The sequence below is a fragment of the Pseudomonas lundensis genome (assembly GCF_002269125.1).
GTDB classification, from domain to species: Bacteria; Pseudomonadota; Gammaproteobacteria; order Pseudomonadales; family Pseudomonadaceae; genus Aquipseudomonas; species Aquipseudomonas lundensis_A.
Window position 1 is genome coordinate 1 of the sequence record NZ_NQKI01000034.1, and the last position, 48344, is coordinate 48344.

44 protein-coding genes and 2 pseudogenes are annotated in these 48344 nt (G+C 57.6%); 38 read left to right on the top strand and 8 right to left on the bottom strand.

Annotation, left to right across the window (positions count from 1 at the left end; translation table 11 throughout):
• Positions 1 to 367: 367 nt before the first annotated feature.
• From CJF39_RS18040 to CJF39_RS18055, 4 genes are all read left to right on the top strand, one after another.
• Positions 368 to 1381: an ABC transporter substrate-binding protein gene (locus CJF39_RS18040; protein ID WP_094994663.1), complete on the top strand. Its 1014-nt coding sequence runs from the start codon at positions 368 to 370 to the stop codon at positions 1379 to 1381.
• A 30-nt stretch (positions 1382 to 1411) separates the two neighbouring features.
• Entirely contained in the window at positions 1412 to 2263 is an 852-nt protein-coding gene (locus CJF39_RS18045) for an ABC transporter permease (protein WP_094994664.1), read from the top strand.
• Entirely contained in the window at positions 2260 to 3090 is an 831-nt protein-coding gene (locus CJF39_RS18050) for a quaternary amine ABC transporter ATP-binding protein (RefSeq protein WP_094994665.1), read from the top strand. The genes CJF39_RS18045 and CJF39_RS18050 overlap by 4 nt, the downstream gene beginning before the upstream one ends.
• A gap of 121 nt (positions 3091 to 3211) precedes the next feature.
• On the top strand, positions 3212 to 7951 hold the full coding sequence (locus tag CJF39_RS18055; protein WP_094994666.1) for a dermonecrotic toxin domain-containing protein: 4740 nt from the start codon (positions 3212 to 3214) through the stop codon (positions 7949 to 7951).
• A gap of 25 nt (positions 7952 to 7976) precedes the next feature.
• Here the strand turns inward: CJF39_RS18055 and CJF39_RS18060 are convergent.
• A pseudogene (locus CJF39_RS18060) lies at positions 7977 to 8604 on the bottom strand (alanyl-tRNA editing protein).
• Between the two features lie 88 nt (positions 8605 to 8692).
• Between CJF39_RS18060 and CJF39_RS18065 the strand changes: the two are divergent.
• A complete protein-coding gene (locus CJF39_RS18065; protein WP_094994701.1) occupies positions 8693 to 9649 on the top strand; it encodes a LysR family transcriptional regulator in 957 nt (318 codons plus the stop codon).
• 131 nt (positions 9650 to 9780) lie between these two features.
• Here the strand turns inward: CJF39_RS18065 and CJF39_RS18070 are convergent, their stop codons facing one another.
• Both CJF39_RS18070 and CJF39_RS18075 read right to left on the bottom strand, forming a co-directional pair.
• Complete coding sequence (locus CJF39_RS18070) at positions 9781 to 10197, bottom strand: PA2817 family protein (protein ID WP_094994667.1); 417 nt, start codon at positions 10195 to 10197, stop codon at positions 9781 to 9783.
• A 62-nt stretch (positions 10198 to 10259) separates the two neighbouring features.
• Positions 10260 to 12707, bottom strand: a complete 2448-nt coding sequence (locus CJF39_RS18075; RefSeq protein ID WP_094994668.1) for an acyl-CoA dehydrogenase — start codon at positions 12705 to 12707, stop codon at positions 10260 to 10262.
• A 151-nt stretch (positions 12708 to 12858) separates the two neighbouring features.
• On the opposite strand from CJF39_RS18075, the gene CJF39_RS18080 reads away from it, so the two are divergent.
• The 3 genes from CJF39_RS18080 to CJF39_RS18090 all read left to right on the top strand — a co-directional run bounded on the left by CJF39_RS18080 (position 12859) and on the right by CJF39_RS18090 (position 15326).
• Positions 12859 to 13482, top strand: coding sequence for a glutathione S-transferase (locus CJF39_RS18080; RefSeq protein ID WP_094994669.1), 624 nt, complete (start codon positions 12859 to 12861; stop codon positions 13480 to 13482).
• A gap of 135 nt (positions 13483 to 13617) precedes the next feature.
• The gene (locus CJF39_RS18085; RefSeq protein WP_094994670.1) at positions 13618 to 14550 is read left to right on the top strand and encodes an ABC transporter ATP-binding protein; all 933 of its coding nucleotides are present in this window, start codon (positions 13618 to 13620) and stop codon (positions 14548 to 14550) included.
• Positions 14547 to 15326: an ABC transporter permease gene (locus tag CJF39_RS18090; protein ID WP_094994671.1), complete on the top strand. Its 780-nt coding sequence runs from the start codon at positions 14547 to 14549 to the stop codon at positions 15324 to 15326. Before CJF39_RS18085 ends, CJF39_RS18090 begins: the two co-directional genes overlap by 4 nt.
• Before the next feature lie 41 nt (positions 15327 to 15367).
• Here the strand turns inward: CJF39_RS18090 and CJF39_RS18095 are convergent, their stop codons facing one another.
• Positions 15368 to 15883: a DUF2062 domain-containing protein gene (locus CJF39_RS18095; protein WP_094994672.1), complete on the bottom strand. Its 516-nt coding sequence runs from the start codon at positions 15881 to 15883 to the stop codon at positions 15368 to 15370.
• A 133-nt stretch (positions 15884 to 16016) separates the two neighbouring features.
• On the opposite strand from CJF39_RS18095, the gene CJF39_RS18100 reads away from it, so the two are divergent.
• The 9 genes from CJF39_RS18100 (at position 16017) to CJF39_RS18140 (ending at position 23492) form a co-directional block, all read left to right on the top strand.
• Positions 16017 to 18239 (top strand): DNA internalization-related competence protein ComEC/Rec2, encoded by a 2223-nt coding sequence (locus tag CJF39_RS18100; protein WP_170942700.1) that lies wholly within the window; start codon positions 16017 to 16019, stop codon positions 18237 to 18239.
• A 76-nt stretch (positions 18240 to 18315) separates the two neighbouring features.
• On the top strand, positions 18316 to 18951 hold the full coding sequence (locus CJF39_RS18105) for a MotA/TolQ/ExbB proton channel family protein (protein ID WP_094994702.1): 636 nt from the start codon (positions 18316 to 18318) through the stop codon (positions 18949 to 18951).
• Positions 18948 to 19376, top strand: a complete 429-nt coding sequence (locus CJF39_RS18110) for an ExbD/TolR family protein (protein ID WP_094994674.1) — start codon at positions 18948 to 18950, stop codon at positions 19374 to 19376. The genes CJF39_RS18105 and CJF39_RS18110 overlap by 4 nt, the downstream gene beginning before the upstream one ends.
• A complete protein-coding gene (gene lpxK, locus CJF39_RS18115; protein ID WP_094994675.1) occupies positions 19376 to 20386 on the top strand; it encodes a tetraacyldisaccharide 4'-kinase in 1011 nt (336 codons plus the stop codon). Before CJF39_RS18110 ends, lpxK begins: the two co-directional genes overlap by 1 nt.
• A gap of 24 nt (positions 20387 to 20410) precedes the next feature.
• Entirely contained in the window at positions 20411 to 20596 is a 186-nt protein-coding gene (locus CJF39_RS18120; RefSeq protein WP_094994676.1) for a Trm112 family protein, read from the top strand.
• Complete coding sequence (kdsB, locus tag CJF39_RS18125) at positions 20593 to 21357, top strand: 3-deoxy-manno-octulosonate cytidylyltransferase (protein WP_094994677.1); 765 nt, start codon at positions 20593 to 20595, stop codon at positions 21355 to 21357. The genes CJF39_RS18120 and kdsB overlap by 4 nt, the downstream gene beginning before the upstream one ends.
• Positions 21357 to 21821 carry a low molecular weight protein-tyrosine-phosphatase gene (locus CJF39_RS18130; protein WP_094994678.1) on the top strand — a complete coding sequence of 155 codons (465 nt, stop codon included), beginning with the start codon at positions 21357 to 21359 and terminating at the stop codon, positions 21819 to 21821. The genes kdsB and CJF39_RS18130 overlap by 1 nt, the downstream gene beginning before the upstream one ends.
• Positions 21818 to 22837, top strand: a complete 1020-nt coding sequence (murB, locus tag CJF39_RS18135; protein ID WP_094994679.1) for a UDP-N-acetylmuramate dehydrogenase — start codon at positions 21818 to 21820, stop codon at positions 22835 to 22837. The genes CJF39_RS18130 and murB overlap by 4 nt, the downstream gene beginning before the upstream one ends.
• Before the next feature lie 43 nt (positions 22838 to 22880).
• Entirely contained in the window at positions 22881 to 23492 is a 612-nt protein-coding gene (locus CJF39_RS18140; protein ID WP_170942701.1) for a hypothetical protein, read from the top strand.
• A gap of 65 nt (positions 23493 to 23557) precedes the next feature.
• Here the strand turns inward: CJF39_RS18140 and rne are convergent, their stop codons facing one another.
• Entirely contained in the window at positions 23558 to 26557 is a 3000-nt protein-coding gene (gene rne / locus CJF39_RS18145; protein WP_094994680.1) for a ribonuclease E, read from the bottom strand.
• Positions 26558 to 27276: 719 nt separating this feature from the next.
• Here rne and rluC point away from each other — a divergent pair.
• The 3 genes from rluC to sppA are packed head-to-tail and all read left to right on the top strand — an operon-like array spanning position 27277 to position 29895.
• Positions 27277 to 28233: a 23S rRNA pseudouridine(955/2504/2580) synthase RluC gene (rluC, locus tag CJF39_RS18150; protein WP_094994681.1), complete on the top strand. Its 957-nt coding sequence runs from the start codon at positions 27277 to 27279 to the stop codon at positions 28231 to 28233.
• Complete coding sequence (locus CJF39_RS18155; protein WP_094994682.1) at positions 28223 to 28897, top strand: HAD-IA family hydrolase; 675 nt, start codon at positions 28223 to 28225, stop codon at positions 28895 to 28897. The genes rluC and CJF39_RS18155 overlap by 11 nt, the downstream gene beginning before the upstream one ends.
• Positions 28898 to 28905: 8 nt before the next feature.
• Complete coding sequence (gene sppA / locus CJF39_RS18160; protein ID WP_094994683.1) at positions 28906 to 29895, top strand: signal peptide peptidase SppA; 990 nt, start codon at positions 28906 to 28908, stop codon at positions 29893 to 29895.
• 58 nt (positions 29896 to 29953) lie between these two features.
• Here sppA and CJF39_RS18165 read toward each other — a convergent pair whose 3' ends face one another.
• Entirely contained in the window at positions 29954 to 30532 is a 579-nt protein-coding gene (locus CJF39_RS18165; RefSeq protein WP_094994684.1) for a Maf family protein, read from the bottom strand.
• A gap of 105 nt (positions 30533 to 30637) precedes the next feature.
• On the opposite strand from CJF39_RS18165, the gene CJF39_RS18170 reads away from it, so the two are divergent.
• From CJF39_RS18170 to CJF39_RS18245, 16 genes are all read left to right on the top strand, one after another.
• Complete coding sequence (locus CJF39_RS18170; RefSeq protein WP_047276241.1) at positions 30638 to 31165, top strand: YceD family protein; 528 nt, start codon at positions 30638 to 30640, stop codon at positions 31163 to 31165.
• Positions 31166 to 31178: 13 nt separating this feature from the next.
• A complete protein-coding gene (gene rpmF, locus CJF39_RS18175; RefSeq protein WP_003442519.1) occupies positions 31179 to 31361 on the top strand; it encodes a 50S ribosomal protein L32 in 183 nt (60 codons plus the stop codon).
• Between the two features lie 4 nt (positions 31362 to 31365).
• The gene (gene plsX / locus CJF39_RS18180) at positions 31366 to 32376 is read left to right on the top strand and encodes a phosphate acyltransferase PlsX (protein WP_094994685.1); all 1011 of its coding nucleotides are present in this window, start codon (positions 31366 to 31368) and stop codon (positions 32374 to 32376) included.
• A gap of 126 nt (positions 32377 to 32502) precedes the next feature.
• Positions 32503 to 33441 carry an ACP S-malonyltransferase gene (gene fabD / locus CJF39_RS18185; protein WP_094994686.1) on the top strand — a complete coding sequence of 313 codons (939 nt, stop codon included), beginning with the start codon at positions 32503 to 32505 and terminating at the stop codon, positions 33439 to 33441.
• A gap of 16 nt (positions 33442 to 33457) precedes the next feature.
• Positions 33458 to 34201 carry a 3-oxoacyl-ACP reductase FabG gene (fabG, locus tag CJF39_RS18190; RefSeq protein ID WP_094994687.1) on the top strand — a complete coding sequence of 248 codons (744 nt, stop codon included), beginning with the start codon at positions 33458 to 33460 and terminating at the stop codon, positions 34199 to 34201.
• A gap of 190 nt (positions 34202 to 34391) precedes the next feature.
• Positions 34392 to 34628: an acyl carrier protein gene (gene acpP, locus CJF39_RS18195; RefSeq protein ID WP_016973676.1), complete on the top strand. Its 237-nt coding sequence runs from the start codon at positions 34392 to 34394 to the stop codon at positions 34626 to 34628.
• 111 nt (positions 34629 to 34739) lie between these two features.
• On the top strand, positions 34740 to 35984 hold the full coding sequence (fabF, locus tag CJF39_RS18200; RefSeq protein ID WP_094994688.1) for a beta-ketoacyl-ACP synthase II: 1245 nt from the start codon (positions 34740 to 34742) through the stop codon (positions 35982 to 35984).
• Positions 35984 to 36802, top strand: a complete 819-nt coding sequence (gene pabC / locus CJF39_RS18205; protein WP_094994689.1) for an aminodeoxychorismate lyase — start codon at positions 35984 to 35986, stop codon at positions 36800 to 36802. Before fabF ends, pabC begins: the two co-directional genes overlap by 1 nt.
• A gap of 3 nt (positions 36803 to 36805) precedes the next feature.
• On the top strand, positions 36806 to 37915 hold the full coding sequence (mltG, locus tag CJF39_RS18210) for an endolytic transglycosylase MltG (protein ID WP_094994690.1): 1110 nt from the start codon (positions 36806 to 36808) through the stop codon (positions 37913 to 37915).
• A 22-nt stretch (positions 37916 to 37937) separates the two neighbouring features.
• Positions 37938 to 38570, top strand: a complete 633-nt coding sequence (gene tmk / locus CJF39_RS18215) for a dTMP kinase (protein ID WP_094994691.1) — start codon at positions 37938 to 37940, stop codon at positions 38568 to 38570.
• Positions 38563 to 39549, top strand: a complete 987-nt coding sequence (locus CJF39_RS18220) for a DNA polymerase III subunit delta' (RefSeq protein WP_094994692.1) — start codon at positions 38563 to 38565, stop codon at positions 39547 to 39549. Before tmk ends, CJF39_RS18220 begins: the two co-directional genes overlap by 8 nt.
• A gap of 30 nt (positions 39550 to 39579) precedes the next feature.
• Complete coding sequence (locus CJF39_RS18225; protein WP_094994693.1) at positions 39580 to 40365, top strand: TatD family hydrolase; 786 nt, start codon at positions 39580 to 39582, stop codon at positions 40363 to 40365.
• A gap of 341 nt (positions 40366 to 40706) precedes the next feature.
• Entirely contained in the window at positions 40707 to 41348 is a 642-nt protein-coding gene (locus CJF39_RS18230) for a TetR/AcrR family transcriptional regulator (RefSeq protein WP_094994694.1), read from the top strand.
• A 123-nt stretch (positions 41349 to 41471) separates the two neighbouring features.
• Positions 41472 to 42440 (top strand): GTP 3',8-cyclase MoaA, encoded by a 969-nt coding sequence (locus CJF39_RS18235; RefSeq protein ID WP_094994695.1) that lies wholly within the window; start codon positions 41472 to 41474, stop codon positions 42438 to 42440.
• Between the two features lie 102 nt (positions 42441 to 42542).
• A complete protein-coding gene (locus CJF39_RS18240; RefSeq protein WP_094994696.1) occupies positions 42543 to 43148 on the top strand; it encodes a DUF4823 domain-containing protein in 606 nt (201 codons plus the stop codon).
• Between the two features lie 15 nt (positions 43149 to 43163).
• Positions 43164 to 43733, top strand: coding sequence for a DUF1285 domain-containing protein (locus CJF39_RS18245; RefSeq protein WP_094994697.1), 570 nt, complete (start codon positions 43164 to 43166; stop codon positions 43731 to 43733).
• Between the two features lie 4 nt (positions 43734 to 43737).
• Here the strand turns inward: CJF39_RS18245 and CJF39_RS18250 are convergent, their stop codons facing one another.
• Positions 43738 to 44802, bottom strand: a complete 1065-nt coding sequence (locus CJF39_RS18250; protein WP_094994698.1) for an NAD(P)-dependent alcohol dehydrogenase — start codon at positions 44800 to 44802, stop codon at positions 43738 to 43740.
• Between the two features lie 181 nt (positions 44803 to 44983).
• On the opposite strand from CJF39_RS18250, the gene CJF39_RS18255 reads away from it, so the two are divergent.
• Positions 44984 to 45880, top strand: a complete 897-nt coding sequence (locus CJF39_RS18255; RefSeq protein ID WP_094994699.1) for an AraC family transcriptional regulator — start codon at positions 44984 to 44986, stop codon at positions 45878 to 45880.
• Positions 45881 to 46011: 131 nt separating this feature from the next.
• Here the strand turns inward: CJF39_RS18255 and CJF39_RS18260 are convergent, their stop codons facing one another.
• Positions 46012 to 47676, bottom strand: coding sequence for an electron transfer flavoprotein-ubiquinone oxidoreductase (locus CJF39_RS18260; RefSeq protein ID WP_094994700.1), 1665 nt, complete (start codon positions 47674 to 47676; stop codon positions 46012 to 46014).
• Between the two features lie 558 nt (positions 47677 to 48234).
• Here CJF39_RS18260 and CJF39_RS18265 point away from each other — a divergent pair.
• Positions 48235 to 48344: pseudogene (locus CJF39_RS18265) on the top strand (electron transfer flavoprotein subunit beta/FixA family protein); the annotation flags it as partial.

Genomic DNA, 48344 nt, shown 5'->3' on the forward strand with positions numbered 1-48344 from the left:
GGGAATAGCTCAGTTGGTAGAGCACGACCTTGCCAAGGTCGGGGTCGCGAGTTCGAGTCTCGTTTCCCGCTCCAAATTTTGTTTTTTGGAGCAACGCAGTTTCAAAAAACACAGAAAAGCAGCCCGCGGGCTGCTTTTTTTGTGCCTGCGATTTATGGGGCGCTGCCGAACCAGTGAGGGGCGCACCCTCATAACAGTCAAATAAGTGTTCACATATTTAAGCGTCACCTCCCGCTGGACGGTATGACTGCTAATGTTGGACATATCCCCCTGTTCAGTCAGTACTGACCTGAACCTTGCGTCAACTTCGTTGTTCAAAGCCAATAGCGCTCCGATTACGCCGACACCACACAACAAGAGAATCTGTATGAACAATCTGAAAAAGTGGCTCAGTGTCCCGCTTCTGGCGTTTGGAATCATGACACAACCCGTGTCGGCACAAAGCCAGGCTACACCGGTTCACTTCGCTGATCTCACGTGGGAAAGCGGCAGTTTTATCACTGAGGTGCTGCGCCAGCTCACCGAAAAGGGCTACGGCGTCAGCACTGACACATTGCCAGGCAGCACGGTCAGCCTTGAAGCCGCCTTGGCCAAAAATGATATCCAAGTGATCGGCGAAGAGTGGGCCGGGCGCAGCCCCGTGTGGGTCAAGGCCGAAGCTGAAGGCAAGGTCTTTGGCCTTGGCGATATTGTGAAAAATGCCAGCGAAGGGTGGTGGGTGCCTGAATACGTGATCAAGGGTGATCCGGAAAAAGGCATCAAGCCTTTGGCGCCCGAGCTGAAATCCGTCAGCGATCTGGCGCGCTACAAAGACGTTTTCCGCGATCAGGAAGACCCGAGCCGCGGACGCTTTCTCAATAGCCCCAGTGGTTGGACGTCTGAAACCGTTAACAGTCAAAAACTCAAAGCCTACGGGCTGGAGAGCGATTTTGTGAATTTCCGTACGGGTTCCGGGGCTGCGCTGGATGCCGAAATTAGCTCTTCGATCAAGCGCGGGAAGCCGGTGCTGTTCTACTACTGGTCCCCGACCCCCTTGATCGGCCGCTACCCGTTGATCAAGCTGGAAGAGCCGCCCTTTGATGCCGAAGCTTGGAAAACCCTGACCGACGCCAACGATCCGAACCCCAAGGGCACACGTTCACTGCCTGCAAAATTGGCAATTGGCGTTTCTGCGCCCTTCAAATCCCAGTACCCGCAGTTGGTTCAGTTCTATGAGAAAGTCGACTTACCGATCGACCTGCTGAATCAGACACTGGCGCAGATGAGTGAAAAACGAACCGAACCGCGCAAGGCCGCCGAGGCGTTCCTGCGTGAACAGCCGCAGATCTGGGAGCGTTGGGTAACCCCTGAAGCCGCGCAGAAGGTTAAATCGGCGCTATAAGCCGTCTATTTCTCAGAACAAGAGCCGTGCATGTTTCCTGAAAATCTGACGTTCTCCATCGCCGGCTGGGTTAACAACGGGGTCGATGCGCTGGTAAGCAATTATGGGGATGTATTTCGCAATATCTCTGACACATTGCTGTGGGCCATTATCAACCTTGAACACCTGCTGCGCCTGACGCCGTGGTGGCTCATGCTGGCCATTGTCGGAGCCATTGCCTGGCATGCCACTCGCAAAGTTTTCAGTACGCTGTTGATTGTCGGCTTGCTGTTTTTGGTCGGTGCAGTAGGGCTGTGGGACAAGCTGATGCAAACCCTGGCGCTGATGATGGTGGCCACTGTGATTTCGGTGCTCGTCGGTATTCCCTTGGGCATTCTTGCCGCGCGCAATAATCGTCTGCGAGCGGTGATGATGCCGTTGCTCGACATCATGCAAACCCTGCCGAGCTTCGTGTACCTGATCCCGGTGCTGATGCTGTTCGGTCTGGGCAAAGTACCGGCCATTTTTGCCACCGTCATTTATGCAGTCCCGCCGTTGATCCGCCTCACCGATTTGGGCCTGCGCCAAGTGGATCGCGAAGTTATGGAGGCAATCAATGCCTTTGGTGCCACCCCGTGGCAGCAACTGTTTGGCGTGCAGTTGCCGCTGGCCTTGCCCAGCATCATGGCCGGGATCAATCAGACCACCATGATGGCGTTGTCGATGGTGGTGATCGCCTCCATGATTGGCGCGAGGGGATTGGGCGAAGATGTTCTGGTGGGCATTCAGACCCTCAACGTCGGCAAAGGACTGGAGGCAGGACTGGCCATTGTGATTCTCGCCGTGGTGATTGACCGCATCACTCAGGCCTACGGGCGCCCCCGGCAGGGAGAACGTAAATGAGCCTAGCGGGCGTGAATAAAATTGAAGTCCGGCATGTGTTCAAAGTGTTTGGCAAACGTGAGAAAGAAGTGCTTGCCCTTCTTCGGGCCGGGATGAGTAAGGAGCAAGTCCTGGCCGAGACCGGCTGCGTAGTGGGCATCAATGATTTGTCGCTGTCGATCCAGGCGGGGGAGGTGTTTGTCATCATGGGCCTGTCCGGCTCGGGCAAGTCGACGCTGGTTCGTCACCTCAATCGGTTGATCGACCCCTCAAGCGGGCAGGTTTTGGTGGATGGCGAAGATATTCTTCATCTCGACATGCCAGCGCTGCGTCACCTGCGTCGCCATAGAATCAGCATGGTGTTTCAGAATTTCGGCTTGCTGCCTCATCGAAATGTACTTGAGAACGTGGCTTACGGCCTCAAGGTGCGCGGCGAGAGCAAGGCACAATGGGATGAACGGGCGCGGCACTGGATCTCTGTAGTGGGGCTCAAGGGCTACGAGCAGGCGATGATTCATCAATTGTCAGGCGGCATGCGCCAACGTGTAGGACTGGCGCGGGCGCTGGCCACCGATACTGACATTATTCTGATGGACGAAGCATTCAGCGCCCTCGATCCACTGATCCGGGCCGAAATGCAAGATCAGTTACTGGCGTTGCAGCGGTCGCTGAAAAAAACCATCGTCTTTATCACCCACGACCTGGACGAGGCGCTGCGTATTGGCAATCGCATCGCCATTCTCAAGGACGGGCAATTGATTCAGGTCGGGACCCCAGATGACATTCTGCGTGCGCCGGCCGATGACTACGTGGACCGTTTTGTAAAACGGCGTCGCACGCACGCGTGAGTCAGGGGTAATCAGCTACCGCAGAGGAAGGCGGTGCATTGCGTTTAATGAAAGAAAAGCCCGGTCCATGCAGGTTCGATGGGCTGGGCTTTCCTTAACACGTCAATGCAATGGACGCCCGATGAAGACCTTCTCCTCAACCCCCGGCTTAATCTCCCGTTTCAAGGTGCTGGGCAGTTTTAATGCCCAGGATTTCCCGCCACGCCCGACGCTTTATACCGTGCTTGCTGCCCAACTCAACGATTCGCTGGCCGAAAAGTACGGGGGGCTTGGCCTTGATGTCACAAGTCTGCACCTCGCAGAACCCTGGCCCATCGCGACTGCCTTGCTATCACCTCAAAGCACAACGCCCCAGCGTTATCGATTGATGTCCCCAGTGGACATGCTGGTCCAGTGTTTCATCGATAAACGCCCCATCAGTCTGATCCAGGGGGTGCACCGACTGACGGATGAGACCACTGAATACGATCCCCATCCCTTGGCGGTGCACATGGATGACCTGCAAACGGCTATCAATGAGTGCGCACCCTTGTTGCCCGAAATCTGGCAATGCGCTTTGACGCAGTTTTGGAGCGTAGGCAGTACTGGCGTTTCGCCAATTCTGTGGCTGAGCCAAGTGCTGCAGACAAGCCTTAGCTCAACATTGGCTCACAATCATCACGTACCGGCCTTGAGCAATGATCAAGCTGTCTCATTGGCGGTGGTGGCGAGTTTTGCGGACAGTGAACAGCGCCAAAAAGGCACGGAAGAGTCCCCTGTGCATGCCTATCTGGTCAACATTCAGGCGCTTAAGGCGCCGGGGGTTGAACGCTTTCAAGCGCCGGGCGAAATGCTTGTTTTGCGGCAGATGAATCAACGCGAGTTGGTGATGAGCTACTCCCTCAACACAGGCATCCTTGCATATGAGTCGCTGCATGATTACGGCACACGGCTCGCCCGTCGTCTGGAAGGCCAGTTGGGGCGCCGGGTGTTTTCATGGGGCTTGAACGAACCCCAGGGAAATATTTTTACCGCGCAGGCTTACACGCTGCTGGATCAACAGTTACGCAACTTGAGTGACCTTGGGCAAACGGCACAAGCTGAACGCTGGAGCGCCTGGCGGCTGGAGCGCAAGCTGGACGACGCTGCGGGAATGTTCCCTTTATTCAGTCAGGAGGATCGCCCCTGGCTCGATCATGTCATGACCAAACTGCCTTCGTGGCTCAAGCAGGCGTCTGCGCAGCACCAATTGGCCTATAGCAAACTGATCATTGCTCAAGCCCTGTCTCAGCAACAATCTGCGGGCAAAACGTTTCTTGATGAGATCGAAGCATTGCCGGTCTATGCCGGGCAACTGATCCAGAAACGGCTTGAGATCGATCACCCCCGTTCGGGGGTGGATATTTCCAGGGTGGAAATTCATGACCAGGGGGTTGAGGTGCTGACATTGCCGATCTTTACCGATGACCGGCTGTCTTTGATCGACTTTGTGTTGAGCTATCGAGGGGGCTGGCCGATCGGGCTGATTGGTGTTGAAGGGCGCGACGGCACCGTTTTGCCCGGCTGGTTTACCGCCGATTACGCCCGACAGTTAGTCGACGAGCTGGATGTCGGTACTCAGTACATTGCGCAGATCAAGCGTTTGCTGGTTGATGACGCGCAGGAAGTTGCGCGACGCAAAGTGCTATTCAAATCGCAAGTAAGTGTTCAATTGCCCATGTTCGCGCTGGAGAAGCTTATCAAGGGCGAAGCCGGGTTGACCGAGCATGGGTGGGCGGTTCTGCTGCGTTTGATGCGTCCCGATGGCAACGCGACCTTCGATAAAGGTGACTTTTGTGTACGGCCTTTAGGCTTTATAGCGTACGAAGGCGCACCGACCCATTATGTCGCCAACATGTTCATCCTCGGCCCGCGTGATATCGAAAAGGGTCCCTTTATCCTTTACCAGCCCTTCGCAACGGAGCCTTTACTGCAGGTTGAATCATGGCCGGCGCTATTGGCAGCCATCATTGAGTCCGAAGACCTGAACTACAGCGTGCTGCAATGGCTGGAAGACGACGCGCGAGGTTTTTACGCTGACGGAGGGTTTGCCCGGCCCCATCTTGAAGGTGTCTTGCTCGAAGGCTTTCTTGCCCTGTTACCGCGCAGCCCCGCGGCATTGAGTACACAACCTGTGGTGGGCGATTACTTCGACGTCTTGTTTACAGCTCATGCCAATGCCTTGATGTTACTGGCCGACAAGCAAACCGTGACGGTCGCTGAGCGACGCTGGTTGTTGGTCAAAAAAGCAGGCTGGGCGTTATTTAACGGGCTTACTTTCTTTGTCAGCGGGCCGCTGCAAAAAGCGGGCTGGTTACTTCAAACCTTGCTCAGTATTGATGGCGCCTTGCATGCTCGTCTGAGCGCTAATAAAGAAGCCGCGCGCGAATCTGTCATCGACTTGCTGATGAACGTCAGTCTGGCGTTGCTGCAAGAAGGGTTGAGTTTCAGGGGGCAAGCCAACGACCGGCGGCGTCTCAATGTGCCTGCGGATGAACCCTTGTTTTCGCGGTTTGAAGAAGGGTTTGCGCGGCCCCCCAAACCGGCCATTGAGCCACTGATGATGCCACGCAGAAATCCTGACCTGAGCCCGGCGGCTGTGCAGGACTATTCGGCGCTGGAAGTGACTTGGTTCAGTGGTCAGCAGCGTTTGACCCCCGCGCAACGCCAAGCGCTTGAAACATTTGAAGTGCACACCGACCTGTCGCAGGCCACCCGTATCGAGGTCGGCGCGTTAGCGGGGGTCATGACCCATCAAGGGCAGTCTTACGTGCGCATTGCCAGCAGCACCTATGCCGTCGCGCGTGATGCGCAGGGGTTGAGAATTCAGGATGCGCGTCAACTCGATCGCTGGGGTCCCCGTCTGGTGCGCGATGAAACGGGGCGCTGGGCACTGGATCTGCGCCTCGGCTTAAAGGGTGGCGGTCCTAAAGCGCGAATCAAGAAGCTGCGCGAGGACAGGCAGAAAAAGGTCGATGAGTTAACGCGCCAGGCTGACACCCTCAAAGGGCTCATTCAGGAAAAGGCGCGCGTGCTGAGTGTGACTCAAGGCTTGCTCGAAAGCGCAACCGAACGCAAGACCGTGTTTCTGGAGCGTTACCACCAGGAATTCGAAAGCTGGCGGCTCATGGTCCACGATCTGATTAACCTGTTGACCAAGGCAGAAAGTATTGCCCCTTCAGAACCACGTGCGCAGAGAATCCAGGGCTATTGGATCAGGTTGGCGTTGAATCATTTCAAGTTGCAAAACTTTTACGAACAGGTGCGCCAGGCTCTTCCTGTCCATAACTCTCAAGAGGACTTTCTCGAGAAGTTGATCGATGTAGTCAAAAAGCTGGAGGCCGGGTCAAGCGATGTTTACGAAAAGTGGGTTGAGCAATTGGAAAAAGCCCAGGAGATTGAAGGGAAGTTGTTCCATAACGCCGTCGAAGAGGCACAAGCCCTGAACCATGTTCATGCACGTCCCCTGCCCAAGGACAGCGCACTCCGGGAATTCAAGAGCAGAGAAGATCATGAGTATTTCGATCGCCATTGGTCTGCCGTGTATTTAGAGACTTTGTGCGAGTTAGTCATCCGGCGGGGAGGGGTTAACATGTCCCCGGAAGAACAGCATGCCTACAGCTTTTTTGCTAAAGCTTCTCTGGTCGACACGGCGTGGGCGCAATTGAGTTTGCGAATGGAAAATCAGCTATTTAGCAAAGACCATATTGCCTTGTTGGATCGGGCGATCGAGCACTACTACGCGGCCGAAAGCTTGTGCGTGAATCTCCTGAGTCTGGAGTCTGAACATTTTCGAAACCAGTATTTGGCGCCCATCATGCAGGTGATCAGACACTTGAGAGAATTTGCTGAAAACCAGCTGGAAAAAGTCATCAGAGACTCCGAAAGCTCATCGTCTGAGTTTGAAGAACCCCGACCGGGGCCTAGCCGTCTGGCTCACGTTGAGCAAAGAAAAAAAGCGGAGCCGTCCCGGCCTGCACAACACGTGATCGAAACGACGACTCATCAAGTGCTTGTGGGCGCCTTGCGAGACCCCGCCGAGGGCACCTCCGGCGACATCGTCGAGGTCACCGAAGGCTTTGGAAGGATGACGGTTCATGCGTACAAGCAAGTTGAAGGCGGAACCTGGGAGGAAATCACTCAGTTGAGGCCTGGCGTGCAGGTAGCGACTCAGTCCAGAAACCTGGCGCGACTGGAGGCTGATGCTCGGCGCTTGCTCGCCAAAGTCGAGGGTGCGATTGAAAGCAGCCGCTCCAGCGCTGCCATTTCAAAAATCCCGGTAGAAATCGAAGAGATCCTCGAATTTAAAGGCAAGAGTCTCGATGAGGTTGCCGTTCAAATAGATGTGATCTTGATGAACTCCAGCGCTGAACCCGAAATACTGACCGACACCCGTCAGCGCGCCGCGCAGGCGTTGAGTGAGGAGTTGAAGGCTGCGGCGAAACGGTTGCGTTTGGTCGGGAAAACGTTGCGCGTGGGCATGATCAAGCGTTTGCCACCGACGGGGCCTAATGTGGATTACTTGAACACTCAAAAAGAAATCAGCATTCGGCGCCTGGGTGAGCGCACGTTTTTGTCCCGTGGGCAGCGCAAAGACTACTTGCAGGAATACGTCATCAACGACACAGACGGGCGCGCATTGTGGTACGCGCACTTTCATTACAAAGCACTTGAGACGCCGGCCGCGGCGTTCGATGTGGCGCACCTGAAAACCGCAGCCCAGCGTCGATTGAGCGAACAGACACTTTATTCGAGGGCGGGTACGTCCCAAGAGGTCATCGAGGTCTACCGGGCCAAACTCGATGCAGCACTGGCTCAGCGTTTGTTTTTGTCGATCCCCTAGCATGGCAGGGCGCCGCGCAGGCGCCTCAGTCCATGGTGTAGCGAACGGTGAGTACGCCTTTCTTTTCTTTGATCGACAGGATGGGGACAGATTTTAATTGCTTCAACGAGCTGACATGGGTGCCGGCGCACGGGTAGACGGGCAGCTCGCCGAAGCCGATGAAACGTTGCTCGGCCTCCATGCGCGTCACCCGCGGCAAGTCCGCTTCGATCCATTGCTGGAGTTGCTCCTCGACCTGTTGCGCCTGCAGCGGCTGAGGGGCTTGGCCCGGCACGAAGCTGACCCGGCATTCACCCGGCCAATGATGGGCTTTACTTGGGATCCAGCCTGCGCGTTCGCCACAGACGCCGATCAAATGACCGGCCGAATGCAGGCGGGTATTCAAAAGGCGCCGTGTTTCATCGACGCGGGCTTGGTTTTCCCCTGTTTGTACGGCGGCTTTGACGACATGCACCAACGTGTCGTGCCCATGGAAAACCCTTGATCACTTCGCTGTCGCCGATCCAGCCCGTGTCGCTGGGCTGCCCGCCACCCTGAGGGTGGAAAGGCGTCGTACTCAGCTCCACCGCAAATCCATCGTCACACGGGGCGCAACTGAGCACCTCGACCTGAGCAGTAAGGCCATCTTCGGTAAAAAACAGGCGTGGGGTCATGGCGAGGTTCCTGAAAAACGTGTTTTTGAAGTATAAGGACGTCACGTTGGCGTGATAATCCCTTCAATTTTCAATGGACCTGTGCGTTGTGAGCATCAATCTACCGTTGTCTTTGTTGGCTGAAATGGCGATTTTTGTGAAGGTGGTTGAGGCCGGGAGCTTTTCTGAGGCAGCGCGCCAACTGGGTACATCGCCCTCTGCTGTGAGCCGCAGCATTGCCCGGCTGGAAAAGGCACTGGCCATCCGCGTATTGCAGCGCACCACCCGTAAATTGCGCCTGAGCGATGGCGGCGAGGAGGTGTATAAGCGTTGCCGGGATGTAGTGGGCGCGGCGCAGTCGGTCATGCAAGTCAGTGGACGTTTTACCCAAGAGGTGGAAGGTCTGGTACGCGTGAGCGTCCCCAAGGCCATCGGCCGCTACGTGATTCACCCGCATATGCCCGAGTTCCTGCGTCGCTTCCCGCACGTGGATGTGCAGTTGGTGCTGGAAGACCGGTATGTAGATTTGATTGATGGCAATGTCGACTTGAGCCTTCGTGTTACAGAGCAGCCCGCGCCAGGCCTTGCAGGGCGGCAATTGTTTGTGATCGAGCAACTGCTGTGCGCAACGCCACAATATCTGGCCGAGCATGGCGTCCCGCAACAGCCTGAAGATCTTCGCCATCACAGTTGTATCTGCCTGGGCGAGACCCCGGCCGATGCGCGGTGGAAGTTCAAACAGGGCAGCAAAGCAGCGGTTGTGGGCGTAAAAGGGCGCTACGCTGCCAATCACACGGGGGTGCGGCTGGATGCCGTGTTGCAGCATATCGGGATTGGAAGCCTGCCGTATTTCACCGCGCGGGAGGCGCTTGAGCAGGGGCTCATTGTTCAGGTGTTGCCCGAGTGGGACTTTATTGCGTCCTACCACGGCGGGGTGTGGCTCCTGTACGAACCGACCCGCTACTTGCCACCGAAATTGCGCGTGTTCATCGACTATCTGGTTGAGCGGCTGGCACAAGAACCGAGTCGACCGCTAGCCGCCTCGCGCCTGGATCGCGACCCCTGACTAAGCTGCGCAAGGTTGCGATGCTCAACAGAGTCAACGCATCGCCCGCCGTGGCAGGGGGCCTGAAACGGCGACGCAAAAAAAGACCCGCGCGGGGAACCGGGCGGGTCTGGTGTCTTGTGTGGCGCCGATCAGTGTTGAGGGCTGTCTTCGGCTGTCGGCAATGCCATGAACTGCTTTTCCTGATTCCAGTCGAACGGCTCACCGTTTTCTTCGGCCTCATGACGGCGCTCTTCAAGCGCCTGGTACATGTCCAGTTCTTCATCGGACAGGAAGTTGAAGCAGGCACCACCGAAGTACCACAGCAGGTCGCGAGGCACGAGGTGGGCGATTTGCGGGTAGCGTTCGATCACCTGGCACATGATGTCCTGGCCCAGGTACTGGCTTTCAATCGGGTCGACCGGCAAAGCGCTGCGCATTTCGTCGAAACGTTCGATAAACAACGCGTGGCTTTCTTCGGGGATCTGCTCGGCATCACCGACAGCAACCAGAATGCTGCGCAGAATGTCGAGCAACACGAGGTTGTGGTTGAGATCGTTGGTGGCCATTGCGGTGTCCTCTAAAGCAAAACGGGCGCGGGAGTATAAAGCCCCGCGCGCCCGCTGTCGTGCTATCGAATTTTCCCCTCGCTGTGAGTGAGCTCCTCTTTCGAGAAATCATCAACATCAATTACCCTGCGCCGTGCCGCCTCGGCATCGCGCAGGGTTTGCGCTTCGGCCGGTTGCAACACGCCAGCACTGAGCGCGGCATCAATTGCATGCTCCCCCGCAGCCGGTTTGACGTGCCCGCTTTTTAGACCCTGATGAAGCGTTTTGAACAGCGGCTGGGCGGCGGCCAGCAGTTCACTGGCATGTTGCAACGCGCCGACCGGATCATCGGCCGATTGTGGGCGATAGCACCCGGCAAGTACTGCTTCCAGCGTCGGGTCGCCCTTGGCGCGTCCCAGTACGGCGGCCACCTCGGCGTCCAGCGCATCGCTGGGCCCGGTGTGACGTCGGCCAAACGGGAACACCACCCCGCGCAGGAGGAAACCCAGCGTGCGGCTCGGGAAGTTTTTCAGTAATTCATCCAGCGCCCGCTCGGCATGCCCCAGGCTTTCTTCCATGGCCCAGGTAAACAGCGGATTCAGATGTTCCGGTGAATCAAGGTCGTGATAGCGCTTGAGGGCCGCGGAAGCCAAGTACATATGGCTGAGCACATCGCCCAGACGCGCCGACAGGCGTTCGCGGCGTTTTAGCTCGCCGCCCAGCAGCATCATGCTCAGGTCGGCCAGCATCGCAAACGCCGCGGCCTGGCGGTTCAAGGCGCGGAAATAGCCTTGGCTCAACGTGTTGCCCGGTGCATGTTCGAAGCGACCCAGGCCCAGATTCAACACAAAGGTGCTCGCAGCATTGCTGACGGCAAAACCGATATGTTTGAGCAGCAGGTCATCGAATTCGTGCAGGGCCTGTTCATGGTCCTCGCGCCCGGCCAGTGCCATTTCCTTTAAGACAAACGGATGGCAGCGAATGGCGCCCTGGCCGAAGATCATCAGGTTGCGCGACAAAATATTTGCGCCTTCCACGGTGATGAAGATCGGCGCACCTTGCCAGCTGCGGCCCAAGTAGTTGTTGGGGCCCATGATGATGCCTTTACCGCCGTGCACGTCCATGGCGTGGCTGATGCATTCGCGGCCACGCTCGGTGAGATGGTATTTGAGGATGGCCGACAGTACAGACGGTTTCTCGCCCAAGTCGACGGCGTTGGCCGTCAGCATGCGGACGCTGTCCATCAACCAGGCATTGCCGCCGATTCGGGCCAGCGCTTCCTGAATGCCTTCGAACGCGGCGAGGGGCACATTGAACTGTTCGCGCACCTGGGCATATTGGCCAGTGACCAAACTGGTGAACTTGGCAGCACCTGTGCCCACCGCCGGGAGGGAAATCGAACGGCCCACCGACAGGCAGTTCATCAGCATCATCCAGCCCTTGCCGAGCATCTCCTGCCCGCCAATCAGATAGTCCAGCGGAATGAACACGTCTTTGCCAGCGTTGGGGCCATTCATGAACGCTGCGCCCAATGGCAGATGACGTCGGCCAATCTCGACACCCGGCGTGTCGGTCGGAATCAACGCGAGGCTGATGCCCAGGTCTTCTTCCTCACCCAACAAGTGGTCAGGGTCGTGCGCCTTGAATGCCAAACCCAACAACGTGGCGACCGGGCCGAGTGTGATGTAGCGTTTTTCCCAGTTCAGACGCAGGCCGATGACCTCTTGGCCTTGCCACTGGCCTTTGCAAATAATCCCGGTATCGGGCATGGCGCCTGCATCCGATCCGGCAAGCGGGCCGGTAAGGGCGAAGCACGGGATGTCGTCACCCCGGGCCAGACGAGGCAGGTAGTGGTTGCGCTGTTCATCCGTGCCGTAGTGCAGCAGCAATTCTGCCGGGCCGAGGGAGTTGGGCACCATCACCGTGGACGCCAGGTCGCCGCTGCGGGTGGCGAGTTTCATGGCGACCTGCGAATGCGCAAACGCCGAAAAGCCTTTACCGCCGAACGCTTTGGGAATGATCAGTGCAAAGAAGCCGTGTTGCTTGATGTGCGCCCAGGCTTCGGGGGGTAAATCCATGCGTTGGCCGATGTCCCAGTCCGAAACCATGGCACACAGTTCTTCGGTGGGACCGTCGATGAACGCTTGTTCTTCCTCAGTCAGTTGGACTTTGGGGTAGGCCAGCAGTTGATTCCAGTCGGGACGACCGCTAAAAAGTTCGCCATCCCACCACACGGTGCCTGCATCAATGGCGTCGCGTTCGGTCTGCGACATGGGCGGCAAGGTTTTTTGGAACCAACTGAACAGTGGCGCGGTGAACACCTTGCGCCGCAGGTCAGGCAGTAGCAACAGCGCGGCCGGTACCGCCAGCAGAATCCAGAAGATCCCCAGCAGCCAGCCCGGTGCGTGGCTGAACAGGCCCATAGCCAGTAGATAGACCGCGACTATGCCCATGGCGGGCAGCGGGGCAACGCGACGGTGCGCCAACCAGGCGACGCCTACGATTAAAACCACAATCCACAACAACAGCATATTTAATCCTCCGTGAAACCAGTGGCGCGAACCTGTTAGAGCTTAGTCGCAAGTCGTGTTCGGGGTGCTATGGATAGTGACCTCACCCGGGAGGCGGAGTTCGTCCGGCGAGGTTAGACTCGTGCAGCGTCTATCAATCAGGAGTTGAGTCATGCTGAAAGTGTGGGGTCGCAAGAATTCATCTAATGTCAGAAAAGTCCTGTGGTGTGCCGAAGAGTTGGCGCTGCCCTACAGCCGTGAGGAGGCCGGTGGCGCCTTTGGTGTCGTCGATAGCCCAGCATACCGAGCGCTAAACCCTAACGGTCGGGTGCCCATGATTGAGGACGACGGTTTCGTGCTATGGGAATCCAACGCCATCGTGCGTTATCTGGCTGCGCGTTACGGGTCAGACACGGCGTGGTATCAAACTGATGTGTGCGTGCGCGCACAGGCGGACAAGTGGATGGACTGGACCACGTCGACGTTTGCAGGCCCTTTCCGCGATCTGTTTTGGGGGATTTTGCGGACTCCGGCCGAGCAGCAGGATTGGGTGCTGATTAACGCTGCACGTAAAACATGCGCAGAGTTATTGTCGATTGTGGATCAGGCGTTGTCGGAAAAACCTTATTTGTCAGGTGATGAAATTGGCATGGGTGACATTCCGCTGGGCTCGTTCATTTATGCGTGGTTTGAGATGCCTATCGAACGCCCGTCGATGCCGCATCTGGAAGCGTGGTACGAGCGCCTGAAACTGCGCCCGTGCTACCGCCATGCGGTCATGACCGCGTTGACTTAATACCCACTATTAATACGGGCGACTGTACTTGTGCGTCGAGGCCAAGCACCATGCTGCTTGCGTGTCGAACGTCTATGACAGACGGCTCGCCCTTATTTACACCTCCTATTCCCCCATCTTGGTGCGTAATCAGATATGAGTTCCGCTCTGTCCATACGGCAGCTAACCAAAACCTACGGCAACGGTTTCCAGGCCCTGAGTGGTATCGATCTGGATGTTTCTGAAGGTGATTTTTTCGCATTGCTCGGCCCCAATGGCGCCGGCAAATCCACAACCATTGGCATTCTCTCGACACTGGTGAACAAGACCAGCGGCACTGTGAATGTGTTCGGGCATGACCTGGACCGCGAACCCGCCGCCTTGAAGCGTTGCATCGGCGTGGTGCCCCAAGAGTTCAACTTCAACCAGTTTGAAAAAACCTTCGACATTGTCGTAACCCAAGCGGGCTATTACGGCATCGCACCAAAAGTCGCCAAGGAGCGCGCTGAGAAATACCTGACCCAACTCGGGTTATGGGACAAGCGCGACACGCCGTCGCGCTCTCTGTCGGGCGGCATGAAGCGCCGTTTGATGATCGCCCGCGCCCTGGTGCACGAGCCTCGCCTGCTGATCCTCGACGAGCCGACCGCAGGCGTGGACATTGAGCTGCGTCGTTCGATGTGGACCTTTCTTACAGAGCTGAATGAGCAGGGCACTACCATCATCCTCACTACTCATTACCTGGAAGAGGCTGAGCAACTGTGCCGTAACATTGGCATCATCGATCACGGCACCATCGTTGAAAACACCAGCATGCGTCAGTTGCTGGGCCAGTTGCATGTCGAAACCTTCCTGCTGGACTTGAAAACCCCGTTGCAGGCGGCCCCGCATCTGATCGGCTACCCAAGCCAGTTGCTCGACAGCATGACGTTGGAGGTTCAGGTGGACAAACAGGTCGGCATTACCGGCTTGTTCACCCAGTTGGCTGCACAGCAGATTGAAGTTGTGAGCTTGCGCAATAAAACCAATCGCCTTGAGGAGTTGTTTGTGTCGTTGGTCGAGAAAAATCTGGCGAAGGTGGCGATATGAGCTCGGAGCTACGCCCCAATCTGATTGCGCTGAACACCATTGTTTACCGCGAAGTACGTCGTTTCATGCGCATCTGGCCGCAAACCCTGCTGCCGCCAGCGATCACCATGGTGCTGTACTTTGTGATCTTCGGTAACCTGATTGGCCGACAAATCGGTGATATGGGTGGTTTCACCTATATGGAGTACATCGTGCCGGGCCTGATCATGATGTCGGTGATCACTAACGCCTACGGCAATGTGGTGTCGAGCTTTTTTGGCAGTAAGTTCCAGCGCTCCATTGAAGAATTGATGGTATCGCCAGTGTCGCCGCATACCATCCTGATCGGCTACACCGTGGGCGGGATTCTGCGAGGCTTGATGGTGGGCGTGATCGTGACCTTGCTGTCATTGTTCTTCACCCACTTGCAGGTGCATCACCTCGGGTTAACGGTGGCGGTTGTGTTGCTGACGGCGACCATCTTTTCGCTGCTGGGCTTCGTCAATGCCGTATTTGCACGTAATTTCGATGATATTTCGATCATTCCGACGTTTGTGCTCACGCCGTTGACCTATTTGGGAGGCGTGTTTTATTCGATCTCGTTGCTGCCGCCGTTCTGGCAGACGGTGTCGATGGCCAACCCGGTGCTGCACATGGTGAATGCCTTCCGCTACGGCATTTTGGGGGTGTCTGACATCAAAATCAGCGTGGCCCTGACCTTTATGGTGGTGGCGACCGTGGTGTTGTACATCTTGTGCGCCCGATTGCTGGTTAGCGGTCGCGGCATGCGTCAGTAACACGCTTTGCGCTTTGCAAAAGACCCCGTAAGGGGGCTTTTTTATGGGCGATTGTTTTGTCGGCGTTTCCATTGGCGGCTCACCCACCAGCGCCAATAGAGTTGGGTCAGGCAATAGGCGAGCGCGCCCAATACTACGCCGCATACCACAGAGCCCAGCAAGAATGGCTGCCAGAGGGTAGACAACTGCCCGCTGATCCACGCCCAGGTCAGATCGTCTGGCAAGGTACGTGCCGGCACGTCCATCAACCAGGCGCCAAGTTTGTAGGTGCAATAAAACACCGGTGGCATGGTAATCGGGTTGGTCAGCCATACCAGACCGACCGAAATGGGCATGTTGCTGCGCACGGTAATCGCGAGGAACGCTGCCAGGAGCATCTGAAAAGGCATGGGGATGAACGCGGCGAAGATGCCCACGGCCATGGCGCGGGAAACCGAGTGGCGGTTCAAGTGCCAAAGGTTCGGGTCATGCAACAGGGTGCCCATAAAGCGTAAGGATTTGTGTTCCCTGATGCTTGCCGGGTCTGGCATGTAACGTTTGAACAAACGCCGTGGCATGGGCCTCTCCCTGGGATCAATGGGGCAGTATGCCCAAATTCGTACCTGTGCCTATTCAGACTTTGTGACAATTATTAAAGCGCGGTAGGCCCGGATGAACTAATCCGAGAGGAAAGGAATTTCTGGGCTGGCTATGTATACAGGGATGTCAGGGCTGGCGCTGGGCTTGATGGCGTTGCGTTATTTGCCGGTATTGCCGCCGGTGTGGTGCTTGGTGCTGTTGTTCGGCCTGGGGCTTGGCTTGCTTTTTTTTCGCACGTACCCGCTTGGATTGTGCCTGTTGGGGCTGGTGTGGGCGTGCGTACAGGGGCAGTCGGCGCTGGATGACCGCCTGTCGGATGCCCTCGACGGGCGTACCCTGTGGATTGAGGGGCAGGTGACAGGTCTGCCGCAACGCACAGCGTCTTACGTTGCTTTTGAAATCGGGAGCCCTGTGTCTCGTCGAGCTGATCTGCCGCGCACGATTCGGGTGAGCTGGCAGGACGGGCCGCCCGTTAACAGCGGGGAGCGCTGGCGTCTGGCCGTGAAACTGAAAAAGCCGCGAGGGCTGCCTAATCCTCAGGGATTTGACTACGAGGCGTGGCTGCTTAGCAAACGGATTGGCGCAACCGGAACGGTCAAGGATGGGCAGCGTCTGGCTGCGGCTTCCTATGCGTGGCGGGACGGGCTGCGTCAACGTTTGCTGAGTGTCGATGCCCATGGTCGGGCACCGTGGTTGGCGGCGTTGGTGATGGGGGATGGCTCCGGTCTGGAGCGCGAAGACTGGACGCTGTTACAAACCACGGGCACGGTGCACTTACTGGTGATCTCGGGTCAGCACATCGGGTTGTTTGCCGGGTTGCTCTACGGGTTGATTGCGCTGCTGGCGCGGTACGGCCTTTGGCCGCGAGGTTGGCCGTGGCTGCCTTGGGCATGTGGCGTGGCGTTTGTAGGGGCTGTCAGTTATGGCCTGTTGGCCGGATTTGAAGTGCCTGTGCAGCGCGCCTGCGTGATGCTGGGGCTGGTGCTGTTATGGCGCCTGCGCTTTCGTCATTTAGGTGTGTGGCTACCGTTTTTGCTGGCGTTGAATGCAGTCTTGCTGGTGGAGCCGTTAGCCAGCCTGATGCCGGGTTTTTGGCTTTCTTTTGCAGCGGTTGCCGTGCTGATTTTCACCTTCAGCGGGCGTTTGGGTGCATGGCGTCTATGGTCAGCCTGGACAAGGCCCCACGGGCTGATTACTTTGGGGCTGTTTCCCGTGATGTGGGCCTTGGCGTTACCCGTGAGTGTGACCGGGCCTCTGGCAAATCTGGTAGCCGTGCCGTGGATCAGCCTGCTGGTTTTGCCTAGTGCGTTGCTGGGCACATTTTTGCTGCCCGTGCCCTGGCTCGCAGAAGGGTTGCTCTGGGTGTCAGGTGGTTTGCTTGACGTGCTGATACGCGGTTTGACCTGGCTTGCCGGGACGTTCCCTTCATGGCTGCCGCCAAACGTGCCCGTCGAAATTTGGGCGCTGGCGGCGGCCGGGACAGTGATGCTGTTGTTGCCTGCGGGCGTTACGTTGAGGCCGTTGGGTTGGCCCTTGCTGGCATTGGCAATGCTGGCACCACGTGAGCAGGTTCCCCACGGTCAGGTCGAGGTCTGGCAGATAGATGTTGGTCAAGGGTTAGCGATGCTGCTAAGAACCCGTCACCACACCGTGCTGTATGACGCAGGCCCCAAATTCAGGGACCTGGATCAGGGAGAGCGGATCGTCGTGCCGTTCTTGCGCTCGCAAGGTATCGGCCAACTGGACTTGATGCTGATCAGCCATGCTGATGCTGACCATGCAGGCGGTGCGCTGGCGGTCCAGCGCGCGCTGAACGTCAATCAGGTGATCAGCGGCGACGTACCGGGTTTGCCTGCTCAGCTTCAGGCTCGACACTGCGCCGCGGGGCAAGGCTGGGAGTGGGACGGTGTACGCTTTTCACTCTGGCAATGGGCGGATGCCAGCAACGGTAACCAGAAGTCTTGCGTGCTGTTGGTGCAGGCTGGCGATGAGCGGCTATTGCTGACCGGGGACATCGACGTGCAGGCTGAGCGAGCCTTTTTGCGCAGCCCTTTGGCGATCCCCGTGCAATGGTTGCAGGCCCCGCACCACGGCAGCCGCACCTCGTCATCCCGGGTGTTTTTGAATACGCTGTCTGCGCAAAATGTCCTGATATCGCGTGGTGCTGGCAATAGTTTTGGCCACCCGCACCCTCAGGTACTGGCTCGCTACCGGGCGTTGGGCATGACGGTGCTCGACAGTGCAGAACAAGGCGCCGTGCGTTTCTGGCTGGGGGCAAAGGGGGCGGCCACAGGCGAGCGTCAACAACGCAGGTTCTGGCGCCATGACGGGTGACAGGGGTTTTGTGCGCGCCTGAGCGCCAGTCCAATCCTATGGTAGAGTGGCGCACTTTTTCGAGGGGATTGTCACTGTGTGGGAACTGGTCAAATCCGGTGGCTGGATGATGCTGCCGATCATTCTGAGCTCTGTTGCCGCGCTGGGCATTATTGTCGAGCGTCTTTGGACTTTACGCGCCAGCCGCGTGACGCCGCCCCATCTGCTGGGGCAAGTCTGGGTCTGGATCAAAGACAAGCAGCTGGACAAGGAAAAACTCAAACAACTGCGTGCAGATTCGCCGCTGGGTGAAATCCTTGCGGCGGGCCTGGCCAATTCCCGGCACGGTCGCGAGATCATGAAAGAGTGCATTGAGGAAGCGGCTGCCCGTGTGATTCACGAGCTTGAGCGCTACCTCAATGCGCTGGGCACCATCGCTGCCATGGCGCCGTTGCTGGGCCTGTTAGGGACGGTGCTGGGCATGATCGACATTTTCAGCTCGTTCATGGGGTCGGGCATGACCACCAATGCTGCCATCCTGGCCGGCGGTATCTCCAAGGCGTTGATCACCACGGCAGCGGGCTTGATGGTGGGTATTCCTGCGGTGTTCTTCCACCGTTTCCTGCAGCGCCGGGTCGACGAGCTGGTGGTCGGCATGGAGCAGGAAGCCATCAAACTGGTTGAAGTGGTTCAAGGCGACCGGGAAGTCGACATGGCCGGGAGCAACGCGTGAAATTTCGCCGCAAGCCACGAGAAACGGTGGATATCAACCTCGCTTCGCTGATCGACGTGGTGTTTATCCTGTTGCTGTTTTTTGTCGTGACCACCACCTTTACCCGTGAAACCCAACTGCGGGTAGACCTGCCTGAAGCTGTCAGCGGCTCCCCGAGCGAAGACCAAAACCTTAAACAACTGGATATCGCCATCAGTGCGGACGGCGTGTTTTCGGTGAACAACCAGCTGTTGCCGAAAAATGATCTGGCCAGCCTGATGGACGCCCTGCAAAAAGAATCCGGCGGTGATACGTCATTGCCGTTGTCGATCAGTGCCGATGGCAAAACTCAACATCAGGCCGTGGTTACGGCCATGGATGCGGCGGGCAAGCTAGGGTTCAGCCATTTGCGCATGACCACTGTCGAGGCGCAGTCGAATCCCTGATGGCCATCTCTGATCGTTTGTTGCAGGCATGGTATGCCGGGCACCCCTTGTTGGCATTACTCAGACCGCTCGAATGCCTCTATCGGCGCGTAGTGGACGGTAAGCGCGCACGTTTTGTCGCGGGGCAGGGTGACATTTACCGTGCTCCCGTGCCTATTGTAATCGTGGGCAATATCACCGTGGGTGGCACGGGCAAGACGCCTATGATCCTGTGGCTGATCGAGCATTGCCAACGCAAGGGGCTGCGGGTCGGCGTGGTCAGCCGGGGGTATGGGGCCAAACCGGGGCAGTTCCCTTGGCGCGTCACGGCGGATCAACCTGCCGCGCAGGCAGGGGATGAGCCCTTGTTGATCGTGCAGCGTACGGGCGTGCCTCTGATGATCGACCCTGATCGCAGCCGTGCGGTGAAAACGCTGCTGGCCACCGAGCCGCTGGACGTGATTCTGTCGGACGACGGTTTGCAGCATTACCGGTTGGCCCGCGACCTGGAACTGGTCTTGATCGATAACGCACGGGGGCTGGGTAACGGCCGCTGCCTGCCTGCCGGTCCGCTGCGTGAGCCAGCTGAACGCCTGAGCAGTGTGGATGCGGTGCTGTATAACGGCGCCCTGACGGATCCGCAGCCCGGCTTTGCCTTTCAGTTGCAGCCGACAGCGCTGATCAACGTGCGCACGGGCGAGCGTCAGCCACTGGATTATTTTCCTTGCGGACAGGCATTGCATGCGGTGGCCGGTATCGGTAATCCGCAGCGTTTTTTCAACACCCTCGAAACGCTACACTGGCGGCCAATTGGCCACGCGTTTGCCGACCACGCGCCCTACAGTGCCGAGATCCTGAAGTTCAAGCCGGATCTGCCGCTGGTCATGACGGAAAAGGATGCGGTGAAATGCCGCGACTTTGCCGCGCCGAACTGGTGGTATCTGGCGGTAGACGCTGTACCTTCAGAGACCTTCGCGCGCTGGCTCGATCAACAGTTATTGCGTCTTTTACCTGATCGTTTTTTGCCCTAACTCATCTTTATTCAGGGAAACCTTATGGACACCAAATTGCTCGATATCCTTGCCTGCCCGGTTTGCAAAGGCCCGCTCAAGCTCAGCGCCGACAAAAAGGAGCTGATCAGCAAGGGCGCCGGTCTCGCGTACCCGATCCGCGATGGCATTCCGGTCATGCTTGAAACCGAAGCCCGCACCCTTACCGATGATGAGCGTCTGGATAAATGATTCCGGTTTTTACGGTCGTTATTCCCTCACGCTTTGCCTCGACGCGTTTGCCTGGCAAGCCGTTGCAAATGATTGCGGGCAAACCCATGGTCCAGCATGTCTGGGAACAGGCGTGCAAAAGCAGTGCCCAGCGTGTCGTGGTCGCAACCGATGACGCACGCATCGTCGATGCCTGCAAGGCGTTTGGCGCCGAGGTGCTGTTGACCCGGGCCGACCATGAGTCAGGCACCGACCGTCTGGCTGAAGTGGCGACGCAATTGGGTTTGGCCAGTGATGCGATCGTGGTCAACGTACAGGGTGATGAGCCGCTGATCCCGCCGCAAGTGATTGATCAGGTGGCCGTCAACCTCGCGGCCCATGGTGAGGCCAGCATGGCCACCTTGGCGGAGCCGATTGAAGACGTCGCGATGTTGTTCAATCCGAACGTGGTCAAAGTGGTCAGCGATATCAACGGCCTTGCGCTGACGTTTAGCCGTGCCACGTTGCCGTGGGCGCGTGACGATTTTGCCCTGAGCTGCGACCGTTTGCCCGAGGGCGTGCCATACCGCCGTCATATCGGGATCTACGCCTATCGGGCGGGCTTCCTCCATGACTTCGTCAGTTGGGGGCCTTGCTGGCTTGAGAACACCGAGCGTCTTGAACAGCTGCGGGCGTTGTGGCACGGCGTACGGATTCATGTGGCTGATGTGCTGGAGGCGCCGCCTGCGGGTGTCGACACCCCCGAAGACCTGGAGCGCGTTCGGCGTTTGTTGGAGGCGTGATGCGCGTCCTGTTCGTCTGTTTGGGTAACATTTGCCGATCACCGACGGCTGAAGGTGTGCTGCGTCACAAGTTGCAGCAGGCTGGCCTTGAACGGCAGGTTGAAGTGGCGTCGGCCGGGACCGGCGGCTGGCATGCGGGCGAGCCGCCGGACAAGCGTACTCAGCGGGCGGCTCAGCTGCGAGGCTATGACCTGTCGCAGCAACGTGCGCAACAGGTTCGCGTGCAGGATTTCGAGCGCTATGACCTGATTCTGGCGATGGATAACAGTAATTTACGGGACCTTCAGGCCATGCAGCCTGCCAATGGCAAGGCTGAACTTGATGTGTTCCTGCGTCGATATAAGGGAGTGAAAAGTGAAGTTCCCGACCCTTATTACGACGGCGAACAAGGGTTCGTTGAAGTGCTGGACTTGATAGAAGCAGCGTGTGATGGGCTGATGATCGAATTGAAGGGACGTGTATGAGTTTGCAGTTGCAGGTTGATGCGTCGCTCAAGCCGTTCAACAGTTTCGGTGTCGATGTGCGTGCGCGGCTGTTTGCCGAGGCGCACAACGACGCTGAGGTGCGTGAAGCGTTGCAGTATTGCGCCAAGCGGGAACTGCCGTTACTGGTTATTGGTGGCGGCAGCAATTTGCTGCTGACGCAGGATGTGCAGGCGCTGGTCTTGAGGATGGCCACCCGCGGCATTCGGGTGATTGAGGACAGTGGGCAACAAGTGGTGGTAGAGGCCGAGGCGGGCGAAGTGTGGCATGCCTTTGTCTTGTGGACCCTGGGCCAGGGGTTCGCCGGGCTTGAGAACCTGAGCCTGATCCCCGGCACGGTCGGCGCTGCACCGATGCAGAACATTGGCGCCTACGGGGTTGAGATTAAGGATGTGTTTGCCGGGCTGACGGCGCTGGATCGTCAAACAGGTCAACTGCGTGATTTCACCCTGGACGAATGCAACTTTGGTTACCGTGACAGCGTATTCAAGCAAACTCCGGGGCGTTGGCTGATTCTGCGGGTACGTTTTGCCCTTAGCCGCGCTGCCCGTTTGCACCTGGAATATGGCCCGGTACGCCAGCGGCTGAGCGAGCAAGGCATTGATCAGCCGACGGCCAGTGATGTCAGTCGTGCCATCAGCAGCATCCGCAGCGAAAAACTGCCTGATCCAGCGGTGCTCGGCAATGCCGGGAGCTTCTTCAAAAACCCGGTGGTGTCGCAGGCGCTGGCAGCCGAGCTGAAATTGACCCACCCCAACATCGTGGGCTACCCCCAGGCCGATGGCCAGGTCAAGCTGGCGGCCGGGTGGTTGATCGAAACGGCGGGCTGGAAAGGCTTTCGTGAAGACGATGCAGGCGTCCACCGTTTGCAGTCGCTGGTGCTGGTCAACTATGGCGCGGCAACCGGTGTGCAGTTGTTATCGCTGGCGCAGCGCATTCAGGAAGATATCGCACGACGGTTCAAGGTGCAGCTCGAGATGGAACCCAACCTGTATTGATGCACGCCTTTACGGCGTCATTGGCCGTGCCTGAGGACATTCAATGAAACATAAGCCTGCATGGGCCCTGGCGTCGATCATGGTGGCGCTGTCGGGGTGCACCACTGCACCTCCGCGGGATCAAGGCAACCTGTGCAACATCTATCGGCAATACCCGCGCTGGTATGAAGACTCGCTCACTATGCAGAGTCAATGGGGCACACCGCCCCAAGTAGCGATGGCAATTATGAAGCAGGAGAGCAGCTTTGTAGCGGACGCGCTGACACCGCGAGCCTACCTGTTGTGGGTCATACCGTGGGGGCGAGTGAGTCCTTCCTACGGCTATGCCCAGGCTCAGCCTCCCGCCTGGAGCGACTTCGAGAGAAGTACCGGTAAAAGTGGGTCGCGGGACAATTTCGCGGACGCTATCCGCTTCATCGGCTGGTATACGGCAGGGACGCAGCAGCAGTTGGGGATTTCCAAGTGGGATGCTTACAACCAGTACTTGGCCTATCACGAAGGTCGAGGGGGCTACAGTCGCGGTACCTACCGTGCCAAACCCTGGCTGATCCAGGTCGCACGCAAGGTTGAGCAGCAGTCCAAAACCTATGGTGCGCAGCTGAGCCAATGCCGGGGCGAGTTGGAGAGCAAGCGCCGATCATTCTGGTTTTTTTAACCATTTACGGACATTAAAAAGCCCCGCCTGATGACTCAGGCGGGGCTTTTTAACAGCTATTGGAATCAGGCGAGAGGTTTAGGCTCGTGTGCTTCTTCCAGGGCTTTAGGGTTTTGCTCGACCAAGTCTTCGACGGAACGCAGGTTTTCGTCGATGGTTGGTGTGGTGTGCTCAGCAACGGCCTCGGTGGCTTGCGCTTGCGCTTGGGCAGCGGCTGCGGCAGCAGCGGCTTCACGCTTGCGGCGACGCACTTCACGTGGGTCGTTCGGGGCGCGGCCATTGCTGGTCAGAGCGCTTGCCACAGGTGCCGCAACGACGGCCACTTCAACCACCTCAGCCTGCACAATCACTTCAACCGGTTCCGGTTGGGCGACCACTTCAGGCTCGGCAGGCTGCGCTGGAGCAGTTGCTTGTTCCGTCATCACAGGCTCGGCAACGGGCTCGCGCAGGGTGCGGGCTTCCTTGGCAGGCTCGGGACGCTTTTCAAACGCAGGCTTCTCAACGATCGGCGTTTCCACTGCTGGCGCTTCTGCAACAGATGCCTGGACAACAGGCTCAACGGCAGCTTCGACAGGTGCTTCGAGGGTTGGAGCAGGTTCGTCAGCAACCTTGAACGCAGGCTGAGCTTCTTGAACCGGTGCCACTTCAACTTCAGGTGCTTTAACCGCTTCGATCGGAGCAATGGCTTCGACAACAGGTGTCTCAACGACTGGCGTTTCGATTGCCGGTGTTGCAACAGCCGGTGCGATAGCCGCTGGCGTTTCAATAATGGCAACAGCCTTGGTTTGCTCTTCAACAACGACAACTGCGGTTTCAGCCGGGGCTGATTCCTGGGTTGCAGCGGTGGCACGTTCAGCTTGCTGGTTGGCTTGGGCTTGCGCCGGGGCGCTGATTACTGTGCTGGCAACGGCTTCGGTCACGGCCAGACCGGCCGCCAGTTCAGCGGTGGTTGCCGGCGCGTTTTCAGCCTTGGCTTCTTCGCTGCCTTCTTCCGAACCTTCAATCACATTGCCGTTGGCATCACGTTGACGTTCGCGACGATTGCTGCGACGACGCTGACCGCGTGAGCGGCGACGTGGGCGATCGCCCTCGGCGTTGTCTTGGGAATCATCTTGTACGTGCTCGGCGCTGCTCAGTGCGGCTTCGTCTTCAACAGCGGGTGCTGCTTGCTCTGGGCGTGGGGCGCGCTCTTCACGCGGCGCACGTTCTTCACGCGGTTTGCGCTCTTCGTCGCGGCGACCGTTGCGGTTGCGGCTTTGCTGGCGGCCGTTGCGACGCTCTTCGTTGCGTTGCGGGCGTTCCGAAGTCGCAGGTTTTTCAACCACGGTCGGTGCCGGTGCAGGCTCTTCCTTGGACGCAAACAGGCTGACCAGCGACTTCACCAGGCCTTTGAACAGGCTAGGCTCAGCAATGGTTGGGGCTGGAGCGGGCGTGGCAGCGGCAGCAGGTGCTTCGGTCGGAACCGGAGCGGAGGTGCGGGCCGGCGCTGTCTTAACGGCAGCTTCCTGACGGACCAGGGTGCGGGTGGCGGCAGCAGGCTGGATTTCTTCCACTTCAGCAGCCGCAGCAGCGATTTCATAGCTGGACTGGTTGGTGTGGGCTTCCGGGCTGTCATCACGCAGGCGCTGCACTTCGAAGTGAGGCGTTTCGAGGTGGTCGTTCGGCAGTATGACAATGCGTGCGCGGGTACGCAGTTCGATCTTGGTGATCGAGTTGCGTTTTTCGTTAAGCAGGAACGCAGCAACCGGGATTGGCACCTGAGCGCGCACTTCGGCAGTGCGATCTTTCAGGGCTTCTTCTTCGATCAGGCGCAGGATGGCCAGCGACAGCGACTCCACGTCGCGGATGATGCCAGTGCCGTTGCAGCGTGGGCATACAATGCCGCTGCTTTCGCCCAGGGACGGACGCAGACGTTGGCGGGACATTTCCAGCAGGCCGAAGCGGGAGATACGGCCGACTTGTACGCGGGCGCGGTCTGCTTCGAGGCATTCGCGGACTTTTTCTTCCACGGCGCGCTGGTTTTTGGCTGGGGTCATGTCGATGAAGTCGATGACGATCAGGCCGCCGATGTCGCGCAGGCGCAACTGACGAGCGATTTCTTCAGCCGCTTCAAGGTTGGTTTGCAGGGCGGTTTCTTCGATATCGCTGCCTTTGGTGGCGCGTGCCGAGTTGATGTCGATGGACACCAGGGCTTCGGTCGGGTCGATAACGATGGAGCCGCCGGAAGGCAGTTCAACGACGCGCTGGAACGCGGTCTCGATCTGGCTTTCGATCTGGAAACGATTGAACAGCGGAACGCTGTCTTCGTAGAGTTTGATTTTGCTGGCGTACTGCGGCATGACCTGGCGAATGAATGTCAGGGCTTCGTCCTGGGCTTCAACGCTGTCGATCAGAACCTCACCGATGTCCTGGCGCAGGTAATCGCGGATGGCGCGGATGATGACGTTGCTTTCCTGATAGATCAGGAAAGGCGCTGCACGGTCCAGCGAGGCTTCTTTGATGGCGGTCCACAGTTGCAGCAGGTAGTCGAGGTCCCACTGCATCTCTTCGCTGCTGCGGCCCAGGCCGGCAGTCCGCACGATCAGGCCCATGTCGGCAGGAGCGATCAGACCGTTCAGCGCTTCACGCAGTTCGTTGCGCTCTTCGCCTTCGATACGGCGCGAGATGCCGCCAGCACGCGGGTTGTTCGGCATCAGAACCAGATAACGACCGGCCAGGCTGATGAATGTGGTCAGGGCAGCGCCCTTGTTGCCACGCTCTTCTTTTTCGACCTGAACGATAACTTCCTGGCCTTCGCTAAGGACGTCCTTGATATTGACGCGGCCTTCAGGGGCTTTTTTGAAGTATTCGCGGGAGATTTCTTTGAGGGGCAGAAAGCCGTGGCGCTCAGAGCCAAAATCGACAAAGGCAGCCTCAAGGCTGGGTTCGATGCGAGTAATACGGCCTTTATAAATGTTGGCTTTCTTCTGCTCGCGTGCACCTGACTCGATGTCCAGGTCGTAGAGGCGTTGGCCATCTACCAGTGCTACGCGCAACTCTTCAGGTTGAGTTGCGTTAATCAGCATTCTTTTCATGTTGTACCGTCGGTTTCCGGGCTGCCGGAAACGGCGTTCGGCACACACGACTTCTCATGGTCGGTGTCAGGTGCGTCAGGAGTAGTTGGCCACTCCAGTGTCCAGCGATGTTCAGCCCGAGGGCCGAAGTCGCGACTAACGCGTCCTGCTTGCTGTGGTGCTAATGCACCGCTTAAGCAAAAGTCTGGTCAGGAGGAGGAATCAACCGGCGGCTGTGGACGAGATGAAGCGTCTTGATAAAGCCTATTGCTACACAGTCCGGCGGTTGTGCATCTCCACCCTACACGTATCCCTGATAATTCGGGTGCTGCCGCGCGCAGAATCCGCAGCGGGTTGGCATTTACCGTGAACTCCAAAAGGGGAGGCCACGCATCATGGCTAATAAAGGCGAAGTTTCCGAAACATTCGCTCGAAATTCCCGAGGCTGACTGCACTTTGTGAACTGGCCGTGAATATCGGCGTAAAAGGCGAGTTTGCACTCTGCTTTCCAGGCTCGCTTCAGGCCTCATGTCACCTGCGCTTGTTACAACTCCAGGCATTCCGTTGCAGCAAAAGTTCCGTAGGACGGCCTCGCGTCCTCGTGAAGAGCGTTGGTCAGGGCCGGTGGTTCACCGTTAATCCGCTGTCCAGGCCGCTTTTGGCGGCGTTCGCGACTATAGCAGCAATGATTAAGTGCTTCAATTCCATAAAAAATTGTTATCATCCGCGCCATGACGACGACTACCCCCCCGACCCCCAGCGTCCAGCTGCTTGAGGTCTCGCCGGAATATGCCGGCCAACGCATCGATAATTTTCTTCTTGCTCGCCTCAAAGGTGTCCCCAAGACCTTGATTTACCGCATTTTGCGTAAAGGCGAAGTGCGCGTTAATAAGGGGCGGATCAAGCCTGAGTACAAACTTCAGGCGGGCGATATCGTGCGCGTGCCTCCTGTTCGAGTCCCTGAGCGCGATGAGCCTGTGCCGCTGGCTCAAGGTCTTTTGCAGCGACTTGAGGCGGCGATTGTCTATGAAGACAAGGCCTTGATTGTGCTGAACAAGCCTGCGGGTATTGCGGTGCATGGTGGCAGTGGTCTTAATTTCGGCGTTATTGAAGCCTTTCGTCAGTTGCGCCCTGACGTCAAAGAGTTGGAGTTGGTGCACCGTCTCGACCGAGATACCTCTGGTCTGCTGATGATTGCCAAAAAACGCAGCATGTTGCGTCACTTGCACGAGGCGTTGCGCGGCGATGGTATCGACAAGCGCTATATGGCGCTGGTGCGCGGCAATTGGGCGTCTTCCATCAAGCAGGTGCGCGCGCCGCTGATGAAAAGCAACTTGCGTTCCGGTGAGCGCATGGTTGAAGTGAATGAAGAGGGGAAAGAATCGGTCACGGTGTTCAAGGTGCTGCGTCGGTTTGGCGATTTCGCCACGCTGATTGAGGCTAAGCCCATTACCGGTCGTACCCATCAGATCCGCGTGCACACCTTGCATGCCGGGCATTGCATTGCGGGCGATACCAAGTACGGCGAGGAAGGTTTCTCCAAGGAGATTCGCGATCTGGGTGGCAAGCGCTTGTTCTTGCACGCTTACATGCTGACGGTGCCGATGCCGGATGGGGGTGAAATGAAGTTTCAGGCGCCTGTCGACGAAATGTGGGCCAAAACCGTGGAGCGGCTGAGTGTCGTCTGAGTACAAACTGCTGATTTTTGATTGGGATGGCACGCTGGCGGATTCCATCGGCCGTATCGTGACTTCGATGCGGGAGGCCGCCCTGCGTGCAGGGCGTGCCGAGCGTGATGACGATGCAATCAAGGGCATTATCGGGCTGGGGCTGCCGGAGGCGATCCTGACGCTTTATCCCGACATGGCGCCCGATCAGGTTATTGCCTTTCGTCAGCATTATGCGGATACCTATATCGCCCTGGATGCTGAACCTTCCCCTTTGTTTGCTGGTGTGGCCGAGTCGCTTGAGGCTTTTCGTGCGCAGGGCTATCGTCTGGCTGTGGCAACAGGAAAGGCGCGGCGCGGATTGGATCGCGTGCTCAAGGCTCATGGCTGGGAGCGGTTTTTCGATGTGACTCGCGCGGCAGATGAGACGGCCAGCAAGCCGGATCCCTTGATGCTTAATCAAATTCTTGCGCAATGCGACATGCAGCCAGGGCAGGCGCTGATGGTGGGTGATGCCTCCTTTGATCTGCTAATGGCGCGTCATGCCGGTATTGATTCGGTTGCTGTGAGTTATGGGGCTCAGTCCATTGAGCGTTTGCGCGACTTTGGCCCGATGCTGGAGATCGATCATTTTCCCGAGTTGCGTGGCTGGTTGGAGACGCGCACTCATTCACGTCTTTGCTGAGGTAATGCATGGTTGATCAATGGAAGGCGCCTGCCGAGGCTGAGCCCGCTGCTGGCGATGACAAGAGCTGGAAGCTGCTGGAAAAAACCTTGCTGGCCGGCATTCAGGAGCAGCGTCGTGCGCGTCGTTGGGGAATTTTCTTCAAGCTGCTCTCATTCTTGTTGTTGGTAGTTGTCCTTCTGACCTTTACGCCGTTGATGGATATGGAGCGCAACGCCGCTTCAGGTGCGCATTACAGTGCGCTGATCGATGTGCGTGGTGTCATCGCGGATAAAGAGCAGGCCAGTGCCGACAATCTGGTGACCAGCCTGCAAGCGGCATTTGATGATCCGAAAGTTAAAGGTGTGGTGCTGCGCATCAATAGCCCGGGCGGCAGTCCTGTGCAATCGGGTTATGTGTACGACGAAATACGCCGTCTGCGCGGGTTGCACCCGGATACCAAGGTGTATGCGGTGATCTCCGATCTCGGGGCTTCAGGGGCTTATTACATTGCGAGCGCGGCCGATGAGATCTATGCCGACAAGGCCAGTCTGGTTGGTTCGATTGGCGTGACAGCGGCCGGTTTCGGATTTGTCGGTGCGATGGAAAAGCTGGGTATTCAGCGTCGCGCTTACGCCTCGGGCGAGCACAAGGCGTTTCTGGATCCGTTCGAGCCTGAAAAGCCGGATGAAACCAAGTTCTGGCAGGGTGTGCTGAATGTTACCCATGAGCAGTTCATTGCAAGCGTCAAGCAGGGGCGTGGCGATCGTCTGAAGGATAAGGAGCATCCCGAGCTGTTTTCGGGGTTGGTCTGGACGGGTCAGCAGGCGCTGCCCTTAGGGTTGATTGATGGATTGGGCAATGCCAGTTCGGTTGCGCGGGACGTGATCGGCGAGAAAGAGCTGGTTGACTTCACGGTGCAAGAGTCGGCGTTCGATCGATTCTCTAAAAAGCTGGGTGCTAGCGTGGCGGAACATATAGCCCTGTGGATGGGGTTTCAGGGGCCGACCCTTCGTTGAGGGGTGTTGCTAAAAAGCCGACCTGAGAAGGTCGGCTTTTTTGTGTCTGAGCCCGGTGTCAGGGGATGCTGATGCCTTCATTAATAAGCATGTTTACCAGGCTGATCAGTGGTAAGCCGACCAGGCTGGTGGCGTCGTCGCCTTCAGTGCGCTGAAACAGACTCACCCCAAGTCCTTCGGCTTTGAAGCTGCCCGCGCAATCATAGGGCTGCTCGGCGCGCAGGTAGCGTTCGATCTGCTGTGTGCTGAGCGAGCGCATGTGCACGGTGAACGGTACGCAGTCGGTCTGGTAGTTGCCGGTCTGGCTATTGAGTAGCGTAAGGCCGGTCAGGAAGCTGACGCTGGCGCCGCTGGCGTTCAACAGTTGCTGGCGTGCGTTGTCAAAGGTGTGAGGCTTGCCAATGATCTTTCCGTTAAGGACGGCCACTTGGTCGGAGCCGATGATAAGGTGCTCGGGATGGCTGCTGGCGAGGGCCTGCGCCTTTTGCAGGGACAGGCGTCGGACCAGTTCGGTTGCGCTCTCTTCGGGGCGGTGGGCTTCGTCTATGTCGGGTGAGCTGCACGTGTAAGGAAGGCGCAGGCGGTCGAGCAATTGGCGACGATAAACCGAGCTTGAGGCAAGTAATAAAGGCAGCATGCGCGTCTCCTGAAGATGAGCGGCGATTCTAGCGGGCGCACGGGATGTCGCACAGGCACAATTTCCTTTGACAGGTGAGGGGGGCGTCCCTAGAATGCTGCGCCTATGTTGAATGACCCGATTCCACCTCACGTTGACCCGCGCAAATTGGCTGATCGTGGCACTACCCTTCAAGGTGAAGTGCTGCTGGCCGATTTGGAGAGACTCTGCGACCCGCTTTCCGACGATGTCGGTACGGTGCAGGCTAAATTTGTTTTTGAGCGCGACGAGCGAAGATCTGTGGTAATACACAGCTCCATCGACGTCGAGGTCAAGATGGTTTGCCAGCGTTGTCTTGAGCTGGTCACCCTGCCGATCCATAGCGAATGCAGTTATGCCGTGGTGAAAGAGGGTGCGAATACCCAGTCGTTACCGAAAGGTTATGACGTGCTGGAACTGGGCGAAGATCCATTGGATCTGCATGCACTGATCGAGGAGGAGCTTTTGCTCGCCTTGCCCATTGTGCCTGCTCATCATCCGGAAGAATGCCAGCAGCCGGCGGGTCTCGATGAGCCCGATCCAGGCGAGGACGAGGTAACGCGGTCCAACCCGTTCAGTGTATTGGCGCAGTTAAAGCGTGACCCAAACGTTTAGGAGTTAATCAATTATGGCTGTTCAGCAGAACAAAAAATCCCGCTCTGCCCGTGACATGCGTCGTTCGCACGATGCTCTTTCGGCTAGCACGCTGTCTGTAGAAAAAACCACCGGTGAAATTCACCTGCGTCACCACGTATCGCCAGAAGGCGTATACCGTGGTCGTAAAGTGATCGACAAGGGCGCTGACGAGTAATCACTTGTCCGTTCAGGTCATCGCGATCGACGCAATGGGCGGGGACTTCGGTCCCCGCAGCATTGTTCAGGCATGTATCGCTTGCCTATCTGCTACGCCCTCGCTTCACCTGACCCTTGTTGGTCAACCCTCCGTACTTGAAGAATTGATTGCCAGCCATTCGACTGTTGATCGCTCGCGCCTGACCATTACACCTGCCTGCGAAGTCATTTCCATGAGTGAGCGGCCTTCCCATGCCTTGCGTGGCAAGCCGGACTCTTCCATGCGCGTGGCGCTGGAATTGTTGCGCGATGGCAAAGTGCAGGCGTGTGTGAGTTCGGGCAATACGGGGGCATTGATGGCCCTTTCGCGGTTTGTTCTCAAAACACTCCCGGGTATTGATCGTCCGGCAATGGTGGCAGCAGTACCCACACAAGCAGGCTATTGTCAGTTGCTGGACCTCGGGGCCAATGTCGACTGCACTGCGCAGCAGTTGTTTCAGTTTGCCGTGATGGGGTCGGTGGCGGCTCAGGCGCTTGGCACGTTACGCCCACGCGTAGCGCTGCTCAATATTGGTACTGAGGACATCAAAGGTAATCAGCAAGTCAAAGAGGCGGCGACCTTGCTTCAGTCTGCGCCGGGATTGAACTACATCGGTTTCGTCGAAGGTGACGGCCTGTATCGGGGGGAAGCGGACGTCGTGGTGTGCGACGGATTTGTCGGAAATATTCTGCTCAAGTCCAGCGAAGGTCTGGCCACCATGATCGCGGGCCGCATTGAAGCGTTGTTTAAACGCACAGTCGCGGGTCGTTTTGTCGGGGTGCTGGCGTTGCCGTTGCTGCGTCGCCTGCAGGCTGATCTTGCGCCTGCGCGACACAATGGCGCGAGTTTTTTGGGGTTGCAGGGCATAGTCATTAAAAGTCACGGTTCGGCAGGTGCTCAGGGCTTTCAAAGCGCGATAGAGCGTGCGCTGATTGAAATCCATGAAGACCTGCCAAAGCGTTTGCATGGACGTCTTGAAGGGTTGTTACCGTAGGCGTTTTGAAGGTCGAGTGCTTAAATGTGACCGCTCGGTCCAAACAGCCATCCAACTGTCAGTTTCTTGCGTCCGCAATGGCGGAACGTCAATTCACCGACGACCAGATTATTAGGGGCTTGTTACATGTCTACATCCCTCGCATTCGTCTTTCCAGGGCAGGGTTCGCAGTCCCTCGGCATGTTGGCCGAGCTGGGCGCGGCACGCCCGCTGGTCCTGGAAACCTTTACGGAAGCCTCCAAATCGCTGGGTTACGACCTGTGGGCGTTGACCCAGGAAGGCCCTGCCGAGAAGCTGAATCAAACTGATATTACGCAGCCTGCCATTCTGACGGCCTCGATTGCCTTGTGGCGCCTGTGGCTGGCCGAAGGGGGCAAGCGTCCTGATTTTGTCGCGGGCCATAGCTTGGGTGAATACAGCGCACTTGTAGCCGCTGAATGCCTGACTCTGGCTGAGGCGGTCAAACTGGTGGCGTGCCGTGGCCGTCTGATGCAGGAAGCTGTTCCTGCCGGTCAAGGCGCCATGGCGGCGATTCTTGGCCTGGACGATGCTGTGGTCATCCAGGCATGTGCTGACGCCGCGCAAGGTGACGTGGTCAGTGCTGTTAACTTCAACTCGCCGGGTCAAGTCGTGATCGCGGGCACCAAGGCGGCTGTTGAGCGCGCCATGGAACTGTGCAAGGCGGCTGGCGCCAAGCGTGCGCTGCCGTTGCCGGTCAGCGTGCCGTCCCACTGCGAGCTGATGCGCCCTGCGGCAGAGCGTTTTGCTGAAGCCATCGAAGCCATCCGCTGGAACGATCCAAAGATCTCTTTGGTGCAAAACGTCAGCGCGGCCGTGACAAATGATCTGAATGTCATCAAGCGCGATTTGCTCGAGCAGCTCTACAAGCCTGTGCGCTGGGTTGAGTCGGTTCAATGTCTGGCGGCCAATGGCCCGGTTGATCTGGTCGAATGCGGCCCGGGCAAAGTGCTGGCGGGCATCAGCAAGCGTTGCGCTGAAGGCGTCACCATCCACAATTTGAATACCCCGGATGCCTTCGCCGCTGCGCGTGCGGCACTGGTCTGAATCAGGAGAATCCTGCATGAGCTTGCAAGGTAAAGTTGCACTGGTAACAGGCGCTAGCCGTGGCATTGGCCAGGCGATCGCACTGGAGTTGGGGCGTCAGGGCGCCGTCGTTATCGGCACCGCGACCTCGGCCTCTGGCGCTGAGCGCATTGCCGCTACGCTGAAAGAAAACGGTGTTCAAGGCACTGGCATGGAACTGAACGTCACCAATGACGAATCGGTGGCAGCGGTATTGGCCAGCATCCAGGAGCAATTCGGTGCGCCGGCAATTCTGGTCAATAATGCCGGCATCACCCGCGATAACCTGATGATGCGCATGAAAGACGACGAGTGGCATGACGTTGTCGATACCAACTTGAACAGTCTGTTCCGCCTGTCCAAGGGTGTTTTGCGCGGCATGACCAAAGCCCGTTGGGGTCGAATTATCAACATTGGCTCGGTTGTGGGTGCCATGGGCAACGCAGGCCAAGTAAACTATGCCGCCGCCAAGGCCGGCCTCGAAGGTTTCAGTCGTGCTCTGGCGCGTGAAGTGGGCTCGCGCTCCATCACGGTCAACTCGGTAGCGCCTGGCTTTATCGATACCGACATGACGCGCGAATTGCCTGAAGCACAGCGTGAAGCGTTGCTGACACAGATTCCACTGGGTCGCCTGGGGCAGGCTCAAGAGATCGCGAATGTGGTTTCTTTCCTGGCTTCGGACGGCGCAGCTTACGTGACTGGGGCTACAATCCCGGTCAACGGCGGGATGTACATGAGTTAAATGTGACGGATTGCTTCAAAAAAATGTCATACGAGCTGTCTAAAATCCGTTATAAAGCTGCATCTTTTTATAGGTAGCCGGTCATCGCGGGGCACGTGCAAAGCTTTCAGTTGAAAAATTGAAAAGCCTTTAGATACACTTGCCCACTGGCCAGCTGCCTGAATTTGTCCATTAGGAGTGAAAACAAGGTATGAGCACCATCGAAGAACGCGTCAAGAAAATCGTTGCCGAGCAACTGGGCGTTAAAGAAGAAGAAGTGACCAACAGCGCTTCCTTCGTTGAAGACCTGGGTGCCGACTCCCTTGACACCGTTGAGCTTGTGATGGCTCTGGAAGAGGAATTCGAGACCGAAATTCCTGACGAAGAAGCTGAGAAGATCACTACTGTACAAGCTGCTATCGATTACGTTACTGCCCACCAGGCGTAATAGTTTGTAATCGTTGCACGCTGTCATGGAAAAACCGCACTGCCGCTCAGGCGTGCGGTTTTTTCTTTAGGCGTGATGCAAAGTGTCGTCAATAGAATAAAGGAGAGTGCTGTGTCGCGTAGACGCGTCGTAGTCACCGGTATGGGGATGTTGTCGCCACTGGGTGCGGATGTTCCGAGCACCTGGCAAGGCATTCTGGCAGGCCGCAGTGGCATTGGTCTGATCGAACACACGGATCTTTCTGCCTATTCCACCCGTTTTGGCGGCTCGGTACAGGGCTTTAACGTCGAGGATTACCTCTCCGTTAAAGAAGCCCGAAAACTTGACCTGTTTATTCAATACGGTTTGGCCGCTGGTTTCCAGGCAGTGCGTAATGCCGGCCTTGAAGTCACTGACGCCAATCGTGAACGCATCGGTGTGGCGATGGGGTCAGGTATTGGCGGTTTGACCAATATCGAAGAAACCAGCCGTACCTTGCATGAACAAGGCCCACGACGGATTTCTCCGTTTTTTGTGCCGGGTTCGATCATCAATATGATTTCCGGTTTCCTGTCTATCCACTTGGGCACACAGGGGCCTAACTATGCCATCTCGACGGCGTGTACCACAGGTACGCACTGCATCGGCATGGCGGCGCGCAACATTGCTTACGGCGAAGCCGATGTAATGATTGCCGGCGGTGCCGAAATGGCGGCGTGCGGTCTGGGTATGGGCGGCTTCGGCGCGTCCCGTGCGCTGTCGACGCGCAACGACGACCCGACACGCGCCAGCCGTCCGTGGGACAAGGGCCGTGACGGCTTCGTGCTGTCCGACGGCGCCGGTGCATTGGTGCTTGAGGAGCTTGAGCATGCAAAGGCCCGGGGCGCGACCATTTATGCCGAGCTGATCGGTTTCGGGATGAGCGGCGACGCTTATCACATGACCTCGCCACCGGCAGATGGCGCGGGCGCGGCACGCTGCATCACCAATGCCTTGCGTGATGCGAAGCTGAACGTTGATCAAGTGCAATACATCAATGCACACGGCACGTCGACGCCTGCTGGTGACCTGGCAGAAGTCTCGGCGATCAAGTCGGTGTTCGGTGATTACGCCTACCAGTTGGCTGTCAGCTCGACCAAGTCGATGACTGGTCACTTGCTCGGTGCAGCAGGGGCCGTGGAGGCAATTTTCAGCGTGCTGGCCATCAACAGCCAGATCGCGCCGCCGACCATCAACCTCGACGAGCCTGATGAAGGTTGCGATCTGGATTTTGTGCCGCACACGCCGCGCGAAATGCCGATTGATGTCGTGCTTTCCAACTCCTTCGGTTTTGGCGGCACCAACGGCTCACTGGTGTTCCGCCGGTACGCCGAGTGATGCACAGCTGGGTCGACGGTCTGCCAGCTGACGGTCTGCCGTCGCTCCAGGACCGTGGGCTGGCCTACGGTGATGGTTTGTTCGAAACCATTGCCGTCAAGGCTGGCAGTCCCCGGTTGCTGGAGCTGCACATGCAGCGTCTGGCGCTGGGGTGTTCCCGGTTGGCGATCACTGCGGATCACGCTTTGATCCGCAGTGAGCTGCTGGCTTACGCGCACCAGATGGGTGAGGGCGTACTCAAACTGATCCTGACCCGCGGCGATGGCCCGCGCGGTTATGGCGCATTTGCCGAGGCGCAGCCTCGAAGAATTCTGCAAGCTAGTCCCTCTGCTGCCTATCCGCTGGCTAACGCCCGCGATGGGGTTGCTCTCTATGACTGTGCCACGCGGTTGTCCGAACAGCCGCTGCTGGCGGGGCTCAAGCACCTCTGCCGACTGGAGCAAGTGATTGCTCGCTCCGAATGGCAAGATCCTGCCTACGCCGAAGGTTTGATGCGTGATACATCAGGTCGGGTCATAGAAGGCGTTTTCAGTAATATTTTTCTGGTACGGGACGGCATATTGCTCACGCCGGACCTGCAACGCAGTGGTGTGGCCGGCGTTATGCGGGCGGCGTTATTGGCTGAGGCCGAGCGTCTGGCTATCCCGTGTCATGTCACCGATATCAGCCTTGAGCAGTTGCAACAGGCTGATGAATTGTTTGTCTGCAACAGCGTGTATGGCGTTTGGCCTGTGCGCGCATTTGCAGACCTGAGCTGGCCGGTGGGGCCGCTCACCCGTAAACTGCAAGGCATTGCCCGCACCCTATTGGATGTTTGATTCGTGAAACGTAAATTCTTGCTGCTGCTGGAGACAGGTCTGGTGCTGGCGGGCCTTGTGCTGGGCGCTGGTGCCTGGAAACTCAACGCTGCGCTTGAACAACCGCTGAACCTGACCCAAGAGCAACTGCTTGATGTGCCCGCTGGCGCAACCCCGACCGGGACTTTCAATCGCCTTGAGGCAGACGACACACTTAGCGACGCATTCTGGCTGCGCCTCTATTGGCGTTTCAACCTCGCGGGGCAGCCGTTGCACAGCGGCGAGTACCGGATGACGCCCGGCATGACGGCGCACGACCTTATTGGCCTGTGGCAGCGTGGCGAAGTGGTGCAATACAGCTTGACGCTGGTGGAAGGCTGGAATTTCCGCCAGGTGCGCAGTGCATTGGCCCGGCATGAAAAAATCGAGCAGACGCTTGATGGCCTGAGCGACAGTGAAGTGATGGATAAACTCGGGCATCCGGGTGAATTCCCGGAAGGACGTTTCTTTCCTGACACCTATCGTTTTGTGCGCGGCATGAGCGATGCGCAGCTCCTTGAAAAAGCCTACGACCGCCTGCACAAAGTGTTGGCCGAAGAATGGGAGCAGCGCGACCCAGGGGTGCCTTACACCGATCCCTATCAGGCGTTGACCATGGCGTCGCTGGTCGAGAAAGAAACCGGTGTGCCCCATGAGCGTGGGCAAATTGCCGGGGTATTTGTGCGTCGCATGAAAATCGGTATGCCTTTGCAGACAGACCCTACTGTCATCTATGGCCTGGGTGAGCGTTATAACGGCAAGTTGACCCGTGCCCATCTGCGCGAGCCAACGCCTTACAACACCTACACCATCCCCGGTCTTCCGCCGACACCGATTGCCATGGTGGGGCGCGAGGCGATTCATGCGGCTTTGCACCCGGTCAGCGGCAGCAGCCTGTATTTTGTGGCCAAGGGCGATGGCAGCCATACATTCTCGGACGATCTGGACGCGCACAACAATGCCGTTCGCGAGTTTCAGATCAAGCGCCGCGCTGATTACCGTTCGAGCCCCGCGCCAGCGGCGGACGCGACGCCCCAGACCGAGCCTGCGGTTGAGCCGGCACCCGCTGAAACCGAGCCGAAAGGCGAGCAATGACACTGATGAAGGACCGCAGCCTGTGACTGGCTTGTTTATTACCCTGGAAGGCCCCGAAGGTGCGGGCAAGAGCACCAACCGTGAGTACCTGGCTGCACGCTTGCGCGAGGAGGGCATTGATGTAGTGCTGACCCGCGAACCGGGCGGTACACCGTTGGCCGAGCGCATTCGTGAGCTGTTACTGACGCCGAGCGAAGATGCCATGTGCGCCGATACCGAGCTGCTGCTGGTGTTCGCTGCGCGAGCCCAGCATTTGGCCGAGGTCATCCGTCCGGCGCTGGCCCGCGGTGCGGTGGTGCTGTGCGACCGGTTTACGGATGCAACGTATGCGTACCAGGGGGGCGGTCGTGGTTTGTCGCACGGGCGCATCGCGGTGCTCGAAGATTTTGTGCAAGGGGGGCTGCGTCCGGATTTGACGCTGGTGTTCGACTTGCCGATTGAAGTGGGCATGGCCCGCGCCAGTGCGCGGGGGCGACTTGATCGTTTTGAGCAGGAAGGCCGTACCTTCTTCGATGCCGTTCGCAGCACGTACCTGCAACGCGCCGAGGCTGCGCCGCAGCGTTATCGGTTGATCGACGCTGCTCAAACCCTGGAGCAGGTACAGACTCAATTGGATAGCCTGCTGCCACAATTGCTAGGGATGTACCGTGGCTGAGGCTTATCCGTGGCAAGACGCTTTGTGGCAGCAAATGGCCGGGCGCGCCCAGCACGCGCATGCTTACTTGCTGCACGGGCCCGCAGGCATCGGCAAGCGAGCCCTTGCCGAGCGCCTGATGGCCAGTCTGTTGTGCAAGCAGCCAAATGGGTTTGAAGCGTGCGGCACGTGCAAATCCTGTTTATTGCTGGCCGCGGGCAGTCATCCTGACAATTACATTCTTGAGCCTGAAGAAGCCGACAAGGCGATCAAGGTCGATCAAGTGCGGGAACTCGTGAGTTTTGTCGTGCAGACAGCCCAATTAGGGGGGCGCAAGGTGGTATTGGTTGAGCCCGTTGAGGCCATGAACATCAATGCTGCCAATGCTTTGCTAAAAAGCCTGGAAGAGCCCTCGGGCGATACGGTGTTGCTGTTGGTCAGCCACCAGTCCAGCCGTTTGCTGCCCACCATACGCAGTCGTTGTGTGCAACAAGCCTGCCCGCTGCCAAGTGAGGCGCTCAGCCTGCAATGGCTGGCCACGGCCTTGCCCGATTGCACTGTCCAGGAACGCGTGGAGTTGCTGACCTTGGCAGCCGGTTCACCCTTGGCGGCGGTTAAGTTGCAGGCACAAGGCGTGCGCGAGCAACGTGCGTCTGTGGTTGATGGCGTGAAAAAATTGCTCAAGCATCAGCAGTCGGCCACTCAGTTGGCGGAGAGCTGGAATGCGATTCCCTTGCTGTTGCTGTTTGACTGGTTCTGCGACTGGTCGAGCCTGATTCTGCGTTATCAGTTGACGCAGGATGAGTCCGGCCTTGGCCTGGAAGACATGCGCAAAGTGCTGCAATACCTGGCACAGAAAACCCCGCAGGCAAACGTGTTGAACATTCAGGACTGGATTCTTGCCCAGCGTCAGAAAGTGCTGGGCAAAGCCAACCTTAATCGTGTGCTGTTGCTCGAAGCGTTACTGGTGCAATGGGCAAGCCTGCCCGGCCAGCGCTGATCTGATTTAAATTCCAAGCAGGTGATTGCTATGCTCGTCGACTCCCATTGCCATCTCGACCGTCTCGATTTAAGCGCCCACGACGGCTCGCTGGATGCCGCGCTGCAAGCGGCCCGGGAACGAGGTGTGGGGCATTTTCTGTGCATTGGTGTCAGTGCCGACAATGCGGCCGATGTCAAAGCCCTGACGGATCGTTATGACGATGTAGATTGCTCGGTGGGCGTCCACCCTCTGGACGTACAGCCCGGTGCTGCACCGGCGCTGGACTGGTTGCTCGGTGAGTTGAACCATCCGCGTGTAGTGGCCATTGGTGAAACCGGTCTGGATTATCACTACGAGCCTGAAGCGGCCGAATTGCAGCAGATGTCATTTCGCGTTCACCTTGAGGCTGCGCAGCAGACCGGCAAACCCGTGGTGGTTCATACCCGTGGCGCCGGCGCCGATACATTGACGCTGCTGCGTGAAGCGGCACTGCCACAGGCGGGTGTGCTGCATTGCTTTACCGAAGATTGGGAGATGGCCAAGGCTGCGTTGGACCTGGGGTTTTACATCTCGCTGTCCGGCATCGTGACGTTCCGCAATGCCGATGCGCTGCGTGATGTGGCCCGTCAGGTGCCTGCCGACCGCTTGCTGGTGGAGACCGACTCTCCGTACCTCGCCCCCATTCCTTACCGCGGCAAGCCGAATCTTCCGCAATACGTGCGAGAAGTGGCTGAGTTCCTGGCCATGCTCCGTGGTGAGTCATACGAACGCTTTGCAGAGCAGACCACAGAAAACTTCCAGCGTCTGTTTCCGTTGGCACGGGTCCAGCGCTGATCGCCCGACCTTCATAAAGGCAAAAAAAACCCGGGCTCTGGGGGAATCCGGGTTAAGACCATTAGGAGTAAAACAAAGGCACACAGTCCGTGGCGGCCTTTATCGGCGAAGCACTTGGGGGGATGTACCGCCGACCCCTTAAGTATTGGTCAGCATTGTCAGGCGTCCAGTCTTGGCTGTACATTTTTTAAACAGATTTGGAATACCCGTGATTCGGTTGAGTACGTATCGGCTGCAACGGAATTTCCCGGCACCGATCGATTTGCAGGATGATCCGTGCAATTTAGCGTGACTTAGGCATAATACCGGGCTTCGATTTTGACCCCTACAGACCTTTTCTTATGCACAAAGAACCCCGTAAGGTCCGTGAGTTTCGTCGCCGTGAGCAAGAAATTCTCGATACCGCGCTCAAGCTGTTCCTCGAACAGGGTGAAGACAGCGTCACCGTCGAGATGATTGCGGATGCCGTCGGTATCGGCAAAGGCACTATTTACAAGCACTTCAAATCCAAGGCTGAGATCTACTTGCGCCTGATGCTCGATTACGAGCGCGATTTGAACGCGTTGTTGCATTCCGCTGACGTGGACAAGGATAAGGAAGCGCTGTCGCGCGCCTATTTTGAATTCCGCATGCGTGACCCTCAACGTTATCGGTTGTTTGACCGCCTTGAAGAGAAGGTGGTCAAAGGCAATCAGGTGCCTGAGCTGGTGGAGGAGTTACACAAGATTCGCGCGTCGAATTTTGAACGCCTGACCCTGCTCATCAAGGGCCGTATCAGTGAAGGCAAGCTGGAAGACGTGCCGCCTTATTTCCACTATTGCGCCGCCTGGGCGTTGGTGCATGGCGCCGTGGCGCTGTACCACTCGCCGTTCTGGAGCAATGTGCTGGAAGACCAGGAAGGTTTTTTCCAGTTCCTGATGGACATCGGTGTGCGCATGGGCAACAAGCGCAAGCGCGATTCAGACACGCCGGCAGTCGACTAACACTGCTGCTTAGCCCTGCATGGCACCCTGTCGTGCCGCCTATACTCAGGCTTGGGTCTTGCCAAAATCTGATACTTGAGTCAGGTTTTGGCGCACCCCCTTTCTCTCGTGCCGGAGTCATCCATGATTGTTGACCGCCAAGGCAGACAATTTCGCAACTTGCGCATCAGTCTGACGTCAGCTTGCAACTATGCCTGCACGTATTGCGTCCCCAATGGCAAGCGGCTCGTGGCAGCGCAGGATGAATTGTCGGCCGAGGCCATGGCGCGTGGGGTTGCCTACCTGATAGAAGCAGCGGGCATTGAGCGTTTGCGTATTACAGGGGGGGAGCCACTGGTAAGCCCCAAACTTGAAACCTTTATGCGTGAAGTCGGGCAGTTGGGCCTGAGTGATATCAGCCTGACCACTAATGGCCAATTGCTTGCTCGCAAATTGCCCCTGTTGGTGGATGCGGGCATTCGTCGTCTCAATGTATCTCTCGATACGCTGGACCCCGATACCTTCCGCAGCATTGCTCGCGGCGGTGACTTGGCCACGGTGCTCGACGGTCTGCAACAGGCCAGCGATGCAGGCATGAAAATCAAGGTCAACATGGTGCCCTTGCGTGGGCAGAACCTCGATCAAGTCATGCCGCTACTCGAATACTGTCTGGAGCGCGGCTATGAGCTGCGTTTTATCGAGCTCATGCGCATGGGGCATCTGGCCAGCGACGGGAATGGGTTCCTGCAACAATTCGTCAGCCTGCAACAGTTGCTCGCGTTGATTGGCGAGCGTCATGAATATTTGCAGGCCGATGCACCGGTGGATGCCACTGCCGTGCGTTACCAGATTCCGGGCTGCGGGTACTTTGGTGTGATTGCCAACGAAAGCGTGCCGTTTTGTCGAACCTGCTCGCGTTTGCGACTCTCTTCTACCGGCTGGCTGCATGGCTGTTTATCGTCAAGCAATCGCCATTATGTCGGCGACTTGCTCAACAAGCCCCGTCACGAAGCGTTGCCTGCATTGCAGGGGTTGCTGATGAAAGCCCTGGGCGACAAACAGGACATTGCCTTCTCGGGTGGCGCCACCGTGATGAAAATCATCGGCGGCTAAAACCGGGCCGCGCTAAACCTCAAGTGACTGCACAAACTGGCGCGCAAACTGCATTACGCGACTACTCGCCGGTTTTTTGTCGCCGGTCATCAGGAGATCAGGATGCGTAGTCTGTTTGTTTTGCTGGCTTTGTTGGCGCTGGGTGGATGCATGAAGGTCAGCGACCTGGGTCAAGGCGCACGTGATCAAATGAGTGATGCCGGTCTGCTGGACCATAGCAACACGCGCCGCAGCAATTCCCTGCGCATTCAGCCTGATTCCTTTATTTACATCGCTCAGGGCCCCTTCAAGCCAATTGGCGACCCTTATGTTCGGCCCAACGTAGTCGCGGAAGAGGCGTTTAACGGTTTTGTTGAATATTTCCCAATGGTGCGTCGCGCCAAGGCGCCGGTCGGGCTGGATGAAGCAATGACCGAAGCGCGGGGATACGGCGCTCATTATTTGTTGTACACGCGGTTTGCCCGTGCCGACGACCGCATTGGTAACAGTGACGAGTGGCTGGATCAGGAAGAGATCAGTCGTTTGGGCATCGATAGCGGTGTGATTCAAGTGATGTTGATTGAAACCAGCACCCAATACCTGATCGATACGGCGACCATCCGCAGCCGTGGCGGCTTGCTGACGTTCCATGACAACAAACCAGCCGACCTGATTGGCCCGCCGCTGGCTAAGTACGCCCGCAGCTTGATAGGCTTGAGCGACCAATAGAGCGAGGGAAGCACCATGAGCGAGCCGGTTGACGTCAGTAATCTGTTGGCGCAAATCCCGAGAGCCGACAAGGGATTGCCGCCGGTTCATCTGTGGGACACCGCGTTTTGTGGTGATATCGACATGCGCATCGCCCGTGATGGCACGTGGTATTACATGGGAACGCCGATCGGTCGTAAGCCAATGGTCAAATTGTTCTCGACCATAATTCGTCGCGATGGTGATGATTATTTTCTGATCACACCGGTGGAAAAAGTCGGCATAAAGGTCGATGACGCGCCATTTGTGGCAGTTGCACTGGATGTGCAGGGGGAGGGAGAGCAGCAGGTGCTGCGATTCATCACTAATGTGGATGATCTGATTGAGGCGGGTCCTGAGCATCCGGTGCGGGTAGCGATCGACCCTGTCACTCAGGAGCCCTCGCCCTACCTACGGGTGCGCCGGAATCTGGAAGCCTTGATCCATCGCAATGTGTTCTACCAGTTGGTAGAGCTGGCGCAAACGCGACCGATTGACGGTCAGTTGTGGTTCGGCGTCTGGAGCCATGGGGAGTTTTTCCCCATCGCCCCGGACCCGGGTGCGTAAACGCTTAGGCTTTCAGCGTTTTCATATCAATCACAAAGCGGTATTTCACGTCGCCTTTCTGCACGCGTTCAAACGCCTGATTGATGTTTTTGATGTCGAGCATTTCGATGTCGCAAGTAATACCGTTGGCTGCGCTGAAGTCGAGCATTTCCTGAGTCTCAGCGATCCCACCAATCAACGACCCGGCCAGCACGCGGCGTTTGAATACCAGATTGAAGGCGTTGACAGCAGGTTCAATCGGTTCGATCAGGCCCACCAGAATATGCACCCCGTCAAAACGCAGGGTTTCGAGGTAGGGGTTTAGGTCGTGTTTCACCGGAATGGTGTCCAGCAAGAAGTCGAAGCTGCCAGCAGCGGCCTTCATTTGCTCGGCATCGGTGGACACGATCACGTGATCGGCTCCCTGACGACGGGCTTCCTCGGCCTTGGCGGCGGAGCGGGTGAACAAGGTCACTTCAGCGCCCATGGCCTTGGCGAACTTGATGCCCATATGGCCCAGGCCGCCCATGCCCAGTACACCCACCTTGTCGCCCGGCTCAACCCCGTAGTGTTGCAGGGGCGAGTAGGTGGTAATGCCGGCACACAGCAGCGGTGCTGCGCTCGCCGGGTCAAGGTTTTCCGGGATGCGCACCACGAAATCTTCGCGTACCACGATGCTGTCCGAGTAGCCGCCCATGGTGGTGGTGCCATCGATGCGGTCCGGCGAGCCGTACGTTTGGGTAAAACCTTCGAGGCAATATTGCTCCAGGTCTTCCTTGCACGCGGAGCATTCGCGGCACGAGTCGACCATGCAGCCCACTCCAACCAGATCGCCCACGTTGTACTTGGTCACGGCGCTGCCCACTGCAGTCACTTTGCCGACGATTTCGTGGCCCGGCATTACCGGGTAAACGGCAAAGCCCCAATCGTTATGCACTTGGTGAATATCGGAGTGGCACACGCCGCAGTACATGACCTCGATGGCGACGTCGTCCGGGCGCGGCGCGCGACGGTTGAACTGCATCGGCGTCAAAGGAGCGGAAGCGGTTTTAGCGGCGTAGCCGATGGCGTTATAGGTGACGTTGGACATGGAGAACCTCGCGAAACGTTGACTGTAAACAAGGAGGTGATTTTGCGCCCGCCTGCCTGTCAGGACTATGACGATTCCTCCGCCTGTTATGCCTATTCCTCCGGCGTGTCGGGGTGGATCTGGTTTTAACCGTCAATTCTGCGAAGATGCGCCTGTCTATTCCTCTTGTGAAGTTGTCTGCATGTTTTTGACTCGCCACCGCGACGAGAATGCCACGCTGGTTTCATTGATCCAGCCGTTGGCCTCGCAAATCGGTTTTGTATCGACATTGTTGCCCGAAGTGCGCGTGGTTTCTGCCTGTCGGGCAGTGGCGCGCATGCCGCAGATTTATGAGCCTAGCCTAATGGTCATCGCTCAGGGCAGTAAGTTGGCCTATCTCGGACAGCGGACACTGGAATATGGCGCAGGGCATTATCTGGTGCAGGCGTTATCCGTCCCGTTCGAGTGTGAGACCTTTGCATCTGAGCAAGTTCCCCTGCTGGGTGTGGCCATCAGTATTGACCGCGCCGTGCTCGGTGAGTTGGTGCTGGCAATGGGGCGTGATCCTGATCGCAACGCTATTGCTCAAACGCCCGAGTCCATGACCTCAGCCGTGCTAGATGACGAAATGCGCCAAGCGGTTGAGCGGTTACTGCGCTGTCTGCACGACCCTTTGGAGTGCCGGATCATGGGCAAGGCGCGGTTGCGCGAAGTGCTCTTTGCGGCCTTGCGAGGACCGCAGGCAGGCGTATTGCGCGCGCTGGTCGAGCAGCAAGGCCAGTTCGCACGGGTGGCAGCGTCCCTCAGTCATTTACACGAACATTTCGCTGAGCCATTGAATGTCGAGACGCTGGCGCGTTGCGCGAACATGAGCGCCTCCACTTTTCATGAGCATTTCAAGCGCAGTACGCTGTTGTCGCCCGTGCAGTACCTCAAGCGCTTGCGCTTATTGCGGGCTCAGCAGTTGCTGTTGAATGAGGGCTTGGGCGTTGCGCAAGTGGCAGAGCGGGTGGGTTATCAAAGTACGTCGCAGTTCAGCCGCGAGTACAAACGCTATTTCGAGCGCAGTCCGGGGCATGAAGGGGCGGGAGGATTGTAGCGAGCAGTTCTTGCGTGCCTGTCGCCACTAAAAGCAGCGTAAGACTGTTGATGATTGCGTGAGTGGCCCCGATAGCGGGGCCGCTCGTGACATCTTGTCGTCTCTTCAGCGGCTAAGTGGCCGCTTCAGGCTTACATATTCGGGTAAGTCGGGCCGCCAGCCCCTTCTGGGGTAACCCAAGTGATGTTCTGCGACGGGTCTTTGATGTCGCACGTTTTGCAATGAACGCAGTTTTGCGCGTTGATCTGGAAGCGCTTCTCACCGCTTTCCTGAGTGATCACTTCATACACGCCCGCCGGGCAGTAGCGTTGAGCCGGCTCATCGTACAGCGGCAGGTTGACGCTGATTGGGATGTTCGGATCGCGCAGCTTGAGGTGACAAGGCTGTTCTTCTTCATGGTTGGTGCTGGAGAGGAACACTGAACTGAGTTTGTCGAAGCTGAGCTTGCCGTCGGGTTTCGGGTAGTCGATCTTCTTACAGTCTTTGGCCAGCTTCAGGCACGCGTAGTCTGGCTTGTTGTCGTGCAACGTGAACGGCAGTTTGCCGCCGAAGAGGTTCTGATCCATCCAGTTGAAACCGCCGCCCAGGATAGGGCCGAACTTGTGCAGCGCCGGACCGAAGTTACGGCTGGCGAACAACTCGTCAAACAGCCAACTGCCTTTGAAGGCTTCAACGTACGTATTGAGCGCATCACCGCCTTCGGAACCGGCGAGCAGCGCATCAGCCACTGCATCGGCGGCGAGCATGCCGGACTTCATCGCCGTGTGGCTGCCCTTGATTTTGGAGAAGTTCAGCGTGCCCAAATCGCAACCGATCAATGCGCCGCCGTTGAAGACCATTTTAGGCAGCGAGTTCAAGCCGCCCTTGCAAATGGCTCGGGCGCCGTAACTGATGCGCTTGCCGCCTTCAAGGTACTGCTTGAGCACCGGGTGATGCTTGAGGCGCTGGAACTCATCGAACGGCGAAAGGAAGGTGTTGCTGTAGGACAGGTCAACAATCAGGCCGACCACGACCTGGTTGTTTTCCAGGTGATACAGGAAAGAGCCGCCGGTGTTCTCGCTGCTCATAACGTCCAGAGGCCAGCCCGCGGTGTGAACCACAAGGCCGGGCTGATGTTTGGACGGGTCGATTTCCCAGATTTCTTTCAGGCCGATACCGTAGTGCTGACTGTCTGCGTCGGCGTCCAGCTTGAAGCGTTCGATCAGTTGTTTACCAAGGTGACCGCGGCAGCCTTCTGCGAACAGCGTGTACTTGCCGCGCAGTTCCATGCCCGGGGTGTACAGGCCTTCTTTTGGGTTGCCTTCTCGGTCAACACCCAAGTCGCCAGTGATGATCCCGCGGACCACGTTGTTTTCATCAAGCAGGACGTCTTGTGCGGCAAAGCCGGGATAGATTTCCACGCCCAGGTTCTCGGCCTGTTGCGCCAGCCAGCGGCACAGGTTGCCCAGCGAGATGATGTAGTTGCCTTCGTTGTGCATGGTCTTGGGCACAAAGAAGTCCGGCACCTTGGTCGAGGTGGTATCACTGCGCAGTACATAAATATCGTCGCGGGTGACCGGTGTATTGAGTGGAGCGCCCAGTTCTTTCCAGTCCGGGAACAATTCGTTCAGGGCGCGGGGTTCAAACACGGCGCCAGACAGGATGTGTGCACCGACTTCAGAGCCTTTTTCAACCACGCAGACGCTGATTTCGTTACCGGCTTCGGCGGCCTTCTGCTTCAAACGGCAGGCGGCGGACAAACCGGCAGGGCCGGCGCCGACGATGACCACGTCGAATTCCATGTATTCGCGTTCCACAGGCTATCTCCTACTCAAGGCTCAACGGTATTTTTCTAATTGGAGGTTTGGCGTTTCATCCATTATTTCCTCGGCGCTCGCTGAAGACGCAATGGATGACGCACCGCTCTCTCTAAGGGGCGGCATTATATCTACACCACCCGCGGGGTCCAATACAAACGTTTGTTTGAAATCCCTGCAACCCAGACAAATCAATGACGCGCGGCTCTAAAGTGGCCGATTTGCTGTATTGACCGCAAAAGGCGTTCCGGTCAAGATACGGGCGGTTTTGCGCTCGCCGTAGGCTGATTGTTGGTTTCAAGAGCACCTCTAAAGACAGGGCACAGGCATTAGCCTGATGGGGCCTGCCATTTTTTGAGCGAAGTTTACACGTCATTGCGATGAATGACTTGCCAGTCACATCCGATAAGCGGTCGCAAAGGGAAGTTTTGGGCACGCGTCCTTCTTTATATAAGCAGGGCAAGGCAACGATCTTTGGAGGTGCCCTTGTGCTGATGAGCATCAACCGCCAGGTTCGCCTAGGCGACTTTCTTTTCACCGGAGAGTAACGAGGAATCCATGAAGGTTCTTGTAGCTGTCAAACGAGTGGTCGATTACAACGTTAAAGTTCGCGTCAAAGCGGACAACTCCGGCGTTGACCTCGCCAACGTCAAGATGTCGATGAACCC

What these genes read in the sequence shown, in the direction of transcription:
- CJF39_RS18040 (WP_094994663.1), top strand. Translation starts at nt 368, where the DNA reads ATGAACAATCTGAAAAAGTGGCTCAGTGTCCCGCTTCTGGCGTTTGGA.
- CJF39_RS18045 (WP_094994664.1), top strand. Translation starts at nt 1,412, where the DNA reads ATGTTTCCTGAAAATCTGACGTTCTCCATCGCCGGCTGGGTTAACAAC.
- CJF39_RS18050 (WP_094994665.1), top strand. Translation starts at nt 2,260, where the DNA reads ATGAGCCTAGCGGGCGTGAATAAAATTGAAGTCCGGCATGTGTTCAAA.
- CJF39_RS18055 (WP_094994666.1), top strand. Translation starts at nt 3,212, where the DNA reads ATGAAGACCTTCTCCTCAACCCCCGGCTTAATCTCCCGTTTCAAGGTG.
- CJF39_RS18070 (WP_094994667.1), bottom strand. Translation starts at nt 10,197, where the DNA reads ATGGCCACCAACGATCTCAACCACAACCTCGTGTTGCTCGACATTCTG.
- CJF39_RS18075 (WP_094994668.1), bottom strand. Translation starts at nt 12,707, where the DNA reads ATGCTGTTGTTGTGGATTGTGGTTTTAATCGTAGGCGTCGCCTGGTTG.
- CJF39_RS18080 (WP_094994669.1), top strand. Translation starts at nt 12,859, where the DNA reads ATGCTGAAAGTGTGGGGTCGCAAGAATTCATCTAATGTCAGAAAAGTC.
- CJF39_RS18085 (WP_094994670.1), top strand. Translation starts at nt 13,618, where the DNA reads ATGAGTTCCGCTCTGTCCATACGGCAGCTAACCAAAACCTACGGCAAC.
- CJF39_RS18090 (WP_094994671.1), top strand. Translation starts at nt 14,547, where the DNA reads ATGAGCTCGGAGCTACGCCCCAATCTGATTGCGCTGAACACCATTGTT.
- CJF39_RS18095 (WP_094994672.1), bottom strand. Translation starts at nt 15,883, where the DNA reads ATGCCACGGCGTTTGTTCAAACGTTACATGCCAGACCCGGCAAGCATC.
- CJF39_RS18100 (WP_170942700.1), top strand. Translation starts at nt 16,017, where the DNA reads ATGTATACAGGGATGTCAGGGCTGGCGCTGGGCTTGATGGCGTTGCGT.
- lpxK (WP_094994675.1), top strand. Translation starts at nt 19,376, where the DNA reads ATGGCCATCTCTGATCGTTTGTTGCAGGCATGGTATGCCGGGCACCCC.
- CJF39_RS18120 (WP_094994676.1), top strand. Translation starts at nt 20,411, where the DNA reads ATGGACACCAAATTGCTCGATATCCTTGCCTGCCCGGTTTGCAAAGGC.
- kdsB (WP_094994677.1), top strand. Translation starts at nt 20,593, where the DNA reads ATGATTCCGGTTTTTACGGTCGTTATTCCCTCACGCTTTGCCTCGACG.
- CJF39_RS18130 (WP_094994678.1), top strand. Translation starts at nt 21,357, where the DNA reads ATGCGCGTCCTGTTCGTCTGTTTGGGTAACATTTGCCGATCACCGACG.
- murB (WP_094994679.1), top strand. Translation starts at nt 21,818, where the DNA reads ATGAGTTTGCAGTTGCAGGTTGATGCGTCGCTCAAGCCGTTCAACAGT.
- CJF39_RS18140 (WP_170942701.1), top strand. Translation starts at nt 22,881, where the DNA reads ATGAAACATAAGCCTGCATGGGCCCTGGCGTCGATCATGGTGGCGCTG.
- rne (WP_094994680.1), bottom strand. Translation starts at nt 26,557, where the DNA reads ATGCTGATTAACGCAACTCAACCTGAAGAGTTGCGCGTAGCACTGGTA.
- rluC (WP_094994681.1), top strand. Translation starts at nt 27,277, where the DNA reads ATGACGACGACTACCCCCCCGACCCCCAGCGTCCAGCTGCTTGAGGTC.
- sppA (WP_094994683.1), top strand. Translation starts at nt 28,906, where the DNA reads ATGGTTGATCAATGGAAGGCGCCTGCCGAGGCTGAGCCCGCTGCTGGC.
- CJF39_RS18165 (WP_094994684.1), bottom strand. Translation starts at nt 30,532, where the DNA reads ATGCTGCCTTTATTACTTGCCTCAAGCTCGGTTTATCGTCGCCAATTG.
- CJF39_RS18170 (WP_047276241.1), top strand. Translation starts at nt 30,638, where the DNA reads ATGTTGAATGACCCGATTCCACCTCACGTTGACCCGCGCAAATTGGCT.
- rpmF (WP_003442519.1), top strand. Translation starts at nt 31,179, where the DNA reads ATGGCTGTTCAGCAGAACAAAAAATCCCGCTCTGCCCGTGACATGCGT.
- fabD (WP_094994686.1), top strand. Translation starts at nt 32,503, where the DNA reads ATGTCTACATCCCTCGCATTCGTCTTTCCAGGGCAGGGTTCGCAGTCC.
- fabG (WP_094994687.1), top strand. Translation starts at nt 33,458, where the DNA reads ATGAGCTTGCAAGGTAAAGTTGCACTGGTAACAGGCGCTAGCCGTGGC.
- acpP (WP_016973676.1), top strand. Translation starts at nt 34,392, where the DNA reads ATGAGCACCATCGAAGAACGCGTCAAGAAAATCGTTGCCGAGCAACTG.
- pabC (WP_094994689.1), top strand. Translation starts at nt 35,984, where the DNA reads ATGCACAGCTGGGTCGACGGTCTGCCAGCTGACGGTCTGCCGTCGCTC.
- CJF39_RS18225 (WP_094994693.1), top strand. Translation starts at nt 39,580, where the DNA reads ATGCTCGTCGACTCCCATTGCCATCTCGACCGTCTCGATTTAAGCGCC.
- CJF39_RS18230 (WP_094994694.1), top strand. Translation starts at nt 40,707, where the DNA reads ATGCACAAAGAACCCCGTAAGGTCCGTGAGTTTCGTCGCCGTGAGCAA.
- CJF39_RS18235 (WP_094994695.1), top strand. Translation starts at nt 41,472, where the DNA reads ATGATTGTTGACCGCCAAGGCAGACAATTTCGCAACTTGCGCATCAGT.
- CJF39_RS18240 (WP_094994696.1), top strand. Translation starts at nt 42,543, where the DNA reads ATGCGTAGTCTGTTTGTTTTGCTGGCTTTGTTGGCGCTGGGTGGATGC.
- CJF39_RS18245 (WP_094994697.1), top strand. Translation starts at nt 43,164, where the DNA reads ATGAGCGAGCCGGTTGACGTCAGTAATCTGTTGGCGCAAATCCCGAGA.
- CJF39_RS18250 (WP_094994698.1), bottom strand. Translation starts at nt 44,802, where the DNA reads ATGTCCAACGTCACCTATAACGCCATCGGCTACGCCGCTAAAACCGCT.
- CJF39_RS18255 (WP_094994699.1), top strand. Translation starts at nt 44,984, where the DNA reads ATGTTTTTGACTCGCCACCGCGACGAGAATGCCACGCTGGTTTCATTG.